The organism is Gordonia asplenii, assembly GCF_012933505.1.
Taxonomy (GTDB): Bacteria; Actinomycetota; Actinomycetes; order Mycobacteriales; family Mycobacteriaceae; genus Gordonia; species Gordonia asplenii.
In genome coordinates this window covers 57033-110832 of the sequence record NZ_JABBNB010000005.1, presented here as the reverse complement: position 1 = coordinate 110832, position 53800 = coordinate 57033, and the positions used below count along the sequence as shown (strand labels likewise).

73 protein-coding genes, 1 tRNA gene and 1 pseudogene (2 of these 75 only partly in view) are annotated in these 53800 nt (G+C 66.7%); 20 read left to right on the top strand and 55 right to left on the bottom strand.

Features of this window, described 5'->3' with window-relative positions; genetic code table 11:
* The 5 genes in view from HH308_RS29690 to HH308_RS06335 are tightly spaced (at most 57 nt apart) and all read right to left on the bottom strand, a layout consistent with a single transcriptional unit that may run on beyond the window.
* Positions 1-905, bottom strand: the 5' end (the start) of a protein-coding gene (locus HH308_RS29690; protein WP_170193226.1) for a VldE C-terminal domain-containing protein. 5098 nt of this gene lie to the left of the window's left edge; only the first 905 of its 6003 coding nucleotides appear in the window; its start codon is at positions 903-905; the stop codon falls past the left edge of the window.
* 57 nt (positions 906-962) lie between these two features.
* Positions 963-1568 (bottom strand): hypothetical protein, encoded by a 606-nt coding sequence (locus HH308_RS06350; protein WP_170193339.1) that lies wholly within the window; start codon positions 1566-1568, stop codon positions 963-965.
* The gene (locus HH308_RS06345) at positions 1568-2044 is read right to left on the bottom strand and encodes a hypothetical protein (protein ID WP_170193338.1); all 477 of its coding nucleotides are present in this window, start codon (positions 2042-2044) and stop codon (positions 1568-1570) included. The genes HH308_RS06350 and HH308_RS06345 overlap by 1 nt, the downstream gene beginning before the upstream one ends.
* Positions 2041-2493 (bottom strand): HK97 gp10 family phage protein, encoded by a 453-nt coding sequence (locus HH308_RS06340; RefSeq protein ID WP_170193337.1) that lies wholly within the window; start codon positions 2491-2493, stop codon positions 2041-2043. The genes HH308_RS06345 and HH308_RS06340 overlap by 4 nt, the downstream gene beginning before the upstream one ends.
* A gap of 8 nt (positions 2494-2501) precedes the next feature.
* Positions 2502-2768, bottom strand: coding sequence for a hypothetical protein (locus tag HH308_RS06335; RefSeq protein ID WP_170193336.1), 267 nt, complete (start codon positions 2766-2768; stop codon positions 2502-2504).
* A 123-nt stretch (positions 2769-2891) separates the two neighbouring features.
* On the opposite strand from HH308_RS06335, the gene HH308_RS06330 reads away from it, so the two are divergent.
* Both HH308_RS06330 and HH308_RS06325 read left to right on the top strand, forming a co-directional pair.
* A complete protein-coding gene (locus HH308_RS06330) occupies positions 2892-3248 on the top strand; it encodes a hypothetical protein (protein ID WP_170193335.1) in 357 nt (118 codons plus the stop codon).
* Positions 3245-3517: a hypothetical protein gene (locus tag HH308_RS06325; protein ID WP_170193334.1), complete on the top strand. Its 273-nt coding sequence runs from the start codon at positions 3245-3247 to the stop codon at positions 3515-3517. Before HH308_RS06330 ends, HH308_RS06325 begins: the two co-directional genes overlap by 4 nt.
* A gap of 42 nt (positions 3518-3559) precedes the next feature.
* On the opposite strand, the gene HH308_RS06320 is transcribed toward HH308_RS06325, so the two are convergent.
* The 22 genes from HH308_RS06320 to HH308_RS06215 all read right to left on the bottom strand — a co-directional run bounded on the left by HH308_RS06320 (position 3560) and on the right by HH308_RS06215 (position 23434).
* On the bottom strand, positions 3560-4096 hold the full coding sequence (locus HH308_RS06320) for a hypothetical protein (protein WP_170193333.1): 537 nt from the start codon (positions 4094-4096) through the stop codon (positions 3560-3562).
* Entirely contained in the window at positions 4096-4845 is a 750-nt protein-coding gene (locus HH308_RS06315) for a hypothetical protein (RefSeq protein ID WP_170193332.1), read from the bottom strand. Before HH308_RS06315 ends, HH308_RS06320 begins: the two co-directional genes overlap by 1 nt.
* 125 nt (positions 4846-4970) lie before the next feature.
* Entirely contained in the window at positions 4971-5666 is a 696-nt protein-coding gene (locus HH308_RS06310; RefSeq protein WP_170193331.1) for a hypothetical protein, read from the bottom strand.
* A gap of 262 nt (positions 5667-5928) precedes the next feature.
* On the bottom strand, positions 5929-6333 hold the full coding sequence (locus HH308_RS06305; protein ID WP_170193330.1) for a hypothetical protein: 405 nt from the start codon (positions 6331-6333) through the stop codon (positions 5929-5931).
* Entirely contained in the window at positions 6330-8258 is a 1929-nt protein-coding gene (locus tag HH308_RS06300) for a hypothetical protein (protein WP_170193329.1), read from the bottom strand. The genes HH308_RS06305 and HH308_RS06300 overlap by 4 nt, the downstream gene beginning before the upstream one ends.
* Complete coding sequence (locus HH308_RS06295) at positions 8255-8602, bottom strand: LtfC-like domain-containing protein (protein ID WP_170193328.1); 348 nt, start codon at positions 8600-8602, stop codon at positions 8255-8257. Before HH308_RS06295 ends, HH308_RS06300 begins: the two co-directional genes overlap by 4 nt.
* Complete coding sequence (locus tag HH308_RS06290) at positions 8603-8827, bottom strand: hypothetical protein (protein ID WP_170193327.1); 225 nt, start codon at positions 8825-8827, stop codon at positions 8603-8605.
* A 9-nt stretch (positions 8828-8836) separates the two neighbouring features.
* On the bottom strand, positions 8837-9646 hold the full coding sequence (locus HH308_RS06285) for a hypothetical protein (RefSeq protein ID WP_170193326.1): 810 nt from the start codon (positions 9644-9646) through the stop codon (positions 8837-8839).
* Between the two features lie 84 nt (positions 9647-9730).
* Complete coding sequence (locus HH308_RS06280; protein ID WP_170193325.1) at positions 9731-11497, bottom strand: major capsid protein; 1767 nt, start codon at positions 11495-11497, stop codon at positions 9731-9733.
* Between the two features lie 243 nt (positions 11498-11740).
* Positions 11741-13531 carry a 2'-5' RNA ligase family protein gene (locus tag HH308_RS06275; RefSeq protein ID WP_211188224.1) on the bottom strand — a complete coding sequence of 597 codons (1791 nt, stop codon included), beginning with the start codon at positions 13529-13531 and terminating at the stop codon, positions 11741-11743.
* Positions 13532-13585: 54 nt separating this feature from the next.
* Positions 13586-13843 (bottom strand): hypothetical protein, encoded by a 258-nt coding sequence (locus tag HH308_RS06270; protein WP_170193323.1) that lies wholly within the window; start codon positions 13841-13843, stop codon positions 13586-13588.
* On the bottom strand, positions 13836-14696 hold the full coding sequence (locus HH308_RS06265) for a hypothetical protein (protein ID WP_170193322.1): 861 nt from the start codon (positions 14694-14696) through the stop codon (positions 13836-13838). Before HH308_RS06265 ends, HH308_RS06270 begins: the two co-directional genes overlap by 8 nt.
* 51 nt (positions 14697-14747) lie before the next feature.
* Complete coding sequence (locus HH308_RS06260) at positions 14748-15047, bottom strand: hypothetical protein (RefSeq protein WP_170193321.1); 300 nt, start codon at positions 15045-15047, stop codon at positions 14748-14750.
* Between the two features lie 10 nt (positions 15048-15057).
* On the bottom strand, positions 15058-17115 hold the full coding sequence (locus HH308_RS06255) for a phage minor head protein (RefSeq protein WP_170193320.1): 2058 nt from the start codon (positions 17113-17115) through the stop codon (positions 15058-15060).
* Positions 17087-17446: a hypothetical protein gene (locus HH308_RS06250; protein ID WP_170193319.1), complete on the bottom strand. Its 360-nt coding sequence runs from the start codon at positions 17444-17446 to the stop codon at positions 17087-17089. The genes HH308_RS06255 and HH308_RS06250 overlap by 29 nt, the downstream gene beginning before the upstream one ends.
* Positions 17443-19896 carry a Hint domain-containing protein gene (locus HH308_RS06245; RefSeq protein WP_170193318.1) on the bottom strand — a complete coding sequence of 818 codons (2454 nt, stop codon included), beginning with the start codon at positions 19894-19896 and terminating at the stop codon, positions 17443-17445. Before HH308_RS06245 ends, HH308_RS06250 begins: the two co-directional genes overlap by 4 nt.
* A gap of 2 nt (positions 19897-19898) precedes the next feature.
* Positions 19899-20216, bottom strand: coding sequence for a hypothetical protein (locus HH308_RS06240; protein ID WP_170193317.1), 318 nt, complete (start codon positions 20214-20216; stop codon positions 19899-19901).
* Between the two features lie 81 nt (positions 20217-20297).
* A complete protein-coding gene (locus HH308_RS06235) occupies positions 20298-20678 on the bottom strand; it encodes a hypothetical protein (RefSeq protein ID WP_170193316.1) in 381 nt (126 codons plus the stop codon).
* A complete protein-coding gene (locus tag HH308_RS06230; protein ID WP_170193315.1) occupies positions 20659-21099 on the bottom strand; it encodes a hypothetical protein in 441 nt (146 codons plus the stop codon). The genes HH308_RS06235 and HH308_RS06230 overlap by 20 nt, the downstream gene beginning before the upstream one ends.
* Positions 21096-21266: a hypothetical protein gene (locus HH308_RS06225; RefSeq protein WP_170193314.1), complete on the bottom strand. Its 171-nt coding sequence runs from the start codon at positions 21264-21266 to the stop codon at positions 21096-21098. Before HH308_RS06225 ends, HH308_RS06230 begins: the two co-directional genes overlap by 4 nt.
* 88 nt (positions 21267-21354) lie before the next feature.
* Positions 21355-22941 carry a terminase large subunit domain-containing protein gene (locus tag HH308_RS06220; protein WP_170193313.1) on the bottom strand — a complete coding sequence of 529 codons (1587 nt, stop codon included), beginning with the start codon at positions 22939-22941 and terminating at the stop codon, positions 21355-21357.
* A gap of 67 nt (positions 22942-23008) precedes the next feature.
* A complete protein-coding gene (locus HH308_RS06215) occupies positions 23009-23434 on the bottom strand; it encodes a LuxR C-terminal-related transcriptional regulator (protein ID WP_170193312.1) in 426 nt (141 codons plus the stop codon).
* A gap of 134 nt (positions 23435-23568) precedes the next feature.
* Here HH308_RS06215 and HH308_RS06210 point away from each other — a divergent pair, with 134 nt between their 5' ends.
* From HH308_RS06210 to HH308_RS06175, 8 genes are read left to right on the top strand one after another with little or no spacing between them, the layout of a single operon-like run.
* Positions 23569-23754 carry a hypothetical protein gene (locus tag HH308_RS06210; RefSeq protein ID WP_170193311.1) on the top strand — a complete coding sequence of 62 codons (186 nt, stop codon included), beginning with the start codon at positions 23569-23571 and terminating at the stop codon, positions 23752-23754.
* Between the two features lie 60 nt (positions 23755-23814).
* The gene (locus HH308_RS06205) at positions 23815-24084 is read left to right on the top strand and encodes a hypothetical protein (protein ID WP_170193310.1); all 270 of its coding nucleotides are present in this window, start codon (positions 23815-23817) and stop codon (positions 24082-24084) included.
* Positions 24081-24476 carry a hypothetical protein gene (locus tag HH308_RS06200; protein WP_170193309.1) on the top strand — a complete coding sequence of 132 codons (396 nt, stop codon included), beginning with the start codon at positions 24081-24083 and terminating at the stop codon, positions 24474-24476. Before HH308_RS06205 ends, HH308_RS06200 begins: the two co-directional genes overlap by 4 nt.
* Positions 24466-24768, top strand: a complete 303-nt coding sequence (locus HH308_RS06195) for a hypothetical protein (RefSeq protein ID WP_170193308.1) — start codon at positions 24466-24468, stop codon at positions 24766-24768. Before HH308_RS06200 ends, HH308_RS06195 begins: the two co-directional genes overlap by 11 nt.
* Positions 24769-24770: 2 nt before the next feature.
* Positions 24771-25013, top strand: coding sequence for a hypothetical protein (locus HH308_RS06190; protein WP_170193307.1), 243 nt, complete (start codon positions 24771-24773; stop codon positions 25011-25013).
* The gene (locus HH308_RS06185; RefSeq protein WP_170193306.1) at positions 25014-25268 is read left to right on the top strand and encodes a hypothetical protein; all 255 of its coding nucleotides are present in this window, start codon (positions 25014-25016) and stop codon (positions 25266-25268) included.
* On the top strand, positions 25261-25905 hold the full coding sequence (locus HH308_RS06180) for a hypothetical protein (protein WP_170193305.1): 645 nt from the start codon (positions 25261-25263) through the stop codon (positions 25903-25905). The genes HH308_RS06185 and HH308_RS06180 overlap by 8 nt, the downstream gene beginning before the upstream one ends.
* A complete protein-coding gene (locus tag HH308_RS06175; RefSeq protein WP_170193304.1) occupies positions 25905-26210 on the top strand; it encodes a hypothetical protein in 306 nt (101 codons plus the stop codon). Before HH308_RS06180 ends, HH308_RS06175 begins: the two co-directional genes overlap by 1 nt.
* A gap of 304 nt (positions 26211-26514) precedes the next feature.
* On the opposite strand, the gene folE is transcribed toward HH308_RS06175, so the two are convergent.
* From folE to HH308_RS06130, 10 genes are all read right to left on the bottom strand, one after another.
* Positions 26515-27189: a GTP cyclohydrolase I gene (gene folE / locus HH308_RS06170; RefSeq protein ID WP_312870417.1), complete on the bottom strand. Its 675-nt coding sequence runs from the start codon at positions 27187-27189 to the stop codon at positions 26515-26517.
* Between the two features lie 2 nt (positions 27190-27191).
* A complete protein-coding gene (locus HH308_RS06165; protein WP_211188223.1) occupies positions 27192-27911 on the bottom strand; it encodes a 7-carboxy-7-deazaguanine synthase QueE in 720 nt (239 codons plus the stop codon).
* Positions 27908-28108 (bottom strand): hypothetical protein, encoded by a 201-nt coding sequence (locus tag HH308_RS06160; RefSeq protein WP_170193303.1) that lies wholly within the window; start codon positions 28106-28108, stop codon positions 27908-27910. The genes HH308_RS06165 and HH308_RS06160 overlap by 4 nt, the downstream gene beginning before the upstream one ends.
* Positions 28105-28251, bottom strand: a complete 147-nt coding sequence (locus tag HH308_RS06155; RefSeq protein ID WP_170193302.1) for a hypothetical protein — start codon at positions 28249-28251, stop codon at positions 28105-28107. The genes HH308_RS06160 and HH308_RS06155 overlap by 4 nt, the downstream gene beginning before the upstream one ends.
* Entirely contained in the window at positions 28248-28766 is a 519-nt protein-coding gene (locus HH308_RS29520) for a hypothetical protein (RefSeq protein WP_211188222.1), read from the bottom strand. The genes HH308_RS06155 and HH308_RS29520 overlap by 4 nt, the downstream gene beginning before the upstream one ends.
* The gene (locus tag HH308_RS06145; protein WP_170193301.1) at positions 28763-29179 is read right to left on the bottom strand and encodes a 6-pyruvoyl trahydropterin synthase family protein; all 417 of its coding nucleotides are present in this window, start codon (positions 29177-29179) and stop codon (positions 28763-28765) included. The genes HH308_RS29520 and HH308_RS06145 overlap by 4 nt, the downstream gene beginning before the upstream one ends.
* The gene (locus HH308_RS29515; RefSeq protein ID WP_211188221.1) at positions 29176-29994 is read right to left on the bottom strand and encodes a hypothetical protein; all 819 of its coding nucleotides are present in this window, start codon (positions 29992-29994) and stop codon (positions 29176-29178) included. Before HH308_RS29515 ends, HH308_RS06145 begins: the two co-directional genes overlap by 4 nt.
* Positions 29991-30962, bottom strand: a complete 972-nt coding sequence (locus tag HH308_RS06135; protein WP_170193300.1) for a hypothetical protein — start codon at positions 30960-30962, stop codon at positions 29991-29993. The genes HH308_RS29515 and HH308_RS06135 overlap by 4 nt, the downstream gene beginning before the upstream one ends.
* Positions 30962-31096 carry a hypothetical protein gene (locus HH308_RS30120; protein WP_281362936.1) on the bottom strand — a complete coding sequence of 45 codons (135 nt, stop codon included), beginning with the start codon at positions 31094-31096 and terminating at the stop codon, positions 30962-30964. The genes HH308_RS06135 and HH308_RS30120 overlap by 1 nt, the downstream gene beginning before the upstream one ends.
* Before the next feature lie 159 nt (positions 31097-31255).
* The gene (locus HH308_RS06130) at positions 31256-31855 is read right to left on the bottom strand and encodes a ParB N-terminal domain-containing protein (RefSeq protein WP_170193299.1); all 600 of its coding nucleotides are present in this window, start codon (positions 31853-31855) and stop codon (positions 31256-31258) included.
* A 174-nt stretch (positions 31856-32029) separates the two neighbouring features.
* On the opposite strand from HH308_RS06130, the pseudogene HH308_RS30660 reads away from it, so the two are divergent.
* The 3 genes and pseudogenes from HH308_RS30660 to HH308_RS06120 all read left to right on the top strand — a co-directional run.
* Positions 32030-32467, top strand: a pseudogene (locus HH308_RS30660) (recombinase family protein); the annotation flags it as partial.
* A 228-nt stretch (positions 32468-32695) separates the two neighbouring features.
* Positions 32696-33115, top strand: coding sequence for a hypothetical protein (locus tag HH308_RS29685; RefSeq protein WP_246284296.1), 420 nt, complete (start codon positions 32696-32698; stop codon positions 33113-33115).
* A gap of 137 nt (positions 33116-33252) precedes the next feature.
* Positions 33253-33627, top strand: coding sequence for an MmpS family transport accessory protein (locus HH308_RS06120; protein ID WP_170193297.1), 375 nt, complete (start codon positions 33253-33255; stop codon positions 33625-33627).
* A 6-nt stretch (positions 33628-33633) separates the two neighbouring features.
* Here the strand turns inward: HH308_RS06120 and HH308_RS06115 are convergent, their stop codons facing one another.
* The 3 genes from HH308_RS06115 to HH308_RS06105 form a co-directional block, all read right to left on the bottom strand.
* A complete protein-coding gene (locus tag HH308_RS06115) occupies positions 33634-33885 on the bottom strand; it encodes a hypothetical protein (protein WP_170193296.1) in 252 nt (83 codons plus the stop codon).
* Positions 33882-34676, bottom strand: a complete 795-nt coding sequence (locus HH308_RS06110) for a tyrosine-type recombinase/integrase (protein ID WP_170193295.1) — start codon at positions 34674-34676, stop codon at positions 33882-33884. Before HH308_RS06110 ends, HH308_RS06115 begins: the two co-directional genes overlap by 4 nt.
* Positions 34677-34870: 194 nt before the next feature.
* Positions 34871-34942: transfer RNA gene (locus tag HH308_RS06105), tRNA-Thr, on the bottom strand.
* Between the two features lie 5 nt (positions 34943-34947).
* Here HH308_RS06105 and HH308_RS06100 point away from each other — a divergent pair.
* From HH308_RS06100 to otsB, 4 genes are all read left to right on the top strand, one after another.
* Entirely contained in the window at positions 34948-36375 is a 1428-nt protein-coding gene (locus HH308_RS06100) for a threonine/serine exporter family protein (protein WP_170193294.1), read from the top strand.
* 70 nt (positions 36376-36445) lie between these two features.
* Positions 36446-36613: a hypothetical protein gene (locus tag HH308_RS06095; RefSeq protein WP_170193293.1), complete on the top strand. Its 168-nt coding sequence runs from the start codon at positions 36446-36448 to the stop codon at positions 36611-36613.
* Positions 36614-36636: 23 nt separating this feature from the next.
* On the top strand, positions 36637-38163 hold the full coding sequence (locus HH308_RS06090; RefSeq protein ID WP_170193292.1) for an alpha,alpha-trehalose-phosphate synthase (UDP-forming): 1527 nt from the start codon (positions 36637-36639) through the stop codon (positions 38161-38163).
* A 6-nt stretch (positions 38164-38169) separates the two neighbouring features.
* Positions 38170-38937 (top strand): trehalose-phosphatase, encoded by a 768-nt coding sequence (gene otsB / locus HH308_RS06085; protein WP_170193291.1) that lies wholly within the window; start codon positions 38170-38172, stop codon positions 38935-38937.
* Between the two features lie 374 nt (positions 38938-39311).
* On the opposite strand, the gene HH308_RS06080 is transcribed toward otsB, so the two are convergent.
* On the bottom strand, positions 39312-40460 hold the full coding sequence (locus HH308_RS06080; protein WP_170193290.1) for an ROK family transcriptional regulator: 1149 nt from the start codon (positions 40458-40460) through the stop codon (positions 39312-39314).
* A gap of 32 nt (positions 40461-40492) precedes the next feature.
* Here HH308_RS06080 and HH308_RS06075 point away from each other — a divergent pair, with 32 nt between their 5' ends.
* Complete coding sequence (locus HH308_RS06075) at positions 40493-41284, top strand: SDR family NAD(P)-dependent oxidoreductase (protein WP_170193289.1); 792 nt, start codon at positions 40493-40495, stop codon at positions 41282-41284.
* Positions 41285-41293: 9 nt separating this feature from the next.
* On the opposite strand, the gene HH308_RS06070 is transcribed toward HH308_RS06075, so the two are convergent.
* Together HH308_RS06070 and deoC are read right to left on the bottom strand one after the other, a co-directional pair.
* A complete protein-coding gene (locus HH308_RS06070) occupies positions 41294-42553 on the bottom strand; it encodes a L,D-transpeptidase (RefSeq protein WP_170193288.1) in 1260 nt (419 codons plus the stop codon).
* Between the two features lie 92 nt (positions 42554-42645).
* Positions 42646-43329 carry a deoxyribose-phosphate aldolase gene (gene deoC / locus HH308_RS06065; protein WP_312870415.1) on the bottom strand — a complete coding sequence of 228 codons (684 nt, stop codon included), beginning with the start codon at positions 43327-43329 and terminating at the stop codon, positions 42646-42648.
* Between the two features lie 26 nt (positions 43330-43355).
* On the opposite strand from deoC, the gene purU reads away from it, so the two are divergent.
* The gene (purU, locus tag HH308_RS06060; RefSeq protein WP_312870414.1) at positions 43356-44255 is read left to right on the top strand and encodes a formyltetrahydrofolate deformylase; all 900 of its coding nucleotides are present in this window, start codon (positions 43356-43358) and stop codon (positions 44253-44255) included.
* A gap of 19 nt (positions 44256-44274) precedes the next feature.
* Here the strand turns inward: purU and HH308_RS06055 are convergent, their stop codons facing one another.
* The 6 genes from HH308_RS06055 to HH308_RS06030 all read right to left on the bottom strand — a co-directional run bounded on the left by HH308_RS06055 (position 44275) and on the right by HH308_RS06030 (position 48783).
* Entirely contained in the window at positions 44275-45000 is a 726-nt protein-coding gene (locus HH308_RS06055; RefSeq protein WP_170193286.1) for a hypothetical protein, read from the bottom strand.
* Positions 45001-45025: 25 nt separating this feature from the next.
* A complete protein-coding gene (locus HH308_RS06050) occupies positions 45026-46048 on the bottom strand; it encodes an LmeA family phospholipid-binding protein (protein WP_170193285.1) in 1023 nt (340 codons plus the stop codon).
* Between the two features lie 58 nt (positions 46049-46106).
* Positions 46107-46904 carry a carbon-nitrogen hydrolase family protein gene (locus HH308_RS06045; RefSeq protein ID WP_170193284.1) on the bottom strand — a complete coding sequence of 266 codons (798 nt, stop codon included), beginning with the start codon at positions 46902-46904 and terminating at the stop codon, positions 46107-46109.
* Between the two features lie 9 nt (positions 46905-46913).
* The gene (locus HH308_RS06040) at positions 46914-47612 is read right to left on the bottom strand and encodes a class I SAM-dependent methyltransferase (RefSeq protein WP_211188220.1); all 699 of its coding nucleotides are present in this window, start codon (positions 47610-47612) and stop codon (positions 46914-46916) included.
* Between the two features lie 88 nt (positions 47613-47700).
* A complete protein-coding gene (locus HH308_RS06035) occupies positions 47701-48210 on the bottom strand; it encodes a DUF2505 domain-containing protein (RefSeq protein ID WP_170193283.1) in 510 nt (169 codons plus the stop codon).
* An 81-nt stretch (positions 48211-48291) separates the two neighbouring features.
* The gene (locus HH308_RS06030) at positions 48292-48783 is read right to left on the bottom strand and encodes a DUF2505 domain-containing protein (protein ID WP_170193282.1); all 492 of its coding nucleotides are present in this window, start codon (positions 48781-48783) and stop codon (positions 48292-48294) included.
* Positions 48784-48858: 75 nt separating this feature from the next.
* Between HH308_RS06030 and HH308_RS06025 the strand changes: the two genes are divergently transcribed.
* Positions 48859-49917, top strand: coding sequence for a UDP-N-acetylmuramate dehydrogenase (locus tag HH308_RS06025; protein WP_170193281.1), 1059 nt, complete (start codon positions 48859-48861; stop codon positions 49915-49917).
* A 19-nt stretch (positions 49918-49936) separates the two neighbouring features.
* Here the strand turns inward: HH308_RS06025 and HH308_RS06020 are convergent, their stop codons facing one another.
* The 6 genes from HH308_RS06020 to HH308_RS05995 form a co-directional block, all read right to left on the bottom strand.
* On the bottom strand, positions 49937-51028 hold the full coding sequence (locus HH308_RS06020; protein WP_170193280.1) for an alpha/beta fold hydrolase: 1092 nt from the start codon (positions 51026-51028) through the stop codon (positions 49937-49939).
* Positions 51028-51810: a MerR family transcriptional regulator gene (locus HH308_RS06015; protein WP_246284294.1), complete on the bottom strand. Its 783-nt coding sequence runs from the start codon at positions 51808-51810 to the stop codon at positions 51028-51030. Before HH308_RS06015 ends, HH308_RS06020 begins: the two co-directional genes overlap by 1 nt.
* The gene (locus HH308_RS06010; RefSeq protein ID WP_376767178.1) at positions 51803-52126 is read right to left on the bottom strand and encodes a DUF2516 family protein; all 324 of its coding nucleotides are present in this window, start codon (positions 52124-52126) and stop codon (positions 51803-51805) included. Before HH308_RS06010 ends, HH308_RS06015 begins: the two co-directional genes overlap by 8 nt.
* A gap of 102 nt (positions 52127-52228) precedes the next feature.
* A complete protein-coding gene (locus tag HH308_RS06005; protein ID WP_170193278.1) occupies positions 52229-53080 on the bottom strand; it encodes a heparin-binding hemagglutinin in 852 nt (283 codons plus the stop codon).
* Positions 53081-53082: 2 nt separating this feature from the next.
* Positions 53083-53583, bottom strand: coding sequence for a helix-turn-helix domain-containing protein (locus HH308_RS06000; protein WP_211188219.1), 501 nt, complete (start codon positions 53581-53583; stop codon positions 53083-53085).
* Positions 53584-53761: 178 nt separating this feature from the next.
* Positions 53762-53800 carry the 3' end of a DUF445 domain-containing protein gene (locus tag HH308_RS05995; RefSeq protein WP_170193277.1) on the bottom strand. The gene runs 1320 nt beyond the window's last position, so only the last 39 of its 1359 coding nucleotides appear in the window; its start codon lies beyond the right edge, outside the window — the gene reads right to left on this strand; its stop codon occupies positions 53762-53764.

Below are 53800 nucleotides of genomic sequence, written 5' to 3'. Positions count from 1 at the left end.
TGCCCCACCGTCTGGAGATCACGCAGCTCTTTTGCCAGGCCCTTGAGTCGGGACGCGGCGCGCAGCTGGTTGACGTCCCCGCCGATGTCGACGCGCGCGGACACGTTGCCCACGGCCTGGAGGTCCGCCAGCTCCTTCGCCAGGCCCTTGATGGAGCGTGACGCGGTCCTGAGGTCCGCGACGCTGGACCCGGTCAGCGTGACATTGGCTGTGGCGCTGGGGTTTCCGGCCTGGTTGATCTGGTTCAGGGCGCGCGCGACCGCGCGCAGCTCCGCGGAGCTGGCCCCGGACAGGTTGACCGTCACCTTGACCGTCTTGTCGCTCAATCCGGTCAGGGAGGTTTCCAGCGTGGTCAGCTGGGAGGAGTCCACGTCCAGCTTCACCTTGAGCGGGTTGGATGCCAGCCACGTTTGAGCCACACGGTGGGCATTGGCAAGGCCCCCAGTGGAATCCACCTGCATGGCCACCTTGAGGGGGTTGGCCGACAGCCACGTCTGGGCTTCGCGGTGCGCGGTTTTCAGGCCCTCCGTGTCCACCACCAGCTGGACGGCAATGTCCCCATCCAGCCGGTTCAACTCCCGCCGGATCGACTGGACAGCCCCCTTGGCGCGCGCCACCATGTCCCGCATCGAGGACGCGAATGCCGTCCTCATCGCCCGGAATGCCTTGGAGGCGTGGGCCTCCAGGCTGGTCATCGTGGACTGGATCGACTTGGATGCCGCCTCAAAGTCCGCGGCGATCTGCCCGGTCACCCGCCGGGCGACGGTGGCGATCTTCTCCAGATGCTTCTGGGCCACCCGCGCGGCCAGCTGAGTGGCCCGCTCGATGCGCTGCCGCAGCTCGGTCTCCAGGTCCCCGAAGTCCAGGGACACCTCCACGGACGCGTCGGCGTACGGCTGAGTCAACGCAACGCCTCCACGACGTCCATGCGTTACCCGGCCCACAGCCAGCAGCAAGCGGTTCTACATCAGGGTATCGGTGTCGTCGTCGATAATCTCGGAGGTCACCATGGCACTGCCCTGCTCCAGCTGGGCGAACGCCGCGAACGCGTCCCCGAACCCGCTGTCGATGTTCTTCGCGGCGTCCAGCCGCATCTGCCTGCGCTGAACACGCAGCGGCGTGGCCGTCAGCTTGGCGATCCACGGCTCCCAGTCATTGGAGCCGCCAAGTAGCTTGCGCCACACCGCCATCACCACGTTGGTGGCGCGGGCCGGTGGCAGGTCCATCACGTTGATTCCACGTAGCAGCAGTTCCCCGTCGATCGTGCCCCACGCCCCCAGCGTCTGCTGCCAAAGCCGCTGGGCCTCCCACCGCGGCCGGCAGAACCACGTCTCCCCCAGGTGGTCGGCGACGATGTCGAGCATGCCACTCTCCGATGGCCAGCCACACAGCACCGACTCATACAGGCGATCGGCGTCGGCCGGGCCCATCGTGCCCACCACCAGCGGCACCGGACTGGGGTGGGTCAGCAGCGCCACGGCCGTCCGCAGCGGCGGGCACTGGTGGCGGATGACCCGCCCGTCCAGCGCCCACGCCGGGTCCTCAAAGACCCACGGGTCACCGAGCACTACTTCTTCTTGCCCCGCTTGCCCTTTCGGGCTGCCTCACGCCGCTGCTGGCGATTCTTCTCCGGCACCACACCTGCCCCCCAGCGGGTCAGGATGGCGTCCAGCAGCTTGGCCAGGACGTGATCGTCGAAGTCGACGGTGGGGTCCAGCATCCGCTGGCGCAGGTGTCGGCGTCCGCTCTCATCCAGGCACACGTTGATCAGCGTCATGATGGCGTGGGATCGCTCCACGTCGGAGACCTGCTCCGACCAGGCGTTACCGGACAGCATCAGCGCGCCCTCTGACGGCTGGAGCAACACAGTCCTCATGCCGTCCAAGGTGATCGGGATGGATTCCCGCTCCGTATCCCCGCCGGTCTCAAACTGCAATTCCTCTGGGATGGCATCCAGATCATTTTCGGCCGGGTCGACGTCTCCGGTATCGGTGGTATCGACGGTCAGAACATCGTCGGCTTGATGGTCGGTCGGGTCGGTCACTGGTTTCCTCTCGGGTTGTCTCGGACGATGTCGCCGAGCACGTTTCGTAATGCCCTGGCCAAGAACGGGTTTGCCTTCTGCCCGGCCACGGACTTGGCAAACACCCACGGCCGTTTGTCCTTTGACGGCCGCTTCTGCGCGCCCTTCATCGACGCCCGAAATTTCAGCGCCTTCGCGGACACCGGCACGATTGGAGTCTGATGGGGACCGTGGATGCCGGTGCCATCGTTGACATACTTGGCGTACTCCTCCTCCGACCCGACAATCGTCGTGGTCTTGGTGCCAGACTGGATGACGACGTGAGACAGGGATGACCGCAGCGCGCCCTCATCTACCGGGCATTCCTCTTTGGCCTCGTTGACGATTCGGCGGCCGATGCGGTTGCCCCACCGCAGCCCGGCCTGCTGGAGGTCCCGGTGCATTGCGGCGCGGTTGATGTTGACCCCCACAGGTCAGCTCACTTGGCGGTCCGGGGGCGCGGGGCGCGCGTGGAAGCCTTGGCGGGCTCCGGATCGGCGGCATCCGGTTCGTCCTTCCCGGTCTCCGCGTCGGAGTCGACGTCGGTGTCGCCGTCGCCGGTCGGCGGATCGAGTTCCTCACTGAGGAGCTCGGCGATGCCGTTGCTGATCAGCCCGTCGATCAGGCTGGTGCGCTCGACGGTCTGGATGCTGCCGGACGGCCAGCCGAGCACGGGCTGGTGGACGCGGATGGTGACGGATGCCATGCCAGGCACGATACCCGCGCTCGCGTCAATCGCGGTGGTGACAGTGTCATTGTGTCGTTGCGATCGGCATCCTGCCGAGCTAGCTTTGTACCCACTGGAGACACAACCGAGAGGACACCCGGAATGCGCACCGTGACGGTCGCCAACCCCGACAAGGCACTGGATCTCATCAACACCTTCAACTACAGCATCACCACCGCAGAGGTTCTGCGCGTGGACGAATACGGGGCCCTGGTCCTCCTGATCAACGCTGACGGAACCAAGCAGACGGTCGCGCACCTGTTGGGCCGCTGGGATTTTCGTGCGATCTTCGGCGAGGAGTTCGCTCAGCGGGCGCGCTTGGGTGACCGCGCGGGGATCATCACGGAGACGATGATCGGGTGGGGTGAAGCGCCCGACGATGACATGGTGGTGTTCATCCCCGACATCAACCCCGACGAAGCCGTGTGGGAGTACCGCTTCAACCTGGTGATGCTGTGACCGCACCTGCCCGCCAGGGTGCCCGGCCCTGCTGGCTGGTCAACCGCACGTTCTCCGGACCGCTGACCCGCCAGTCCACGCAGTTGGGCACCTACACCACCCTGCCGGATGCGATGGACGCGTGGCGCAAGCTGGTCGACGTCCACGCCCAGCCCATCGAGTACCGAGAACACATCGACCCCCACGACCCGGACGGGATGGTGGCGTGGGCCGACTGGGGCGACTACGAGCGCAGCGGCTTCGACGTCATGTACCAGCCGTTCTGGTGACAGACGCAAAGCAACCCCGGTCATCAGGACCGGGGTTGCCTGCTATCCGCGCGGATCACCCGCCAGTCGCGGCGTGCCGTCGTCCACCGACGTGAACCCATCACAGCGGCACACGTTGTCAGCCAGCACCTGCACGGTGATCTGACCGCCGAACACGTCCCCGGCGGGGCCGGTGGGTGTCCACGGCCCCACCAGCACGCGGGAGCGGCGATTCTTGGACGCCCAGCATTGGATGGCCTGGCGTAGCGCGCGCCCATCATCCAGGATGTCCCGCATCTGGGAATCGACCTCCGCGACGTCCAACGCCAGATTGTCGTCCGGCCGCACGTAGCAGCGGTCCACCCCCAATGTCAGCGACACCATGGCATCCGCGGGCCCGTTGAAGCTCATGTCCGGCTGGGGGAAGTTGCTGGTGCGTCCGATGCTGGTGACCAGGCACCACGCGGTGTCACAGCTGGAGTACCGAGGCATCAGCGCCCCTGGGTGCAGGTAGGCCAGCTCCACGGCCCCCGCCCTAGTCACCGGCAGCAGGCCGGTCACCTCATCGAGCAGGCCGCGCGCGACAGCGTATTCATCCATCAGGAGATCACCGCCGGGTCCATCAGGTCCGGGGACATCACCGTCGGCGGCTGCTGGAGCCGGTTGGGGTTGACCGTCATGATCCACCGGTCCACCTCCACGATGCCGGTGATGCCCAGCTCGAAGAACGCTCGCGGGTCCAGCTCGACGTTGACGCCTTGGCGGGAGATGTTGGTGGCCCCAGCCGGTAGACGGCATCGTTTCCCGTTCATCCCGGCCAGCCATTCCACGGCTAGAATCCCGGCGGCGATCTGCCCCCACTCCGGTACCGCGATGCCACGCTTGTACTGCACGGTGAACGCGCCGGGCTCCATGTCGGCGGCGTCCAGGTCCTGGTGCATCGGCCACTGCTGCCCGTCGGTACGCAGCAGCCAGCGATGATTGCGCACGTGGTAATTGGCGGCCGGCACTTCCTGGCCGTCGATCCACACGTGGAGGATCTCATGGACTGGCCCCACCAGCGCCACCTCCGACTGGCCGACGCAGCAGTGGGGGCTGGAGCAGCCGCACGGCCCGGACGCCAGCGGATCACCCTGTGCGATCAGCCCCGGCCAGAACACCGCGCCCGCCCCACCGGAGTGCCCCTGGTAGGTGGGGGCCCGATCGGGGCCGGTGAAGCATGGGCGCACCGTTTCCACGCACAGCCCGAAGACGCGGCCCGTCAGCATCCACAGCCACGTCGTCGCCGCGGTCTGTGCGTGCTCTTTCTGCTCCGGGGTTGCCGCCTCCCAGGAGGGGTTGTCCTCCACGATGATCGGCCACTCACACGGTCCCACTTTGTAGCCCTTTCCCTATACCGCAGTAGATTCCGCTATGAACGCCGATGGGCGGGCACCCCGAGAGGTGCCCGCCCATCAACGACTGGACTCGATGCTCACGCAGCGAGAGCCTTAGCCGCGCACTCCAGGGTGGTGGGCGGCGGCACCTTCACTTCCTGCATGTGCAGGTGCTTGTCGGCAGACAGCGCCGTCAGCAGCGGGCCGGGCGCAGGCAATGCCGGGGCGACCGCGGGCTGGAGCGTCACATCGTAAGGGCCCACGCCCCAACCGTTCCCGCGCTTGGTCGTCGCGGTAACACTGAAGTTCGCCAGCTTCTCCTCGATGGTGAAGTCGCCCAGCTTGGCGGCGGTGAAGAACGGCAGGAGGAAGTACCCGAACGGGCGGGCCCCGGCACCACACGCGGCTCCCGGGACGTCCGACCACATCTCCAGCGCCCAGAACGCGTCGAAGGTCGGGTCACCGATGCTCACGCCCACCCCGTTACCGGCCTCATCCACCACCAGATCCTGACCGGTCGTCATCACCAGAAGGTCCGGGTTGACGCCACAGAACGCCAGCTCCACCGACGCGTTCTTCAGCTGCGCTGGAGCCTGGTCGACGACGCACAGCTTGCCGGCGGCGTTCTTCTGGTTGGTTGATTCCCCGTCTTCATACTCCAGGGTGACCTTGGCGCTGACGTAGCCGTCGGACTCGATGGTGGACTTGGGGCCGACGATGGGGGCACCGCAGGAATCGACCTTGGTCAGGCGCATTGCCAGGCCACGAATGGACGGCCAGCAGGTGGTGGGCATTGGTTCCTCCGAGGGGGAGACGTCTGCTCGGCCCACAGCCAGCCGCAAACACTGCACCCCAGGATAGACCGCCGACCAGACAGTGCGCGGGAACCCGCGCCAACATGCAAAGAGAGTGCCGCACCTGGGGGGGTGGTGCGGCACTCTCTTGATCCCCGACACGCGGGGCAGCCTTGCAATCCGAGCGATTCCTCGCCATGCTTCTCGGATCATCCCCGCTCGCGCGAGGCATCCACCACGATAACAGCCGGGCCGGACACTGTCAGCGAAACTCGTACCAGCCGCCGTCGGTCAACGTGGAGTTGGGGAAGAACGCCATCTGGATCTCGCACGTGATCAGGTCACCGGCCGCGACGCTGATCCCCGACTTCGAGCCGGTGCGCGCCGCCGACGCGCCGCCAGCGATGACGGTCCCGTTCTTCTTGAACTGTATGCCGGTTCCCGTGCCCGGGCAGTTCCACTCGATGGTGGCATCAGCCTTGTTGCCGACGATGACCATGGACGCGCCGCTGACCGTGCACGGCGCGGTGACATCGGAGACCCAAGTGCCCGTCACCTGGGTCATCGTCGAGCCGCCCACCGCGGTGTAGGTGCCTGATTTGATGATCCTCTGGCGAGCGAAACTGGGTCGGGCAGCACCGGCTTTGTAGCGGGCCGCGGGCATCATGTGGTGGTGTCCCCCGCCAGAATCCAGCCGTCAGTGGATCGCTTGCGTAGCACCGCGACTGCCCACTGCCCGGCCAGCTTGAGGCCAGACCGAGAGGAGACGGTGACGCCCGATCCCTGCGCGATGGTGACCTGCCCGGCGCCGGTCTGGACGACCTCGATCACCGACCCGATCGGGAAGGCTTTGGCGCTGTTCGGGGGGACCGTCACGGTGATCGCAGAGGCGTTGGCGCACTCCACGGCCTTGTTCTGGTCAGACAGGTCCAGCGTGTACGCGGTGACGGTCTGCGCGTTGATCGCGATCAATTGAGCGTTGCCGATGGCGCTGTCCAGCGCGGCCTGCTGGATCGCCGAGTCTGCCTTGCCCAGCGACGCCTGCGTGGCCGCCGACAGACTCAGCGTCCGGTCCGCCGACAGATCCCCACCACCGGTCAGGCCGGTGCCTCCGGAGACGGCGCGTGTGGGCTGCACTGCACTGTCAGCCTTCCCCAGTGACGTCTGGGTGGCCGCCGACAGGGCAATGCTACGGTCGGCGGTCAGGTCACCGCCGCCGGTCAATCCTGTTCCAGCAGAGACGGTTCGGGCCGTGCCGACCTTGCCGTTCAAGGCCGTCTGCGTGGCGGTCGATACCGGCTTGTTGCTGTCGCTGGTGTTGTCGACGTTGGCCAGCCCGACGTCACTCTTGCTCAACACGACGATGCCGGTGTACCCGTTGACGCTGGTCACGGACATGTCCACGACCATCAGCGTCCAGTCGGACGCGCTGGATGGGTCGGAGCCGGACAGGATGTAGGTGCCGCGGCCGGGGTTGCCGGTCTGGATGGCTATGTCGCCGGTCTGGACGTCGGTCAGCGCCAGCCGCGCCGCGGTAGACGCCACGGAGCGCACATCCATGATCGCGACCTGCGGCAGCTGGGATTGCGGGATCTTCCCGCCCACCAGATCAGCCTTGCTGTTCCAGCCGTTGACGACCATGTGATCCCAGGTGCCGCCGACCTCCCCGGTCGTATTCGACAGCTGCACACCACCTTTGGTGGTGGTGGTGGCGTTGGGGATGCCGGACCCCACCGACTCCGCTGCCTGCTCAGCCCAGTACTGGGAGTCCGAGGCAGAGGCGGCAGAGTTGGCGGCAGAGTCGGCAGAGGCGGTTTGGGAGGTGGCCGCGGCGGCGGCACTGTTTCCGGCGGCGGTGGCCGATGTGCCCGCGTTGGTGGCCGACCCCGCCGCGGCGGTCGCCGATGTGGCTGCGGCGGTCTGGGCGGACTCCGCGGCGGTCTTGGCGGTCCCGGCCGCCGACGCGGATGCCGTGGCGTCCGCTGCCTTGGTGGTGGCGGTCCCGGCCGCTGACTCCGCTGCCGTCTTGGCCGTGGCTGCGGCGGTCGACGATCCAGCGGCTGCTGTCGCACTGGCAGCGGCATCGGTGGCTTTGGTGGTGGCGGTATCGCGGGCGGCCGCGGCTGCTGTGGCCGCATCCGCCGCGGTCCCGGCCGACCCGGCTGCCGCGGTCGCGCTGGCCGCCGCCGCGGTAGCGGCATTGTTGGCTGCTGTGATCGCCGGTACGGCAACGGTTTCCGTCGTCGGGGAGTCCGACATCGTGAACACCAGGCTGTCGCCCACGATCTCGATCGTGTCGATGCCGCGGCCCTGATCACCCTTGGGCCCCTGGAAGGGAATGCCCTCTGATTGTGCCGGCCACGCGGAGCCGTCCCAGATGTAGGCCAGCCCTTCGGCCACCCACACTTGGCCGCGGTCGACGTCGGCGAGGGTGGGCAGGTCGGCGTAGGTGGGGACCTGCCCGGTGGGCTGCATGGAGCGGCCGTCAGCGCCCTGGATGACCAGCACCTCAAGGGCGTCGTCGTCGGGGATGTCGACGATGATCGGGTCGACGTCGTCGAACTCCACGTACAGGTCATCGATCGCGGTCATCGGCGGTTGACCTCCCCGACGCTGAGGAGACGGCCCGCGGTGTCGGTGGGCAGCTTGACGACCAGCCGTACCGGGGTGCCGCGCGGGAACCGGTCATGCCCGGTGGGCCCGCTGGGGGGCATCGCGAAAGTCACTGTGGCCCCGGCGATGTCGCCCTGGACGACCGTCGGGGAGTCGGTGGGCTCCCCGAACATCAAGAACACCTGCGTGTCGGCGGGTGGCTCCCACGGCAGGCCCGTCTTGCGTGAGCGCAGCCGGATGGGCCGCTCAAAGTCGAATGCGTCGTAGAACGTCAGGTCACGAGTCGGCGCGTCATAGTTCCAGTCCCCGTCACCACAGGACATTTAGCCCTCCGTCTTGGCGGGGGCCTTCGGTGCCGCCTTCTTGGCGGGGGCCTTCTTGGGCTCAGCCAGCTTGGTGATCGCTTCGGCCAATGAGTCGGGCACGTCGAAGGCGATGGTGCTGCCGGACGTGACGGTCTTGACGTCGGCCGGGTCGTCGGCCTCATCCAATAGCAGCTTGGCCAGCTGGGCGGCGTGGTCGGCGTTGTCAGCGAGAATGGTTGGCACAGCAGGCTCCTACGGTGTGGTGATTTTGATGGCCACGCGCACAGCATCGATCTGGAGCGCGTAGGTGCGCTCCGCGATGGAGAACACCTCGTTGGTGGTGGTGTCCAGCGCCTGGGCGAATGTGCCGGGCTTGACGCGCACATCGGAGCGGTGGGCCACGATCTGGCCGGTGGCCACCAGCCAGGTACCGGGCAGCGGCTGCGGCGTGTCAGGGTCACCGTCGGACGGGCCACTGATCGGGTAGTGGCCGAACGCGTACCGGCTGCCCATGGTGGTGGTCAGTCGGGCCTGATCGCGGGTGATCTGCCGTAGCTCCTCCAGCCGACCGGCCAGGCGTCGGGGCACGTGGATGACGGGGGTGCCACCGTAGTGGGCCCACAGGTGGTCTTCGATCGCGCCCAGCCCGGCGACCAGATCAGCGGCCTCAGCCAGGATGGTCAGCGGCGGCAGGTCCGGGTCATCGGCCAAGAACTGCTCCCACGCCGCGCCCTCCAGCGCTGCCCCTTCCACCGCGGTCAGTGATTGCAGGGCGCGCGCGTTGATGGTCTGCTCATCCAAACCGGTGCTGCGGCAGGTGAATCCGGCGCGTACGGTGATCGGTTCCGTCTTGGACCAGGGGATACCGTCCGGCACGGTGATGGGGTCCTGGTTCAGGCAGTCATTGGGGGCGATGACCGCTTCCCCCAGTGGGGTGTCCTCCCACTCCACGCCGGACAGGGTGCGGGTGTCGCCGGGCCGGACGTCGATCGCAGAGAGCAGCCCGTACCGGGCTGGTGTCAGGGTGACCGGATCTACGATTTTGGCCGGTGCCACACCCATCGGTGCCTCCAGAATGTTGTTGGTGCAGAAGGGGATTCACCCCCGGCCAGCGACGCGCGGTCTGCTGGCCGGGGGTGAGCTCACCTATGGAGTGACGACGATCTTGCCGTCAGCATCCAGTTGACGCCCGATGCCGGTGGCACCGTTGACGTTGAGCGGGATGGTCACCAGGCGGCTATGCCACTGCCGCTTGATGAGCATCCACTTCTCCTCCATGAACAAGCGAAGGAAATCGTTGATCCGGATGTTGGTGGAGTCGTAGATGCCCGACAGGTTGATGACCTCCGACCTGCCTCGCACGAACGTGCCCGCGGGGTACACCAGCGCCTTCACCGAGTTGGTGAAGCTGGTCTGCGCGTTGGCGGCACCGGCACCCCAGCCGTTGGCCACACCGGAGAAACTGTCCTGCCAGTCGTACACCCAGTGGACTAGCACGCCACGGGACGCGAACGCGCTGTCGATGTTCGCGTCGGTCACGTTCTCCATCGGCACGCCGTCACGCATCGCCAGATCCGACCGGTAGTGACTCTTGGCCCAGATCGGCAGCGCCATCTCCAGCTGGAGGGACTCCTCCGCGCGGTACTGGTACCGCACATCGGTGACCGTCAGGTCCAGGCCGTTGAGTAGTGCCAGCGTCGCGGACGGGCCCGCCTCAATGGACACTGCCGTCGACAGGGTCACCATCTTGGCGATGGTCTTGAGGTTGAGCTTGTGCTCATGGACCGCTGGTGTCAACGCCACCACACGCTCCGTCAGCTCCGGGTAGGCGTCGTTCTGGAGGATGCCCGCTTCGATTGCGGCACCGATGATTTCAGCGCGATCCTCCTGGAAAGCCGGGCAAGGCACCCGGTAGACGGTCTTGGCGTCTCCGGCGATGGCCTGGGCCTCCGTCTGGGAGAAGCCGATACCGGACCACACCGCACCGAAATCGGGGCCCTGGGTGTAGCGAAGACCGCCGCGGCTGATCTGGATCTCCGGCAGCGACAGGATGCCCGCGCTGGCCGACGCCAGATCAGGCGCGAGGTCGTAGATCGTCTCGGACGGCGAGCACCAACCACCAGCGGCCACGAGGGAACCACCTTCCAGGCGGGTGTGGTCCGCGGCGTGGGCGATGACCTCCATGTCGGAGGTTTCACCGGAGGCCACCAGTTCCTTGGGGTAGTGGGGGCGGAACTGCGCGATCGACTTCTTGATGAAGGCGTTCTTGACGTCCTCCGGGAAGGACTGGATGACGCCGACCGCGGCCTTGGTCAGGCCGCGAATGTCCTTGAGGTCCTGACCCATCGCATGATCGGGGACGTCCGCGGACGCCACAATCGACATCCGCTGGTCGCTGTGCTCGACCGGCGCGACGCTGGTATCCGGGGTCAGGTCACGCAGCACCACGCGGCGCACCACCTGGGGGGCGCTGGACGCGGCCACGGCCTCCGGCTCCGCGGCGACCTCCGGCGTAGCGTCCGCGGGCTCCGCGGCGGGATCGGTTGCCGCCTCCGGGGTTTCAGCCTCCGGAGTCTCCTCCGGCTTCTCCTCGTCTTCCGCCTCCGGTGCCGGAGGGGCGATGCGCGCCTTGAGTTCCGACATGCGCGCGGCGCGCTCAGAGTCAGCGGCCTCCACCTGTGACTGGGCTTCGGTGATGCCGTCGACGACGTCGGCGAGCAGCTCACCGGTGGCCACCGATTCCTCAGAGCTGTCCAGGGCGTCGAACTGGGTTTGGGCCTCCGCGATCAGCCCGGTGACGTCGTCACCGGCCTTGATGGCCTCAGCCACTTTGGCCGCGACCGCGGCCTTGGGGTCGACACCGTCACCGGGGGCCTGGGCCAGATCGACGAGTTCCTGGAGCGTGATAGCCACTGTGGGTCTCCTCATGCGGGACGCGCGCCCGGCCCACAGCCAGCAGCAAGCTCACAGTGACACTGTAACCCGTGGAACTGCTCGGAGCGGTGACCTACCGGCGGACCACCTCAAAGGAGCCGCCCAGCGCCTTGGCCGCGGCCTTAGCCTCCGCTGCTGTGGCGTACCGGCGGACGGTGCCGTTGGGCAGCCGAACCTGGTACGTCTCAACGTAACTGCCGCCACCGCATGTCCTGCATCCCATCAGCTTGCCTTCCTGTAGATCCGTGCCCGCGCGGCCGCAAAACGCCGCTCGGCAGTCATGGTGGCTGCCTTGGTGATTCGGTCCCGGCTGGACGTAATGCGTTGCGCGCGTTGCTGAGCGGCCAGCACCGTATCGGTCATCCGCGTCACCTCATCCACGATGCGGCGCGGGGCGTTGACGACACCCGCGGCGACCAGCGCCCCGGACGCGGCAACCGCGTTGGGGATGGGGAAGCCGGGCACATTGACCGCCAACGCGGCCACCAGCTCCAGCGGGCCCCGGTTGACTTGCCGCCAGTCCCCGGACAGCGGGCAGCGGCGCAGCGTGTCGACCTGCTCATCGGTGGCAGAGGGCAGCATGTGGCCGGCAACCCAGATGCCGTAGGCGTCTTCCCCGGCCCGGATCACTGCCACCGCGCTACCGGAGTGGTCGTAGTGCGCCAGCGCCGCCCGATACCCGACGCCCGCCGTGGGTGCGTGCCCGGTGCCCAGGGTGATCTTGCCGACCTCCACCTCCCCGGAGTCGGTCAACACGCGGCCTTGATGGAAATAGGAGTAGTTGGTGGGGCTGCTGGGCGCGGTGATGCACACGTCCCGGATACCGGTGTGGCAGGTACCCCACGTGGCCAGGTGCCCGAAGACGCGGCCGTCGTCGGTGATGGTCAGCTTGGTGGGCTGATCCAGCCCGGGGTCGGCGAAATCCGCTGCACTGTAGACGATTCCAGCCGCGGTCAGCGCCGCGGTCACCGCATCGCTCAGCGGGATGTCGATGGCGTTGCCTGCGATCGCCACGCGTAGCCGGTCGTAGGTGATCGGCCCGGGCTCACCCAGCTTGCCGACGTCCATGCCGTACCCGGCCGTGATGTGGGGAATGTAGGAGTCGTGCTGCTCCGGCAGCTCCATCACCCCGCCCAGCGCCTGGACGATCTGGTTACGCAGCTCCGTCAGCCCGTCTGCCTGGGCGATGTACACCGCGCACTGGTTGTCGTCCGGATTGAACTCCGCGGTGCCGAACACCTTGCCCGGCAACGCATTCTGCGCCAGCGGTGTGACAGCGTCCAGGATGGCGCGCTGCTCATCCGGAGACATCCCGGTCACATCGTCACCCAGAAACGCCAGCGTCGTGTGCAACTGGTCGGGTTCATCGCCCCCGGCGACGGCCAGCCGCTCCTGGTCCTGCTGGGATGGCAGCAGCGCCACCATGCCGCCGGTGTGCTCCTGGCCTTCCCCGTCATCGGCGGCCGCGGTCAGCGTGGATTGGTAGTCGTAGACCGGCTCGATGCGCGCGGACTCAAACGCGGGCGAGGAGACGAGGGTGACGCCCATGACTTTCCAGTTGGACACGTGCATGCGCGTAGACACCGACGACGCCTGATCATCGGACAGCTGGGCCATCGCCTCCGGGGTCATGACATGCCCGTCCGCGTCGTAGGGAACTTCCTCCACACGCAGCCCGGCCTGCCCGGACAGATCCACCGAGCACCAGGACGCGAAGCCGTCTGCCAGTTTGCGTGCCCACTCCTGTCCGGCCGGATCGGCCAAGTCCAGGCGACCCTCCGCCCACACCATGCCGTCCTCCAGCCACACCCGCTCCATCAGGCCGATGGTGGTGGAGCCGTCATGGCCTTCGGACAGTTCCCGTTGCGCCGATAGTGGCAGCGGCAGGGGCCGCACGCCCAGCTCCTCCCCCTCCCCCAGGATCAGGACGCGGCCATCACCGGCCGGCACGTTGACGGGGCAGATGGGTCCACGCCACCCAGTAGGCAGGGCAGGCTCAGCAGGTGCAGTCATCACGGCTCCAGGTTTCAGGGGACACAATGGCACAGTATCCCGCTGGAACCGCCTTTAGCCTGTGGCGAGCCACTCCTCGTAGCTGTAGGTGTGGAAACCCGCCGCCTCCAGCTTGGCTCGCAGCGCGCCCTCGACGATGTCCTTGTCGAGCAGGGTGCTGAAATCGACGGCGATCATCTCCCCCACGCCGTCCGGCTCCACGTTCTCCACGACGATCTGATCTTGGTCCCGCCCAGCATCAATGACACGCTCCACGGACTCGATCTCCGACAGAGCGTCGACGAAGAACGTCCGCCGCATGCTGCTACTCACGCGACCAGTATACGGCTGGCTGACCTGCGGTAACAATGGTCAAAGCATCCAGGTGAGGGCCCACGGCGGGGTTACGCACTACTCGCTGGATGATGCTCTGGGCATCCTGGGACGATAGCTCGGTCCCCGACGCGTCGATCAAGACCGAGCGCGCCTGCGCCCGACCTTCGCGGATCTCATTGAGCACCGACTTGGGGGACGCTGACTGAACCTTCTTGACCTCCAGTAGCTTGCCGTCCGGCAGGACGATCAGGTCAGCTGTGGACACATGCTGCTCCTGAACTTCACTGACAGTTCGGGCATCCACGCCATTCAGGATCAATGCGGCACACACGCGTGCTGCGCCTTCATCAGCGCCAGCATTGGCCAGCGGATCGTCGGCGGGCGCGATGTGCTCGCCCAGCTCTGCAACCGTAGCCGCGCGCCCCTCCTTCTTGGAGTGCGGCTGCGATGGCAGTGGCTCGACGTCGATACGCCGCCGAGCCAGTAGCGCCCGCGCGACCTCCCGAGACCCGGCTGGGGCACCGGCCGGCAGGGTGCCAGGGAATCCGGACTGTAGTGGGGTGTCCCCACGCTCCGGCGGGCGAGTCCGACGCCGCATACCCGGCGTAATGACAGTGCCCTCTGGCACTCCACCCCACCAGTCGGAGTCGCGCACGTGGCGCACCCCGGCGGCGGTGAGCGCGTACTGGAGGTCCCGCCAGTCCATCGGGTCGCCATCGGTGGGGAAGTACGGCAGCAGCGCCAGCCGGGCTTTCCGTTTGTTCCCCCAGTCGGTGCCGTCGCGGACCTCGCGCGGCACACCGATGCGGGCTAGATCGCGCAGAAACACCAACTGTTCGCGTGTGCGCACAGGCCACCCTTCGGCAGGGTGCCCGGCCCACAGCCAGCAGCAGCTACAGGATCATCGTAGGGAAGACGGCAGTCGCGGCGCGGCCCCCGGAGGCTGGCCGATCATCGTCGTTCCTGCCAAGTCTGCGTCCTTCATGACGCTGGCCACCTTGTCCGCGGTCACTCGAACAGTCCACCGGTAGGCACACAGGTCCAGTCGCTGGGCATCAGTAGCTGTGGCGTACCAGGTGGGGTTGATTCCCGCCGCGACGTACACAGTGCCGTCGTCGGCGAGATGGCCGTACAGCAGCAGACTCAGATGGGTGGGCAGCACCCGCTGTGCTGCCGCGACCACATCAGCGTCCAGGTCCATAGCGTGGATGTTACCGGCCGTCGATCATGTCACGCACCGCCTCAGCGGGCATCAGATCATCGGTCTGTTTCCAGTACGCCCGCTTCCCCAACGCATCGCTCAAGTGGTCCTCCGCGCGCAGCAGCCGGGACTGGGGGTCGGTGAACCGGACGACCTTCTGGCCGGTCAGCGTCTCCTGGACCTGGAAGGAGAAGATGTGCGCGCCGTCTTGGCTGGCCCAGTCCACTCGGACCCAGCCGCGCGACCATGCCGGTAGTTGCTCTAGATCGTCAGCGAGCCTCCGCGTGTCTGCCAGGGTGAACGGACGCGGCGATCCATCGCGCTCCCGCCACAAATCGGAGAAGGACACGAACTGCACCTGATCGCGCATGGCATCGGTGAATCCATCGGAGTCCGGATACAGGTCCCGGGCGATGCGCCGACGGTCGGCATCGGTCAGCGGGTAGGGGAATGGCGGAGACTCAAGCACGACCGGCGTCCACGATGACGGATCGATCGCCGCGTCCGGCATCACTACGGGCATCGCGGTGGCGTCATAGCCGCGGTGCCGCAGCTCCTCAGCTTGTACGCAGCGCTGACAGTTGACCTGCCATTCCTTACCCTGTGCGTAGTCGGGGTTGGCCCCCAGGACGACCTCATTGGCGTCGAACAGCCTTCCCTGCGCCGACCCCAGGTCGCGCCCATCCGGGATATCCCGGAGTGGCAGCCCTGGCAGCGGGTCATTCAGCCACCCCTGTTCCGCGTCCAGCCACTGCTGGATGGGATCGGCGTCATCCTCGTCGCGGCGCGTCAACTCCGCCTCGATCGCTTCGAACAGTGGCCAGTTCTCCGCGTCGTAAGCGCGGTCCATCATGTCCGTCAGGTCAGCCTGGGAGTGCCCGGTCAGGTCCGGGATCTCCGCTCCCCGCTGATCTGCCGGCACGACGATCGGAGGCTTGGGTGGCTGGGCAGGTTGCATCGCTTGCAGCACCGACGAGTCGGCCCGGTAATCCTTGCCTGGGTTGACGCCCCGCTCCTCTGCCAGTGCCTCTACCGCGGCGCGCGCCTCATCTGGGTCGTCGGGCCCCAGCCGCATCCCGCCGGGCCGCACCTCCCCGAGCGAGCCGTCCTGGCCCTGCAACTCCTCCTGAACCTCTCCCTCATCCAAGATCTGTAGTGAACATCTGCACTGGATAACTTCGTGGGCGGGGCCTTCTGGGTCGCCGGGATGCTGGAGGGGAAACCCGCCGACGAGGAACGGGGAAGCCAGCGGCACCATCTGGCCGTCCGCCACCCGGTGGGTCAGGCGAGTGCGGTCATCATCCGTCGACAGCCACCTCTTGTAGTACTTGTCACCGGTCGCCAGCTCCATGGCCTGCGCGGCGGCCAACGCCCCGCCCTCACGCGCACCGTGCGCCTCAGTGCGGGCGATGCGACGGGCCAGCCACTCCCACTCCCCCAGGCTCTCATCATGGGCCTGCCACAGCTGCCGTCGACGCTGACGCAGTTCCGGGATATCGTCGGGGTCGGTGTTCGGGTCGGCCAGCGCCTTGTCCACCTCGTTGATGTCGGCGCGGATCTCCCGCGTCGCGGCGTCGATGTTGAGGACCCGCCCGACGCGGTCCTTGATCTGCTCGAACGACTCGCCCTCAGCGAGAGCTTCCTCGATCTCGGGGCGGATGTCCTCGAAAGCGCCTTCCGGCCAGATGACCAGCCGGTCACGCACCTCGTGCATGTATTCCTGCTGCCACCTGTAGGCGCTGTACTCACTGGACTTGCGGGCCGCGTTGAATGCCTCCCCGAACGCCACCCCAATCTGCGGGAGGACTTCACTGTCCAGGGAGTTGCGCCACTGCCCGTAGGTGCCCAGGATCGCGTCGGTGGACCCCGTGTACTGGTGGAATCCGGCCGCGGTCAGATGGGGTTGGGTCAGCGCGATGTCATACAGCAGTGCCTGGCGGGCAGCGTCCAGCCAGTCCGACATGGCTTGGCGCACAACAGTTTCGATTGCCGTCTCAGCGTGCTGAAGTTGCTGCTCGGCGCGGTAGCGGGCTTCGGCATCACGGCGCGGTCGCCGACGCGTGCTCACAAGCAGTCTCCAGGAATCGGCGAAGGGCGTCGCGGTCGTGGGGTCGGCGGGCCAGGATCAATGCCCGCGTGTACTCATCGCACGCCACACGCACCCACAGGGCCGGGTAGACGACAGCCAGCGCGGTCCACGCGTCACGCAGCAGCCGATCCAGCTCGGCGGTCTGATCCCCGTCGACGTGGACGCACATGTGGATGTCGTGTTGGGGCACACCGGAATCCACCAGCTGGAACCGTTCACCGCGGGACAGTGTCTTGGTGCGTTTCCCGGCCTGCTCCAGCGCGTGGACGACCGCCACCTCACACGCGTCCAGCAGGTGCTCTGGCGTCACGGCACCTGCCCCTGGTTGGGGATCGGGTTGGATTGGCTGGAGGGGCGCGGCGCGACAGTAGGCTGGGCTGGCGGCTGGTTGGCGCGCATCGCCGGGGGCAGCTCCGTGGCCTGATCCTCCGGGTCAAATCCGTTCTCCCGCAACGCTGCCTGCACTGATAGGGCGCCGTCGCGGTACATCTCCCTAGCGTCAGCGGACCGGTCCGGACGCAGCTGGAGCGCCGCCAGATCGTAGTGGACGATGTACCGCCTGGGGTCCAAACCCAGCTGCTTGGTGCACGGCTGGAGCCAGCCCACCGTCAGGGCATGGCACACCGTCGCCGCCAGCGGCGCGATCACGAACTTGGCCTCCGACTCATCGATCTGCCAGGCGCTGTTACCGGTGTAGAACGTCTGTCCGTTCCGGCGAGCAAACCATGTGCGGTTCTCGGTGACTGGGCACCACACCACGCCGCTGTAGTGCTCGATCACGACGGGGCGACGCCCGTTGACGTCCTTCCCGGGGCGCTGCCGCGTGCTGGTTAGTCCGGCAACCACTGTGCCGCCGTCTGATTGGTGCGTGGACACCGCACGCCCGGACAAGATCAGCGCCAGCTCGAACGCCTCCAGCGCGCGCGGGTTGCGTTGCCAGATGTCCAACTTCCCGGATCGGTAGTGCCAGCCGTCCCCTTGGCACGACACGTCGATGAACAGCTCCAGCTGCGCGCGCGTGAGCGACTCCACAAATTCCCGGCGAACCAGTTTGCCGCGTCCCGGTGCGTGCTCGGTCAACAGGTCACCAGCCTGCCGGTTGAGTTTGAACACAGTCACTGGGCCGCCGTGGCTGTTGTCGTTGGCCTGCACCACTTCCCGCCATGCCGGTGCCCCAGCGTGGCGTAGCGTGTCGCGGCCGGGGCCGAACATGTCGGTGAGTGCAGCGCGGATTCGATCCACGCGGTGCTGGTTGACTGTGTGGGACTGGGCGATAGTGACGCGGCGCTTACTTCCCAGATTGCCCTCGGTCCAATACCAGGCGATCAGCTCGACCAGCGCGTCGGAATGCTTTGCCACGGTTGGTGTGTCGGCGTTCGGCGCTCCCGTCACGATCGAGTGCGGCACGTCGAGTTCCGCCGATGTGGTCCACTCCCTGGAGTCGCGGGCCAGGTGATCGATGTTGCGCTGCCGGATCACCGGCCAGCGGTGGTTCATCGTCGTCAGCGAGTTGTGCCGCTGAGTCTGTATGAACCGCATCGGCTCATCGGTCACGTCGGCTCGGTACACGTCCAGTACCGGCTGCCACTCCGACATGCCGGTGTCGTGGTTGAGGGTCAACGCCACGTCCCCTACCGCGAGGTCGTGCTGCCGCTTCCATCCGTCGCGGGTCAGGATCTCGGTCCGCTCATCCACGCACCAATGGTTGGCCCCAGATCCCATGCCCAACAGCACCTCTGGTGCGGAGTCCATGCCCAGGGCGATGCGGCGGATCTCCTCATCACGCAGTTCCTTGGTCCGCTGGTCGAAGTCGCTGGAGAAGCGGATGTGCTGGATCTTGTCGACGGCCTCGATCGGCACCTGAATGACCAGCGGCACCACCGCGGCGGCACTGTCCGGCTGCTGGATCGGGGTGATCATCGACTGCATCAACGCGCGCATGAAGTCGTGGGTGGCCTTACCGTCTTGCCCCATCTGGCCGGGAGCCAGCTGCACACTGTCCGGCAGCACCAGCAGCCCGTTGCCGGCCAGTCGGGAATCGATCTCCGCGCTGATCCGGCGGGTCAGGGCACGCAGGATGCGGGCCGACGGCATGACCGCCTGCACCGGACTCTCCGCGTTGTAGCCCATCTCCGGGTCCTTGAGCCAGCAGCGGACCAGCATCTCCCGCTTGAGGTCCACGCGGCGACGCTCCCCGGACCCGTCGTCGATCTGCCATGACTTGCCCTGCCCGGACACCTCACGCGTGGAGTGCGGCTGCCATGTCATCGCCAGGGTGTCCATGTCCTGGCTGATCAGCAGTACAGACTCCCCCGAGAACTGGAGGTGTTGCCCGGCACGCAGTAGCGCGGCGGCGCAGTCGGTGAACATCTGCTGGGAGAGGTCTTGCAGTTCCGGCACTTCCGCCGGTTTGGGGTCAGCGTCCGGGTCCGTGCTGACCTCCGCGATGTACAGCTTGACTCGGGAGAGCGCCTTGGCGACGCGATCCCCGGAGAACCGCATCTCCCCGGTCTCCCGGCGCAGCTCCCACACTTCTGTCTGCCATGGGCGGGACCCGACTCGCAGCTTGGACGCGGGGTTGGCTCCACCGGCCAGGATGGCGGCGGCGGCAGTCAGGGCGCGGGGGGCGTTGTCGGGGGTGACGCCGAGGGTGACGACGCCGTGCTCGCCGCGGATGCGCGCCAACGCCAGCGTCCCATCGACGGGCGGGGCGTGCTGTGCCGCTGTGGATTCCGGGCGCGGTACTAGTCGCAGAGCCATGATCAGTCCTGCCCGTCATCGATGAGCTTGGAGCCGTCGAGCCACATCGCGCACAGGGCGTAGGACCAGGACAGAATCGCGATCAGACCGGCGAGCAGGAATGCCTGGGTGTGGCCCCAGTAGTAGGCGATCGGTACGACTGCCCCGGCGACCCACGGGCTGACACACCACGGGCATGTCGCCAGGTAGGCGATGTGGGAGTCGGGGCCGAATCGGCGGATGATCCAGGCGCGAGCCCAGCCGGTGATGTAGTCGTCGGTGATCAGCCGCGTGATCCGGGCGACCAAGCCGAACGCCAGTAGTACCACTCCTAGAGACACCGCAACCCCTTCGGTTGTTTTCGCTGGTAACAGTGCAACTGTAACCATGCTGACAGAAGGGGTCGGGCAGGATGCGGTCGGCTACAGCTTCTCGGCTCCGTAGGCGATACGGTGCAGCCGGGCCCGCTGCTCCTCATCCTGGTACATCTCCACCATCGCCATCAGCACCGGATACCCGGCCGCCAGGTGGGCGCGCTGGGCCAGGGTGGCGGTGCCGGCCAGCCGCACCAGGGCTGTCTCAAACTGCCAGCACTTGTAGGCCACACACGACTCCCCGGGGCTGGGGCACGTCAGGGCGTGGATCACGATGGTGGCCATGATCTGCGGATTCATGGCCGGGGCCGCGATCTCATCCAGGTGGATCAGCAGCCGCATCACGTCGACCTCCGACTGATCCAGCGGCGTCTGCCGGTTGCTGTAGGCAGCGGCCAGCTCCCCGAGCTCAAACGGCGACAGGGGCATGATCCACCACCGGGATGACTTGAGTGATCGCCTCATGGGTCTGCTGGACGTGAATGTCCCTGCGCCGCTGGAGTTCCCGCATTCCCGCGTCGGTGGCCCGGAACGTCCACACTGCCCACGGGCAAGACGTGCAGCGTGCGGCGATGTGGGTGCCGTGGACCGCGTACGGGGGGAAGTCGCCCTCGAAGATGTCGTATTTGCGGATCCGGGCGTCGGCGGTTTCTTCTCGGTAGCGGTCCAGCTCGGCGAGGGTGATCGGTCGAGGCCCGACCACGATGCCCAGCTCATCACCGATGTCGTTGAGGACGTCGCGGGACAGGGACGCGCGCAGCTGATTGACGGTGATCGACCCCGCCGACGGCCGGTGACTGACCGGCCCGGAAGCCGTTGCCAGCCAAGATGATTCGTAAGGCGCTCTCATACGAGCACCACCGGGTACAGGGCGATCGCCGCCATCACCATGATGCCCAGCAGCACCCCGGTGAGCACCTCCGCTCCCCAGCAGTCCCACGCCCGGCGGGCGTGGGACGGTTCAGTCAGGTCGGCGTACGCGGCCGTCGCGGTATCCAGAATCTGGGTGTCGTCCATGGTGTCCTCTCGTCCCCCGGGTACATCCCTGGGGTGCGGTGAACGTAACACACATTCACAGGGTCACAGTGCCATTGTTTCCTGCCAGTTACCGCATCCTCATCGCGGCGATCGACCCCTCCACCGCCTGCACCTCATCGCGCGTGATGTCCGCGATGGCCTCCGTCAGCGGGACACGCTGGATCGGCGGCATCAACTCCGACGCCAGGTGGACCGCGGCATCCAGCGCACCGGGCGACCAGGTGGAGCCCGGCTCCCACTGGGTCCACTCCGAGCGCAGGGTGGCCAGGTCCGCGCCGGACGCGAACCCACACCGGCCCGTCTTGATGCCCTGGGCGATCGGCTCCGCACGCAGCACCTTGGAACGGCGGGCGTGGACGGCCTGCACGAGTGGGCACAGCGCGTCGACGGGGATCAGCTCCTCCCGCTGGAGGTTCTCCCACGCCTGGGTGAGCATGTCGGTGGCCATGTCCCCACCGAAGTTGACCTCCACCACGAAGCGCGTGGCATCCACCTCATACGCCAGCAGGCACGCCTCCCGCGACCAATGAAGACTGGTCATCTTGGCGGTGCGGTCGTGGGTGAACCACGTCTTGCCGTTGTCGTCGAGCATCCCGGCGACGATGCCCGCCGTGTCGCGATCCCCGGACCCCGACGGGTCGATACCGACCGCGATGCGCCGCGGCTCCCCCGGCGTGCCGGTGGCGTTGACGATGTCGCCCTCCGTTAGCAGCGCGCCCTCAGCGTCCACCGGTGAGCCCTGAAACATGCTGGTCCAGTCGCGGCTGGTGGCGTCGTTGCGGCGGTTGGTCCAGTGAACCAGCAGGGCGGCGGTGTCGTCAGCGTCGATCTTCGGGTGGGTCAGCGGCTCACCAGGCTCACGGCCCAGCGCGTCGCGGTAGAACCCGCGCATCGGGTTGGGTGCCACCGCGATCGCCGGCAGATGCACGACGATCCATCGCCCACCTTCTTCCACCCTGCCGTCACGGTCCAAGAGTCGCCCCACCAGGTCGTCCTTGTGCCAGCGGGTGAGCACGACAGCTACGCGAGCGTGGGGACTCATGCGGGTGGAGAACGCCGAGGAGTACCAGTCCCAGCGGGCCGCGCGGATCGTCGGAGAGTCCGCCTCCGCGCGGTCCCGGTACGGGTCGTCGATGATGCCCAGGTCCATGGGCTGGCCGGTGATGCCGCCCTTGACGCCGGAACCGCGCATCGATCCGCCAGCGGAGATGCGCCAGTCCGATTGACGGGCTGCACCCTCCCGCAGCCGTAACCCGTGTTGCGCCCCGTACATGGTCACCAAGTCGCGGGTGGCCGCGGTGTGCGTGTGCGCCAAGCTGGCTGCATAGGAACACAACACGACCTGGTCGTGGGGCCGCATCGTCAGCCACCAGAACGGAAACCATCGGCTGACGCGGAAGCTCTTGCCGACCTGTGGGGGCGTGGTGATGATCAGCCGGTCATTGTCACCCGACAGCAGGCTGGTCAACGCGTCGTCGATGACCTCCAGGTGGGGCCGCTGCACCTGGGTGGGATCGTGCTCGATCGCCAGCTGCCCGGGGCTGGTGATGCTGGAGATGGACAGGCCGCGCTCCGTGCACGCCTCAGCCAGCCGGTTACGCAGGTGCAGCTTCATCCCATCCGGCAGCTGCGTCCAGTCATTGGCCAGGCTCACAACAGAACCCACAGATCGAGCACAGCCAACGCGGCGACGATGCCGGCCGACCGCACCAGCCGGAGGATCACTGGACCTGCTCCGGAGTCTGCACGCCCAGCGTCCCCAACAGTTCCTCGATCGCGTCGTCCAGCTCGGAGCGTTGGGTGATCCGCACTTCCGTCTGGGTGGGCTGATCCAGGCCCAGCAGCTTGGCCTTGCGGTCCATCAGCTTCAACACCACTTCCGATGACCGGGCGTCACCCTTCACGCCCTTGACGTAGTGCGTGCCCATCAGCCTGTCGATCTGGTCGAGCATCTGCTCCAGCGCGAAGTCCCCTAGCTCATCCCGTTCAGCGCGGCGTCGTTTCATGACGCGGTTGATGATGACGTTGACGGTGCCCTGGCTGATCCCGACCTTCTGGGCGATCTGGTCGGTCGTGGCGCACCCGATGAACATGGCCATCACGGCGTGTTCCCGTTCCAGTGTGGCGGCGTCGCTTCTGCGTCCCATGGCTGTGACCTCCTCGTTTATGGTGGTTGCGAGTTTAACGGGAAACAATGTCACTGTTTCGTTGCGTTCAACGGACCACCGAGCTAGTTTTGTACCCACTGGAGCGACAAATTTCACCGAGAGGACACCCGATCATGACCGACAATCGCCGCGACGCGGAAGCCGACATCCAGGCCACGCTGGGCCCGTACGCGGCCGACTACGACGCCACCGCCATCGCCGATGACCTGTTCGCGGTCACCGGCAGCTGGGACTTCAACGACGTCGACGACGACACCTTCTGGTCCGTCACCATCAGCCACGACCTGACCGCGGCCTGACCCATTTCCACGGGTAGCAATCACTCAGTGACGTTGCTACCCACCAACTGAGAGGACATCATGACCGACAACGACACCACCGTGGAGTACGGACTGTCTTGGTCCGGGCTCTGGCATGCAATCCGGGCAACCAAGTTCGACGGGGGGAAGAAGGCGTACCTGGCCGCATGCAACGGTCGGACCCTGTACGTGCCCGGCCACGGCTACATGCCCGAGCACGTCCAGCGCGCCGCCGAGGACCCATGGACGCCGACGTGCAAGCGCTGTGCACGCTGGGCGGCCAATGCCGAGGCAAAACGGCTCGCCGACCTTGAGCGGGCATCCCAGTGAGCCGGGTACGGGCACAGCTGGGTGAGACCGAGCTGACTCGCACGATCGAACTCATCGAAGCGCTCGACAATTACGCGGGACTGCTCGGATGGAGTATGGAGATTGCCAGCTACGGGGGCGGCGATAAGCGCCGCTACCGCGCCGAACTCAGCATGAAGGGCGATCCCTCCGCACTCGCTGACTTCCCTGAAACCGGGTGGGCGCGGGGCGCTTGGGTGATGCACGTCCAGCCCGACGACCAGAACCGGCAGCAGTGGGTGGTCCTGCGATACTCCGCCGACAACCTACTGGACGCGCTCACCGGCCTGACCTGCGCCTACATCACCGCGCGACCCGACAGTGAGCTCGCCGAAACTGCGACAGAGCTGGAAGTGGTGCCCTGTGTCGGCTAACGCTGCGCCCACCCTGGGCACCATTCAGCACGCCCTGGACCAGGTGGGGTGCGGGGCGTACTGGCTGGCGATGGCCGACCAACACGAGTGGATCGACCGGGTCGCGGTGGAGCGGACCGGGCAGCGGGCCGTCATGTACGCGGTCCAGGTCGTTGAGGTCACCTCCGATCAGCTGATGGATGCCCTGGCGTACGGCCGGCACTTGGCGCTGACTGGGGGGTGCCCGCTGGGGGCGACGGCATCCCCGGGGACGTGGATCGACGGCGTGACCACGCCGGGGGTGACGCTGTGACGATGCTGATGCAGGTCGTCCAGGAGGGGTTTAGCGACACCGACCGTGGGCCCGTCGATTGGCTGGACCATGTTGACCGCTATGAGGTGCCCGAGGCGAACCGTAGCCGAATCATCGAGCGGGAGAAGCGCTTCGGCTTCACGCCTGGCGACGACGGATGGCTGACCACATACCGGCAACGTCACACCCGCTGGGGGTTTGGGGGCTTCATCCACTGGCAGCGCTTCCGGTGGGAGGACGTGTAGATGGAGCTGCTGGATTTCGCGACCGTGGGCGCGCGGCTGGGGATCGAGCCGACCAGCGTGCGCCGCCGCCACTACCGGGCCACACGCAGACGGGAACGGGGCATCCCGGCGAAGCGGTCGGATCTGCCCGCGCCGGACGCCATCGTGCATGGCTTGCCGGTGTGGCGGGCCTCAACGATCGACAGGTGGATCAACAGACTGCCGGGCGCGATCGGCGACCGGTACCGACAGATGAATGGAGAACACGATGGATGACCAGACACACCCCGCCGACACCGCCAAGGTTGGCGACGCCTTCCACGACGAGGACGGCGTCACGTGGCTGCTGACCGACGACGGCGACGATCAGCCGTGGCGAACATCAACTTGGGCCAAAGGTAGGATCTGGCACGCCCGCGCAGACGCCTGCAAGCGCGCCCTCACCCCGCTGGTGCCAGCCACGGCCACTGCCGATGGCGAGACGGCCAAGTATCTGGCCGCGATGACGCGGATCGCTGACGCCCTGCGTGTGGCTCACGGTGACCGCATCGACGTCGACGGGCTGGTGCGCGTCGCTGAGGCAGCCGCTGGCGCGCTCGCAGACCGTGAGGCCGCTCTTGACGCGGCAGCTGTGGGCCTTCCCACCCCCGACGCGTCCGACCCGATGTGGTGGCGTGCGGCGGCCCAGCTCATGCGCAATCGGCCCGATTGGCGTCTGCGCTCCGGCGACACGTCGATCGCTCTCATCTTCGACCGGGAAGCCGACCGGCTCGACGCCGACGCCGCAGACCGTGAGCTGGCTGAGCAGGTCGCGGAGGACTGCCGCGGCAACCAGTGGAACGCGTCCTGGGAAGACGTCGCACTCGCCGCGATCCACGCAGAGCGTGACCGCGCAGCCAAGGCAGGTGCGTGATGAGCGAGCACGTCTACCGCGTCGTTATCGACGCGTACCCCACGCCGGACGGCAAACCGTTCGACGAGCAGGAACAGTACGCGGACGACTATGACTGGCCGAGCGAGTGGCCCGACGAAGAGAGCCGTTGGTACCGGGGCGAAGATGGCTACCTTGCGGCTCCCACGTTCCGAGGTCGTCGGTTTTTCTCGCTCACCGCCGCTCAGCATCGAGTTGCCGACATGGCGAGGTACGGCGTATCAGCGCATATCGACCGTGCGGCGGTAGGGGATTGGCAACACCGCGACGCAGAACGGAGTGCGTGATGAGCGGACGTGTGGAGTACGTGATGGCGGAGATGCGGGTGTCTCAGACGGTGACCGCGCAGGGCACCGGTCGGGGCCCACGCTGGCCGAGCTGCGTGAGTTCCTTGACCAACTGGACCTGTGGCCTACGACGGCGCGGGTGTCGGTGCGGCACACACAGAGCCGGGATCAGCGGGAGGGGGATTCGTGGCAGATCACGGTGACCCAGTGAGCGACGAGCACTGAACGAGCAACGCCCCCAGGTGATCCTGGGGGCGTTGTGCTGTCCGGGATGATCGGGGGGGCGACCCGGACGACTCCGAGCCTACCGGGCGCGTGCGTGCTCGGCGTGGATCAGCGCGCGCTCCGAGTCGGTGAGTAGCCCGTGGTGCGCCTGGGTCGTCGTCACCGAGTCCGGTTCCCGTACCCCGCGTAGCCGCATGCAATCGTGTGACGCGGTGATCAGCACCATCGCCCCGGACGGGTTGAGCTTGGCGACGATGGCGTCGAGGACTTGCGCGCCGATCTGCTCTTGGACTTGCATGCGTCGTGCATAGCCGTGGACGACGCGCGCCAACTTGGATAGGCCCACGATGCGTTGGCCGGGTGACGGCCGGTAGGCGACCGTGCAGCGCCCGGTGAATGGCAGCATGTGGTGCGCGCATGTCGACGTCAACGCGATGCCCGCCACCATGACGAGGCCGGGATCGTCGGGGGCGGGGAACGTGCGCGCCAGGTGGTCGGCGGGGTCTTCCCGGTAGCCGGACAGCATCTCTGCCCAGGCTTTGGCGACACGCGCCGGGGTGGCTGCGGTGTGCTCGCCCTCGTCCACGCCGAGCGCACCGAGCAGCTGGGCTACGGCTTCCACCGCGGTCCCGTGGGCGCGGGCCTCCGCGAACGTGTCCGGGTTGTACGGCTCCGGCATCGTGATCGGCTCGAAGCGCTCCTCGTTAAGTGAGCGGACCGCTTGGTCATATACCGCATTCCATTGGTTGGCCACTGTCAGGTTCCTTTCCGGTCGCCCCACGCCAACACATGCAAGCGTTGTGAAGCGTTGATGTAGTGGTCGGCGGCGGCGCGCGCGATCCCCGGCCACCGCTCCAGCAGCTCCTCCGTGGTGGTACCCAGCGGCATCACCCAGGTACGCCGCCGCGGCATGCCCATCGCGTCTGCGCGGGCCACAGCCTCCCCCACGTCATCGGCGTCGGCGACCACGAACTTGAGGTGAGCGCGCGCGATCCTGGGCCACCCCATCCACGGCTGCGGGGACTGGCTGGACTTGTGGTCGCCCGCGTTGCCCAGCTTCGGGGAGACGATGAACGTGGTCTCCCTGGACAGCAGCAGCGCGGGGGGCGCCAGGGTGCCGTTGGTTTCCACGTGCACGTCGCAGTTCATCATCGTCAGCTGGTGGATCAGCTGCCGGAACGCGGGCGAGTTTTGGTGGAGCAGTGGTTCCCCGCCGGAGAGGACCACCGGCAGGCCCGGCGTCAGCTGGGCGGCGATCTCGGTGGCGGTCATCGGGGTCAGCTCGGCGCGCAGGCTGTATCGGCTGGCGTCCCACGTGTACGCGGAATCACACCAGCTACAGCTCAGGTTGCAGCCGCCCAACCGCACGAACTGGCAGGCCATGCCGGCGCGTGGCCCCTCCCCCTGAATCGTATTAGTAAAGACCTCCGAGACGGGCAAAGTTGTTGCGCCGCCAGGCATTCCAAGGGTGCTCACAGTGGTTCCTCCGTGCCCTCGATGATCTCGTAGGTGCCGCCAGGAATGCCCTCGACATCGGCGATCACCGACGTCGACACACTGCGCACCTGCCCGGCGTGGTCTTGGATGACGTGCTCGTCGATCGTCAGGGGCACGTCGACGAGCTCCCCCGTGTCGGCGTTGCGCAGATGCAGCACGGTGTCCGGCGCGCTCACTGGACGAGCGCCTTTGCCGCGATCGTGGCCACGTCCCAGGCGATGAGCGCTGCGGCCACGAGTATCAGCCAGATCGGTACGTCGCCGACGATGCTGGCGAGCATCACGCCACCGGCCGCCCCGAGCAGCCACGAGCGCGTCACTCGGTCACCTCATCCGGGATGTCCGGGAGGTCCGGAGGTGTCATGCCCAGCTGGGCGGCCATGAGGTTGATCGGCAGGAGCAGCGGGGTGACCACGCTACTGGCGATGGTCGTGGCGGTGCTCCGTAGTTCCGGCTTGTCGGATCGGCCCGCCGCGACGACGACATCGATAGCCCACCGCGCGGCGGCAGCGGAGGTCGCCCACTCATCGAAGACGTCGGTCACCTCGTCGTACGTCGCGGCGAAGATGTCCGGCTTGCACGGGTAGAACTCACCGGCCACACCGCGGATCACCCAGTCGCCAACTGTGACTCGCATATCGCCTTCAACAGTGTCGAGGACCGGGTCCGACACATCGGCGGCCCCGATGAAGTTGTAGCTCAAGCACGGGTCGTCGAGCGGATCGCTGTGCGAGTTCACCCAGGCGCACAACGAGTCCATGGACTGCCGGCTGCCGTCCCACTTCATGGCTTCGATCTCGACGGGGCGCTTGCGGAATCGCTTGGCCGCGTTCACTGCTCTGCCTCCCAGGTGGCCGCGTTGTGTGGGCCCTCCGTCACCGTCACCCGGATCAGGTTGGCGGCCACCAGGCGTCCCGTCGCGTGCGCGATCGTGGCGGCGATGCGCTCAGTGGTGGGCGGGCCAGACACCATGAAGCACTTGAGGTCTTGCGCGACAAGGAAGTCCCGCAGCACGACGTCGCCAATGTCCACCAGGTAGCCGTGGTCCATGTGCTCGTCGATCCACCCGCGCAGCGTGGCCTTCACCGCGGCGAACTCGATCGCGCCGACGTCGGTGCTGTCTGTGCGGAACGTCCACTCGATGCCGAACGTGTGCCCGTGGAGGTTGGCGCACTTGGAGCCTGGCCCGTCCAGGCCGAGGATGCGGTGGCCGGCACTCATGTGGTGTTTGACGGTGACGGTGATCATTGCAGGAACTCCTTCAGCTCGCGCGTTGCCTTGTCCAGCTCTGCCCGGGCGCTCAGCTGGGCGTCGCGCAGCGCACGCTGGGCGTCCGTGACCTGGTCCTCCAGTCGCTTGCGTTCGGCGCGCCGAGCGAGCTCGGTCAACCGCTCATCGGCCAGGCTGTGGTCGCGGGGTTCCTCACGCACCACGTCACCGGCCGCGTCGCGGATCGTCTCCATGTCGACGCCCATGATCCTGTCGGTCGGCGGGTCGAAGATCAGCGTGCCGTGCGGTCGGGCTCCCCCGCATCCGCCGCCTCCTCCCCCGGTGTACGCGAACTGGGTGGCCTGCGGTTTGGGGTCTGATCGGATGGGCCACAGGTCGATGGTGAACTCCCCGTCACGGTCAGGGTCGGGGGCCAGCCACACCATCTCCCCATCGCCCAGGTTGGCGGTGTAGCGGGTGACGCCGTTGTCGTGGCCGATCGCATCATCAGTGGAGTAGACGTCCAGCTCCACTGTCTCCAACGCGTACCGGCCACCGTACTTGTGCCAGGAGGGGTGCGTGTACACCCGGAACTCGGCGAGGAGGCGGGCTGCGACGTCTTCGTTGGTGGCGTCGGTGAAGATGGTGGCGCACAGTTCCTTGAGTCTTTCCCGTAGTGCGTCGTTGGTGGCCAGGAACGACGGGTAGCCGTGGTGGCCTTGCGCTGCCCGGTAGGTCAGCCACACCTCCGCGTGATGGTGGTGGGTGCGTAGGCCCATCGCCCGGTTGGCGTTGCCGAAGAAGCACGACATGGGGCCGACGACGACCGTGATATGGGGGTGAATGTCGTTCATGGTGTTGCCTTTCCGTAGACGCGGGCCGCGGTCGCGGTCCACTTTGCTGAGGTGTCCGCCAGGTACATGGAGATGCCGTCGGCGTGCCAGACGTGGTTGGTGGACGCGGTGTCGGCCAGGTAGCCATGCAGTGGCTCTGGGCCGGGCTGGAGGCGAATCACCTTGGGGCTCACCGGATCAGTGGCGGGTGGGTAGCCCTTGCCAGCGGATAGCTCGATGGGCCCGTGGATGCGGCGTAGCCACAGCGCGGCCCGGTACTGGGCCAACGCGCACGCCCCCGCGACGGCGGCCCGGTCGTAGTGGTCGCTGGTCATGTCGCGTGGCTGTAGCCCGTAGCTGGCGAGCAGTGCGGTGTGGCGGCTGATGGCGGCGTGGTCACGCAGGTCGATCGACCGCCACCGCCCGGAGTCGAAGATCTTGAGGGTGCCGTAGCGGACGCCGGACCCCCAGGTGGATGAGTCCACCGAGTAGAACGGATACCGCTTGAGTAGGGGCCACACGGTCAGGCCGAAGCCGTGGAACACCGCGCGGCCGTGGGCCAGGGAGAAGCACCGATCCAGCCAGGGGCGCAGCGTGTTCGGGGAGTTGCCGAGCAGTTTCCCCAGGGCTATGTAGGTGTAGCCGTCGCTGATGTAGTCCTCCAGCACGCTGAAGGGTTCCCCTGTGTGGTAGACGGGCATGGGGTGCAGCCCGTACTGCTCCTCCAGGTGCTGCTGGTTGGTTCGGGTGGCATCGGGTGCGCCGATGACGTCGAGGTTGGCGAGGATGGTGAACCACTGCTGGTGCTCGACGCACCACCGGCCGTAGTCGTCGACGGACAGGTCCAGGCCCAGGGTGCGTGCGGAGTGCGCCCCGGAGTCGGCGAAGAAGCGCAGGCGTGGAACCTCCAGCCCGCCAAGGAATCTGGGCAGGTCGAGTTTGCGGGCGTACACGTAGGACCACAGCAGGTCCATCGTCGGCGCGGTCATCAGTCCACCCACGTCGCCAGGAGGGCGGTCGGGAACCGCGGTGGGCCAATCCAGTCGATCTCGCGTACCCGGTAGATCCAGGTGCCCTGACCGCCCTCCTTCTCGAACCAGCAGGTCACCGCGTCTCCGGTCATGTGCGGTCGAACTGTCGCGCGATGACGGCTGCGACGATGGCGACGCCGACCGCGAATCCCACTGCGGCAGACACGATCGCATCCAGCCGCCACATCAGAAGTTACCGCCGAGTTGGAATGCTGCATCGTTGCAGCTCGCACCCGAATAACCGCAGGTCGTCACAGCAGGTCCTCCCCACGTAGCAGGGAGCACAGCTTGGTCAGGTCGTCGTCACCCTCATACCGGTCCAGTAGTCGCCGCCACGCGTCGAACACGTTGGCCGGCACCCGCATTGAGATCTTGGGGTCCAGCTCCCCGGACCCATCACCCTGATCCCCCGCATCGTCTGGGGTCCACAGGTCCTGGTCGTGCAGGTCACGCAGCGCCGCCAGATCCTGGTCGGTGTAGCCGGTACCCGCCAGGTCCAGCCCATCCTCGAGGAGATCGAGCAGGGCGGCGGTGTCGATACCGTCACCCAGGTCAGGGAGTTTGTTGTCTGCCAGCATGATTCGCTTGGCAGTGTCCGCGTCGACATCCTCAAGAACATCAGCGCGCAGCGTCTCCCAGCCGAGCAGTGCCGCGGCCTGGACGACATGGTGGCCGGCAAGGATCGTCAGCCGGTCGGGGCCATCGGTGATGTGGGCGGCGACGATACTGCGGTACTGGGAGAACTGGGCCAGGCTCTCGGCGATCGCGTCGGGGTCACCACTGTTGACGTTGTCGGGGTGTGGGTGGAGGTCAGCGAGGGGCACGGTCTCGGTGCCCACGAACCGCGTCACCGGTCACTCCGCTCAGGCCACTTCCAGCTCAGTGGTGCCCCGTTGAACGGTGGCACTCTGTGGTGGTGCTCGATGGTGCCGTCATCGCGGAACACCTGGAGGTCAGGGCAGAGGCTGCCTCTGATGACTAGGGCTGCGTGTGGTCCGGTGCCGTCGCCTGAGATGTAGTGGACGATGCGTCCGGTGGTGGGGTTTTCCAGTGGGGTCACAGTGGCATTGTGTCATGTGTTTCGTGTTTTGGTCGCGCCTCCCCCAGATTTTCGGGTTTTTTGGTTTCCGGGTTTGTGCTGGTGGTGGCTGGTTTCGGTGATTGTTTCGTTTGGTGTGTGTTGTAGCGTGTGTTTTATGCGTGCTTATGGGTGGTCGGAGGATGGGGTGTCTGTGGTGGGGTCGGAGGCTGCGGTGATTGAGGAGTTGGCGGAGCGGGTTCTTGCTGGTGAGGCGTTGCGTGCGTTGGCTGCTGATTTGAATGGTCGGGGTGTGTTGACGGTGTCGGGGCGGGGGTGGAGTCCGCAGGTGATTCGTCGGGTGTTGGTGAATCCGCGTGTGGCTGGGCGTCGGCGGGGTGTGGATGGTCGGGTGGTGCGGTCGGAGGTGGAGGCGATCTTGGCGGTGTCGACGTGGCGGAAGTTGGTGGGGGTGTTGGAGGATCCGGAGCGGCAGCGGTTTGCTCCGAAGGGCAGGTCGGGGCAGCGGCTGGTGGGGTCTGGGGGTGTGCGGTGTGGCCGGTGTGGCCGGTCGATGCATTACTTGTCGGCTGCCGGGCGCCCGGACTATGTGTGCTCCGTGAATGCTGGGGGGTGTGGGTTGACGATTGTGGCGCGATCGGTGGAGCCGCGTGTGGAGGCTGGGGTGTTGGCGCGGTTGGCTGATGCGGGGTGGCGGGCGGGGTTGGCGGCCGCGGTCAATGAGTCTCCGGCCGCGCTGACGGAGCGGATCGAGGGGTTGGAGCAGCGGAAGCGGGAGTTGGTGGAGGACTTTGTGACACTGGGGTTGTCGCGTGAGCAGGTGCAGGTGGGGACGGTGCGGGCGGATGAGGAGTTGGAGGCAGCGCGCCGGGAGTTGGAGGCAGCTCGGGCGTTGAATGCGTTGCCGGAGCCGTCGGTGCGGGATGTGGCTAGGTGGTGGGATGAGGCCCCGATTTCCGCGCGGCGGGAGGTGGTGGGGATCGTGCTGGATCATGTGACGGTCGCACCGAAGAAGGCGAAGCGGGTTCGGTCTGATCCGGTCCAGGACAGGTTGACGTTCTTCTGGCGTTGACGTGCAGGTATTCAAGTTTCGGGAACAGAATTGAGGCCCGGTCACCCGTGTGGTGGCCGGGCCTCGTTAGTACGAACGGCTGACTTGGGGCTGTGCTGGTCGGAATGTCAGAATCGTCAGCTATGAGGACAATCAAGATGGCAGTGGTTTCGGCGGTGGTGTGTGTTGCGGCAGCCCTGGGGGTTGCGGTGTCGCCGGGAGTGGGCCACGCCTACGTGGGGGATGTGATCCGGTACCAGGTGTTCTCCAGCGTCTCGGACAACTGGGTCATGAAGTACTACGACGGCAACAATCGGATGAAGGTCTTCCGGCACGCTCACCTGCCGTTGCGCACCACGGACGGCAACTACTGGGGCGACGCGACGGTGGTATCGGACACCAGCGTCCAGCTCAAGAGCGTGGAGTTCTGGTCGTACGGTTCGTTCGCCGCGTGCCGCGTGTACGTCAACGGGGTGATGAAGGCTGAGCGCCGCGTCAATGGGCGCGGCGCTTCGGTGACCTGCTGGGCCTAACGGGGCCTACGTCGTCGCGCACAGCTGCGCACACGCGGGGCAGGTGTACTTGCTTCCGCGTGATCCGTCGGCGTGCTGGTGACTGATCGGGTAGGGCGATTCCAGCCATCCTTGGCCACCCACACCCAGGAAGAACGGGCGGCCGTCAGCGCCGACCGGGATGGGCAGTGATCGGCTGTCACACCACTGGCACACAGCGCAGGCCCGGCGGAAGTCGCGAGTCGGAACCCAGTTGACGATCGGCGCGGTCTCAGTCATGCCGCCAGCCTGTCGATCGCCGCGCGCTTGCGGTCGTCCGTCGTAGCCACGTAGATCGCCGTGGTCTGGAGGGACGCGTGGCGCAGCAGCTCCTGGGCCACGCGTAGGTCCGCTCCTCCAGCCACGAGTTCGGTGCCGTAGAAGTGACGCAGACAGTGCGGTGTCCCCGGGACGCGCTGGGCGATCATGTGTAGGCGCAGCCGCTGGGTGACCGTGCGGCCTCCGATGTGCACAGCCCGCTGGGACGGGAACCAGTAGCCCTTGGGCATACGGTGGGCGATGGCCAAGATGGCGTCATGGACAGGAAGGATGTAGGTTGCCCCGCCCTTGCCGGTCACCTCGATGGTGCGTGCCTCTGGATCCAGATGGCGGGCGTGGAAGCGCGCGATCTCGTGGACGCGGAATCCCTGGAGCGAACCGAGTAGCACCATGGCGCGCAGCTGTACGTCGGTGGTCGCGGTGAGCCGCTTGAACTGTTCGATGGTGATGGGGCGCGGCTGCCGGCGCGGGCGCTTTGCCGGCCGGATGGGCAGGATGGGATTGTCGTCGCGGCGACCTGTAGCGATGGCCCACGCGTAGAAGTTCTTGAGCATCGAGTGGTAGACGCTGCGGGTGACCGGGGACAGGTCGTCTCGACCCAGCCACTCCGCGATGTCTTCGGTTGTCGCGTTGATGATCGGTCGCCCCAAATCCGTTGCGAACCGGGTCAATACGATCCGGCGATCCTTGATGGTGCGGTTGGCTTTGCCTTCCGCGTGTAGGTGGGTCATCCACATTGCTATCTCGTTCATGCCATGCATCATGCGCCCCGTTCGTCCGTTTCCGTCACAGCTTTCACAGGGAATGGCACGATCGAAGTATTTCCGGCGAACGCCCGTGTGGCACAACGTATTTCGATTACACGATCTGGAATCGGGTCCACCTCGGTCAAGCTGCCATAATGGACCGGGCCAGCGTCGTCGGAGGTGACCAGCCGAAGCGTTTGAGCCCCCTGTCGGGATTGAACCGACGACCGCTCGCTTACAAGGCGAGTGCTCTACCACTGAGCTAAGGAGGCATTGCGTGCGCAAGTATATCGGTCAGGCGATGCGCCGCATCATCGGTACCGCCCAAGCGACGATCGACACGATCGAGCCGGGCAGCATCATGGTGTCGCCGCGTAAGCCGATCGATTTCGAGGACGAGGCGGCGATCACCGAAATCCTCGATCTGTCAACGAAGATCGGTGCGGTGCTGCTCGACTCCGGAACCGCGGCCATCGACACCCAGGAGCAGATCCGGTTCGTCGCCGGTGTCTACGGGCTCGAGAACGTCGAGGTCGACGTCACCTACAACAAGATCATGGTGCTCGCCCGCCGCGGCAACAATCTGCCGCCGGTGAGCACGATGCGGCAGGTGTACTACCGCTCGATGGACTTCACCCGGCTCGCTCAGGTCGATCGGCTGGTCCGGCGCATCCGCGACATGGCGCTGAGTCCGGCGACCGCCCACCGCATCGTCAACGAGATCGTTTCCGCGCCGCATCCGTATCCGCACTGGGTCGCGACGCTGGCGTGGGGTGTCATGGCGTCGAGCGTCGCGGTGTTGCTCGGTGGTGGATTCGTCGTGGGCGTGATCGCCCTGTTGACGACGATGGTGATCGTCGTGGTCAACCGATTCCTCAACCGGATCGGCACGCCGATGTTCTTCCAACAAGTCTCCGGCGGATTCATCGCGGTGGTTCCCGCGGCGCTGATGTTCGCCGCCGCCCCGACACTGGGGATCGACTTCGTACCGTCGCAGATCATCGCGTCCGGCATGGTCGTGTTGCTGGCCGGCCTGTCGCTGGTCGGGTCGGTCGAGGATGCGATCACCGGCGCACCCATCACCGGCGTCGCCCGATTCTTCGAGTTGCTGTTGATGACCGGCGGCATCATCGCGGGCGTCAGCATGGCGATCCGCCTGCTGGAGACGGTGGGGATCTATCTGCCCACCGTCACCGCGACCACCGACTTCGGGTTCGTCGACGCTCCGGCGCGCGTCATCGCCGGCGGCGTCGCCGCGGCGACCTTCGCGCTGGCGTCCTATGCGGAGTTGCGCGCGCTGCCGGTGGCCTGGGCGGCCGGAGCGATCGGTATCGCGGTGGTGGTGGTCGCCAACCAGTTGACCGCGGGCGCCATCATCGCCAGCAGCATCGCCGCCACCGGAACCGGTCTCTTCGGTGGTCTGCTCGCCCGCAGAGCGTTGACGCCACCGCTGGTCGTCGCGGTTGCGGGGATCACTCCACTGTTGCCCGGTCTGGCCGTGTACACCGGTCTCTACGGCATTCTCAACGACCAGTCGCTCGTCGGCTTCACCTCGCTGGCCAGCGCATTCGCCATCGGCTGCGCCCTGGCGGCCGGTGTCACCCTCGGCGAGTTCGTGGCACGCGCACTGCGACGCCCGCACATCCCACACCGGCCCGATTGGAACCTGAGGCCAGCGTGGATGCAGCGTACAAAGCACGAGTAGAATCAGACTCCGACCCGCGTTTCACCTCGACTCGCTACGCTCGCTCAGCACAGCGCTACCAAAGGACACCATGCCTCCGAAGACGACCGACCTCGCCGACGACTCCGACATCGACGAGCCCGTAGCCGACGAGACCGCCAGCTCAGCACGCCGTGTCGTCGCAGCATACGCAACCGACGCCGACGAATGCCGGATGCTGTTCTCGATGCTCGGAATCACCCCCGGCGATGCCAGCTGAGTCCACTCGGCGCCCATAATCAAATGACTGTTTCCAGTGGCACAGGTCACGACTGCACCGACGACGCCCGCACCGCCGACTTCGTGGTGGTCGCCAACCGACTCCCGGTCGACAAGGAAGTACTGCCCGACGGCACCGTGGCCTGGAAACGCAGCCCCGGCGGCCTGGTCACGGCGCTGGAACCGATTCTGCAGTCGCATACCGGGGCGTGGGTCGGCTGGTCCGGTGTTCCCGACTCCGACGACAACCCCGACATCGAGGGCATCGACATCCACGCGGTGCCGCTGAGCACCAGCGAGATCGCCGAGTACTACGAGGGATTCTCCAACGCGACCCTCTGGCCGCTCTACCACGACGTCATCGTGAAACCCGAGTATCACCGCGAGTGGTGGAACACCTACGTCGAAGTCAATCGACGCTTCGCCCAGGCGGCGTCGAAGGCGGCCGCGGAGGGCGCCATCGTCTGGATTCAGGACTACCAGCTGCAGCTCGTTCCCAAGATGCTGCGGATGCTGCGCCCCGACCTGCGGATCGGCTTCTTCCTGCACATCCCGTTCCCGCCGGTGGAACTGTTCATGCAGATGCCGTGGCGCACCGAGATCGTCGAAGGACTGCTCGGCGCCGACCTGATCGGTTTCCACCTGCCCGGCGGCGCGCAGAACTTCCTGTACCTCGCCCGACGCCTCGCCGGCCACGCGGTCTCCAAGGGAAGCATCGGCGTGCGGTCCAAGTTCGGCCTGGTGCAGGTGGGTTTCCGCACGGTCCGCGTGGGCGCCTTTCCCATCTCGATCGATTCCGAATCGCTCAACGCGCTGGCGAGGTCGAGGTCGGTGCGCGCCCGCGCAGCGGAGATCCGGCGCGAACTCGGCAGTCCGACGACGGTGCTGCTCGGCGTCGACCGGCTCGACTACACCAAGGGCATCGATGTGCGCCTCAAAGCGTTGTCGGAGCTGCTCGACGAGGACCGACTCGACCCCGCGAAGATCGCGATGGTTCAGATCGCGACGCCGAGCCGCGAACGTGTCGACTCCTACATCGCGATGCGGGCCGGCATCGAACAACTCGTCGGCAATATCAACGGACGCTACGGCCGCGTCGGGCACCCGGTGATCGAGTACCTGCATCGGCCGGTGCCGCGGGAGGAGCTGGTGGCGTTCTTCGTCGCCGCCGACGTCATGCTCGTGACACCGCTGCGCGACGGCATGAACTTGGTCGCCAAGGAGTACGTCGCCTGCCGCAGTGACCTCGGCGGTGCGTTGGTGCTGAGCGAATTCACCGGCGCCGCAGCCGAATTGCGCTCAGCATATCTGTCGAACCCGTACGACCTCGACGGCGTGAAGGACTCCATCGCCGCCGCCGTCGACCAGGATCCCGAGCACGGTCGACTCCGGATGCGCGCGCTGCGCCGACAGGTTCTCACCCACGACGTCGAGCGGTGGGCCAACAGCTTCCTGACGACGCTCGCCGAGAGTCAGTCGACCATCCCCGGCGTCGACCGCACCCTCGCTCCCGCTGCGCACCAACTCGACGACGACGCTCCGGAAGGCTGAAAACGCTTGAGCAGCAACGGTATCCCCGACGATCTCGCCGCTGCCCTGGCCCGCGTGTGCGCCTCGAAGCGCCTCGTCGTGGCCTGTGACTACGACGGCTGCGTGGCGCCGATCGTGTCGCGCCCACAAGATGCCGTACCCAACCCGGCGTCGACGACGGCCATCGAAATCCTTGCCACCGCACCGCACACGCTCGCGGCGGTGGTGTCCGGGCGCGCACTCGCCGACCTGCGCGGTCTGTCCGGGCTCAGCGATTCGGTGACCCTCATCGGCAGTCACGGCAGCGAGTTCGACGCCGGGTTCAGTGTCCCGATCACCGCCGCAGACACCGCTCGACTCAATCGGATCATCGACGAATTCCATGCACTCGCAACACGATTCGACGGCGTCACGGTAGAGGTGAAACCGGCCAGCACCACCCTGCACGTGCGCAACGCCGCCCCCGACGACGCGCGGGCCGCGCTGGCCGCGGCGCGCTCGGGTCCGGCGCGGTGGCCCGGCGTGCACACCACCGAGGGCAAAGCCGTCATCGAACTGGCGGTCATCGACACCAGCAAGGGCATCGCGTTGGACACGCTGCGAAGCAGATTCGACGCCGACGCCGTGCTCTACCTCGGCGACGACGTCACCGACGAGAAGGCCTTCGCCCACCTGCGGCCCGACGCCGATGTGAGCATCAAGGTCGGCGACGGCGACACCCGCGCGCAGTACCGCGTCGCCGGAACCGATGACGTGGCAACGGTTTTGCAGACGCTCGCACAGCTGCGTACGTGACGGCGGGCGGCGTCCCGCCTAGCGAGGCGAAGCCGAGTCGAGACCTCGCTCCGATGGTCAAATACACCGCCCCGCACGGTGTTTCGGGTCGACTTGGGTTCTTCGTCTCACCTACCCCTCGTTACACCGAAGCTCGTGCCTCGCTTCGGCACTCGGGGAGCGAGATGGTCACCTCGCCAATCCGCCACACCAACCCACCGACACGACAATCCGACGCGAGATGGTCACCTCGCCAACCCGCCTCGCCAACCCACCGACACGACAATCCGACGCGAGATGGTCACCTCGCCAACCCGCCTCGCCAACCCACCGACACGACAATCCGACGCGAGATAGTCACCCCGCCAATCCGCCACCTCGGCACCCCGGCCAGGCTAATCCGCCGACAGGGCGATCGATGCGATCGGGTCCGCGTACACCACGCTGAGGGCGATCGCGATCGCGGCGCCCTCCTGGACCCGCACCCCGAACCGCGACGGCGTCAGTTCCAGCGTCCACGGCGTATGGCTCGCGGCGTCGAATGCGGCCTGGATCGGCGCCAGTCCGCGCGGATGCCCGGCGAAGGCGTCGCCCGCGACGACGATCGAATCGGGGTTGAGGACGTCGCGCATCAGCGCCAGTGACTGCCCGAGCACCCGGGCCCGCTCGTCGAGCAACTCGTGATCTTCGGGGGTGTGCCCTCGACGCTGCGCGGCCGCCAGCAGCGCCTCGGAGCCGATGACATCCTGCAGGGTGGTCGACAGCGGGGCGTCGTCGACGCCCGAACGCAGCAGCGGGGCGTCGACCGGCAGATAGGCGATGGTGCCCGCGCCGCGTGCGGGGACGCGGACTTGGCCGTCGAAGGTGATTGCCATGCCGACGGTTTCTCGTGCATAGCAGAACAGTCCGGTTCCGCCGCCGTCCTGCGGATAGCCGAGCAGCAGTTCGGCGGCGGCCATCGCCTGGACGTGCTCACACACCGACACTGGCACCCGCAGCGCCTCGGTGAGCCGTTGCCCCACCGGCACCCGACGCCAGCCGAGCACCGGATGGTCGACGACGCCGGTGTGCTCGTCGACGTCGCCGCCGAGCGCGACGCCACCCCACAGCAGCCGACGTCCACTGAACCGGTCGGCCAATTCCTTCAATTGCGAACACAATTCGTCGATCGCTGCGTGCCCGTCGCCATCGGGTGTGGCCACGGCGTGGCTGTAGAGCGACCGTCCCCCGACGTCGGCGATGGCCAGCAGGGTCCGCTTGGCACCGATGTGCATGCCCGCGACGCAGAGTTTGTCGCGGTCGGTGGTCAGCGGATTCTTGGGTCGGCCGATGCTGCCCGGGTCGACGAGGTCGGGGCGTTCGACCGTCAGTCCCACCCGGGTCAGGGCATGGATCTGCCGGTTCACCGTTGCCGCGGACAGCCCGGTCGCGAGCACCAGTTGATCACGCGTGCTGGGGCCGCCGGTGCGCACGGCCTGAAGGACCGCGGCAGCGGGAACCGATCCCACGTGCAGTTCGGCAGCAACGACACCGGTGCGAGACATGGCCCGAATCTAGCAGTGACTACGCTGAAATCATGACTCCCACCTCGCCTGAGCGCTTCGCTGCGCGCAGCGCCGACGCTAACTCTTCCCAACGTCGAGTCGCCGTGGTAACGGGCGCGAGTTCGGGCATCGGAGCAGCCACCGCGCGCGTTCTCGCAGCTGCGGGCTACCACGTCGTGGTCGGTGCGCGGCGGGTGGATCGAATCGAGGCGCTCGCCGCCGAGATCGGCGGCACCGGCTACCCCCTCGACGTCACCGACGACGCGTCGGTTGCGGCCTTCGTCGCCCGTCTCGATCGGGTGGACGTGCTGGTCAACAATGCCGGCGGCGCGAGGGGCGTCTCGTCGGTCGCCGACGCCGACCTCGACGACTGGCGGTGGATGTGGGAGACCAACGTGCTCGGCACGCTGCGGCTGACGAAGGCGCTGCTGCCCGCGCTCATCGCGTCCGGCGACGGACTGATCGTGACCGTCACGTCACTGGCCGCGCTGCAGTTCTACGACGGCGGGTCGGGCTACACCTCGGCCAAGCACGCACAGGCGATGGTGCATCGCACGCTGCGCGGTGAACTTCTCGGAAAACCGGTGCGGCTCACCGAGATCGCGCCCGGCATGGTCGAGACCGAGTTCTCGCTGGTCCGCCTCGGCGGCGACCAGGAGAAGGCCGACGCCGTGTACGCGGGCATGACTCCGCTGGTCGCCCAGGACGTCGCCGAGGTGATCGGGTTCGTCGCCTCCCGACCGCCGCACGTGAACCTCGACCAGATCGTCCTGAAACCGCGCGATCAGGCCGACACGCGGCGAAACGTCAAGAACAATAAGTAGATTCGCGACTCAGCGCGGCGCCGATGGGTTCGCGTTCTGTGGTACCGGAGCACCCTTCGGTGTCGCGGGCACACTCTTCGACGGTGCCTCGCCCTTGATCGCCGACCAGCTCTTCCAAGTCGGCCAGCTGACGGCCCAGTCGTAGATGTCGCCGTCGGCCTCCGACAGGTCGATTCGCGTTCCGGTCACCTCGACCGGGTCACCGTAGATCGCGGTCGCGAAATACTGCTCGGCGTTGCTCAACGACAGGTTGATGCAGCCATTGGTCACATTCGACGACCCCTGCACCCCAACGGTTTCCGGGTTGGCGTGAATGAATTCGCCGTTGTTGGAGATGCGTACGGCCCACCGTTCGTGGATGTTGAAGTAGCCGGCCGCCGGATTGCTCATATAGAAGTCGGCGTGTTTCTCACTGACGACGTGGATGCCCGAGCGGGTGACGTTGCGGTCGACGTCGCCCTGCCCGTAGCTGCACGGCAACGTCATCAAGGTGGCACCGTCGCGTACCACGACGATCTGATGCGACGACGCGTCCGCCTTCACGATCTGCGAGCGGCCGATGACGAAGTCGCTGGTGACGTCGCTGTCGCCGTAGGTTCCGCCGCCGAAGTCGAGGCCGTAGAACTTCGCGCTCATGTGAACCTTGGTGCCCGGCTTGAAGTAGTCCCGGCTGCGCCAGTGAATGCGTGAACCGTTGTCTTCGCCGAGCCACGCCCAGCTGCCCTCGGTGTGGGGGGTGGTGACGACCGTCAGCGCCTTCTCGACGGCTTCCTTGTCTTCGACGGTGCCGTCGAACTTCAGGATGAGTGGCGCAGCGATGCCCACCTCCTGGCCGTCGGCGACGTTGACCACCACGCCGATCTTCTCTTTCGGCGTCAGTGTGGTGAACGAGCCGTCGATCTTGCGGGTCACCCGATCGAAGCCGACCGCGCTGCCCGACCAGGTGTACTTCGCTCCGTAACCCAGCGGTGTACTGACGGTGAAGGTCTTGCGGTCGTCGGACAGTACGCCCGGTATCGAGTTGCCTGCCGGGTTGATCAGCTTGACGTCGGGGTTGAGCACGCCACCGCTGACCGACACCGAGAACTGCTCGGTGGGGTTGGGCGGCGCGGCGTCGAGCGCGGGTGAGAAGGTCACCGCGACGGTGGGTTGCCGAGGCCCGGAAGGTTTGGATGGCTTATTATCGGTTGTACAAGCGGCCGCTGCACCGACCACCGCAAGCCCGGCGGCGGCGAGTACCGTGCGCCGTGTCGGCCCGTTGGCATTCATTGTTCCTAGTTTACCGGCGACGCACGATTGTGTATGCGAAGTTTCTTATGGATGTGGCGCACTCAACAGCGTCGACGAGCGCGTTCGCTCTATCACTCGAAACCGTCGAGCACCGCGCGCGTCCCCGACAATCCCAGTCGCGTCGCACCGGCGTCGATCAGTTCGGCGGCGAACTGCGCGGTCCGGATCCCGCCGCTGGCCTTCACTCCGACGTGGTCGGAGACCGCGGCACGCATCAGCGCGACGGCCTCGACGCTGGCGCCACCGGCCGGATGGAAACCGGTGGACGTCTTCACAAATCCGGCTCCGGCCTGCTCGGCGCGGCGACACACCCGGGTGACGGTGTCCGGCCCGGCAAGCGAGAGCAGCGCCGCCGATTCGATGATGACTTTGAGTACGGCACTGTCGCCGATGGCCTCGCGAACGGTGAGGATGTCTGCGAAGACCTCGTCGAAACGCTGGTCGACGGCCGCCCCGACGTCGATGACCATGTCGACTTCGCGTGCACCGGAGTCGACGGCCAGGCGGGCTTCGGCGGCCTTGACCAGCGAGTGATGTTTGCCCGACGGAAAACCGGCGACGACGCACAGCACCTGTGATCCGGTGTCGATCGGCAGCATCGACGGCGACAGGCAGACCGCGTAGGTCCCCAGTTCCGCCGCCTGCGCCACGGTCGCCTCGGCGTCGGCGCGGGTGGCCTCGGGTTTGAGCAAGGTGTGGTCGACGAGCGCGGCGACGTCGGATCGGGTCAATGCGCGGGGGCTTGGCGTGCTCACGAGACGAGCTTGGCACACTTAGTGACGTGACCGCGCCAACACCTGCCTCCACCTCGTCCACCGACACCGGCGATCGCTACATCCTCACGCTGGGCTGCCCCGACCAGACCGGTATCGTCGCGCGCATCTCGACGTTCCTGCTCGACGCCGGAGGCTGGATCACCGAGGCGGCCTACCACTCCGACGACGACACCGGCTGGTTCTTCACCCGCCAGGCCGTCCGCGCCGACTCCATCACGGTGGAGTTCGAGGAGTTGCACGCGCGTTTCGCCGCGCTGGTCGACGCCGAGTTCGGCCCGCGGACCGAATGGAAGCTGACGTCGACCCGGGTGCCGAAGAAGGTCGTGCTGCTGGTCAGCAAGGACAGTCACTGCCTGATCGACCTGCTGGGCCGTGCTGATCGCGGCGAGCTGCCCGCTCAGATCAGCGCCGTCATCGGCAATCACGCCCATCTCGGCGGACTCGTCGGCAGCTTCGGCGTGCCGTTCCATCACATCCCGTTCCTCGACGACAAGCCCGCCGCGTTCGCGCGGGTCGCCGAGCTGGTCGACGAGATCGCCCCAGACGCCGTCGTGCTGGCACGGTTCATGCAGATCCTGCCGCCCGAATTGTGCGAGCGCTGGACCGGGCGCGCGATCAACATCCACCACAGCTTCCTACCCAGCTTTGTCGGCGCCCGGCCCTATCATCAGGCGTTCGCCCGCGGCGTGAAGCTCATCGGCGCGACCTGCCATTATGCGACCGCCGAGCTCGACGCCGGGCCGATCATCGAACAGGACGTGACCCGCATCGACCACTCCGACTCCACCGACGACATGGTCCGCCAGGGCCGCGACATCGAGACACTGGTGTTGGCCCGTGGCGTGCGCTGGCACCTGGAGGATCGCGTGTTGGTGCACGGACGCAAGACGGTGGTGTTCAACTGACCGCGGCCACCCGCGTGGTTCACTTCGCCGCGCGGCGCAGCGCGGGGCGGGTCAGGTTGGCTTCGACGACGATCTTCTCGCCGCGCACGTAGAAGTCGAATCCGCTGTCGCCGATGGCGATCTGCTCGATCTGCACGAACCGACCGAGGGTGTCGTTGATGTTGTCGGCGACCTCGTCGACGATCCCCTGCACAAAACTGGTCGGGACCCCGAACACCATCGCGTGCACCCGGCGGACCCGAAAATGCAGTCCGTCGCGGGTCAGCACGGGTTTGAGCGTGACGGTCACCGGCATCGTGACCAGACCGCGCCGGGCGAGCAGATCCACCTTGATCGTGCGGTCGCGGGCGCTGCCGCGAATGCGGGTCAGTTTGTGCGGCGACGACCCGAACAACTCCCGCTCACTGATCAGTTCGACGATCCGCGGATACGGAACGAAGCCGTGGCAGGTCAGCAGATGCAGCGTCGACGCCACGTCGTCGCCGGTGATTCCCGCGACCCGCAGAGACATCCGCAAATCGCCGGGACGTGCCGCGCTGACGATCTCGACGACGCTGACCGACCGGGAGAACGATTGCCAGATGAGGGGTTTCGAGCTGAACGACACCGTCGCCTGCAGACCGGCGACCTCCTGGCAACGCTGCTCGAGGTGGGCCGAGACTCGCGCCCGGGCGATTCCCTCCGCCGCGAGCAGCAGACCGCCGACAAATGCCGCGGCAAGCAGCATAAGGACGAAAACGGTCATCGAAGCATTCTATCCGGCACCATCGTCAGAACAGCGACGAGCAGCTCCCGCTCGGGTTCGACACGTTCTGCTTGAGCGCCACGTTGTCCCCGGCGACGACGAAGTCGACTCCGGTGTCGGTGACCTTGATCGAACTGAACTTCACGACGTCGAACATCGCCGAGAACATCGACTTCGACATCTGATCGACTATCCCCTGCGCGTACTGGGACGGGATCCCGAATACCGCCGCGGTGGCGCTGGTCACCGGGAAGGTGATCTTTCCGTCGACCACCTGCGGCTTGACCGTCACCGACACCGGGATCGGGAAGATCGCCACGACGAAGGAGGAGTCGATGGTGATGGTGCCGTCGGCCGAATTGCCCGCGATCTTGCTGATCGCCCCGTTGCTCGACGACGTCCCGCTGTCCCCGGAGGTCGTCGTCGACGTCGACTGCCCCTTGGACAGTTCCAGGATGCGATCGAACGACAGCGATCCATTGCCCCGGATCGACCCGACCTTCGACCCAGTGCTGTCACCGGTCAGATCGTCGAGCCGCAGGTGCAGTTTCGAACTCGCATTCGCGGCATCCTTCGTATCGACCTGAATGAACGGAATGTCACCGGAAAGCGCTTGCAGCAGAAGCGGTTTGGCACTCAGTGAGACGTCGACCTGCGACCCGGTGACCGACGTCACGCCCTGGGCGATGCAGTCTTTCACCTTGTGCCTGCTGTACAGCTCGAAACTCACCAGACCGATCACCAGCAGCAGCACCACGACGACACTGACCAAGCCGATGATCTTGCCGAGGTGGCGTCGGCCGGGCGCCTTCGGGACCACCCCGGGGGACTCGAACTGCTGCGACGGCGCCGGGAAGGCCTGGCTGGGGCTGTCGAAGGTCGACGTCGATCCCTGCCGGGGCGCCTGGTACGGCACGAAATCGTCGGCACCGTCGGGTGGGACCCGCGAGTAGGCGTGCACCGACGGATCGGTGGCCGGCGGCGGCAGTTGAGTGGTGTCGGGCGAATGGTCGGCGCCGTGGTTCGGACTGCGCGGTTCGTCGGTCATGCGCGTCGGTTCTCCTCGTTGTGGTGCGCTGGTCGCGTGGTGCGCTCAGCGCGGCCGGTCAACTTATCGGTGTGCGGTTGGCGAGGACCCCGAGTTGCGCTCGTGCCTTCGCGACGGCGGACAGGTCGACGTCGAACGTATTCGTATCGGCCGTCTCACCGAAGGTGGCGATAACGCTACCGAACGGATCTGTGAGCTGACTGAACCCGATGCCGGTCGGTGCCTTCTCGGCACGCACCGCGGGATCGTCGGGCAACGCCTGCCCGACCGCCGCCACGTACGACGCGCAGTCGAGTGCCCGCGCGGTCGCGAGGGTGCGCCATTGTTCTTTCTTTCCGGGCCCCGCGCCCCACGACGTCGGGACGACGATCAAGTCGGCGCCACGTTCGGCGAGACCGACGAATTGATCGGGAAAGCGCAGGTCGTAGCAGGTGGCGATCCCGACGTCGTGCCCGTCGACGCCGACCGTGACGAGCCGGTCGCCGGGTGCGACGGTCGCGGATTCGGCGAAGCCGAAGGCGTCGTAGAGGTGGATCTTGTGATATCCGGTGCGGGCGCCGTCGGGTCCCGCGATCAGCACGGTGTTGTGGACACGTCCGTCGTCGGCCGGGGTGAACATGCCGGCTACGACGGTGAGCCGGTGCCGTACGGCCAGTTCGACGACGGCGCTGGCCCACGGACCGTCCAGCGGCTGGGCGATCGGGCCCAGCGCGACGCCGAACCGGCACATCGCGGCTTCCGGAAATACGACGATATCGGCGCCCTGACCTGCGGCGCGAGCTGTCTGCGCGGCGATCGTGGCGAGATTGCCCGCCGGGTCGGTTCCGCTGGAGATCTGGGCCATGGCGACACGCATGCGCCTACTCTATCCGGGGGCCACAACCTCCCAGGGGACGGTCAGCACGTTGTCACGGGTCGCTTTGCGCGGGAGATCGACCGGGACTCCGGACGCCTTGAGCAACGCGAGTGTCTCTCGCCAGCGATTACGCTGTCCGAATGACGCGTGTGCCGCCGCGACGTCCCAGCAGCGGTCGGCGAGAGTCAGCAGATCGTGGATGCGTTCGCCGGGGACATTGCGGTGGATCAGCGCCTTGGGCAGCCGCGGCGCGAGGTCCGACGGTCGATCGGTGTGTTCGGGCGCCCAGCTCAGCGTGAGTGAGCGCGGTCCGTCGGCGTCGAGCAGGATCCAGCAGCAGCGTCGACCGATCTCATCGCAGGTGCCTTCGACGATCACGCCGCCGGGGGCGAGTGCATCTTGCATCTGCCGCCACGCACCGGCGACTTCGGTTTCCCCGTACTGCCGTAGGACGTTGAACGCCCGCACCAATTGCGGTGTGCGACCGGCCAATTCGAAGCCGCCGAGCGCGAACTCGACGTCGCCGATCGGCGCCACGACGCGGGCCGGGTCGATTTCCAGTCCGACCAGCCGCAACGTCGGGTGCGCGACGCGCAGTCGGGTGGCCATTTCGACGGCGGTGTCCGGCCGTCCGCCGTAACCGAGGTCGATCGCGAGCGGCGACGGGGTGGTGCGCAGCGCGGCGTCGACGGCCGGGCTCGACGCCATCCACCGGTCCACCCGCCGGAGCCGGTTGATGTTAGTGGTGCCTCGAGTGATGCGCCCGGAGACGCCGCGACGTCCCGGTGAGCGCGGCTCAGAGATTCTTGTTGACCCAGTCGGCGGCGTACTCGGCTTCGGCACGGAACAGGTCGACGAGATTGACCAGCATCATCTGTTCGAGCTTGCCGTTGATGAACGGGATGAACACCTTGACCTCGGTGGTCTTGCGGATGGTGCATCCGGTTTCGGTGGGGAAAAGTTCCTGTTTGCCGTTGAGGCTGCCGGGGCCGGCCGGAATCGATGCGGTGTAGGTTCCCAGGGTCTTGTCCGGGTGGAATGCACCGAACGATTCCTCGCGGGTGATGACCATGTCCTTCATCAGCACCGTCTGCGCGAGCGCGGGCAGTTGATCGCGCCCGATGGTCTGCTTGAGGACCACGCGCATGCCGGCGTCGCCGGATTCGAATTCGGCGACTTCACAGTGCGGCGAGATCATCTGGAAGCCGGCCATCATCTCATCCCAGTACTGCCTGCTGCGCTGCGCGGCGTAGAGCTTTTCCACGGGATGGTTGTAGCGGGCTGAGTAGCTGAGCCGTCGTGCCATGATTGTCAGGCTACCGTTCGGTAAGGCACGGATCCCAATCGACACGGGACTTTCCGCACGAAACGGTCATCACCTACCCCATCAGCGGTGAGCTTGCTCCCATTCGACGGTGTGCTCGTGCTCGGCGTCGAGCAGCACGATGAGTTGATCGAGGATCGCCTTCTCCACCTTGCCCCCGACGAACGGGATCGCGACGGTGACGGTTCCGGTGTAGCGGGTCGTCGATTCCGGTGCACCCGACGAGTTCTGGCTGCCGTCGACCTTCGCCGGGGCGCCGTCGACGGTGGCGGTGAGTTCGCCGACGATCGTCTCGCCCTGACGCCGCAGCACCGACTTGCGCGGGATGTGCAGGTCTCCGGGACGAATCTTGGTGACCATCGAGGGCAGTTTGTCCTCGGGAACGGTCTGGGTCATGGTCACCGTCACGGTGTCGCCGTCGAACGCGAACGAATCGAGCCCGCCGTGGCCGATCGCTTCGAGTAGATCGTGCCAGTACTGCTCGGTGGATACGACGGTCCACAGCCGCTCGGTGGGGAACGCGTAGGTGACCGAATGTTGCAGAGTGCTCGCCATGGCAGTAATCCCATCACATCGGTTCGAGATACGCGTCGGGAACACCCCGGAAGGCCGTGCGAGTAAATTGACACCGTGAGTTCACCCCTCCTCGCCGACCTGACCACCCTGCGCCTCGGCGGCCCCATCGGATCGTTGATCCGCGTCACCACTACCGCCGATCTCGTCGACGCGGTGCGACGCGCCGACGACGCCGCAACCGAGGTACTGCTCGTCGGCGGCGGCTCCAACCTCGTCGTCGCCGACGACGGATTCGCCGCGACGGTGGTGCTCATCGCGACGTCTCAGTTGCGGTTCGGCGTCGACGCCGGACGCCCCTTCGTCCTCGTCGACGCCGGGAAGCCTTGGGACAGTGTGGTTTCCGCGTCGATCAAGGCTGGATACGGTGGGCTGGAATGTCTTTCGGGCATCCCCGGGTCAGCCGGCGCGACGCCGGTGCAGAATGTCGGGGCCTACGGCGTCGAAATCGCTGATCTGCTGCGTTCGGTGACGCTGTTCGACCGCGCGTCGCACACGACGTCGACGGTGGGGGCCGATGCGCTGGAGTTGGGTTACCGAACCAGCAATCTCAAGCACCGCTCCGACCGGATCGTCACGTCGGTCTCGTTGTGGCTCAACGCCGATGATCGGTCACAGCCGCTGCGTTACCGTGAGTTGGCCAACGCGATGGGCGTCGCCGAGGGCGGGTCGACGTCAGCGGCCGCGGTCCGCGAGCAGGTCCTGGCGCTGCGGCGCGGCAAGGGCATGGTCTCCGACGCCGACGATCACGACACCTGGAGTGCCGGTTCGTTCTTCACCAATCCGATCGTCGACGCCGACGACGCCACCGCGATCTTCGCGCGGATCCACGAGAAGATCGGCGACGACATCACCATCCCCCGCTATCCGGCCGACGACGGCGCCGTCAAATTCTCCGCCGGTTGGCTGATCGAACGCGCGGGGTATTCGCGCGGTTACCCCAGCCCCGATTCGCCGGTGCGGTTGTCGACCAAACACACTCTGGCACTGACGAATCGGGGAAATGCGACCACCGAGGAGCTCCTCGACCTCGCCCGCGACGTCCGCGCGGGCGTACACGAGGCGTTCGGTGTCTGGCTTACGCCGGAGCCGGTTCTGGTGGGCTGCGAACTGTAGGTGAGAGGTAGGCGTCCAGTCAGGAGGCCAACTCTCCCGCACGCCGGCCCAGCACAGCGTCGAGCAGTTCGTTGAACTCCGCGCCGGCTTCGATGCTGGCCATATGACCGATGCCTTCCCATACGACGTAGTCGTGCAGGAAACCGTTGCGGCGCAAGCGATCGGCGATGATGTCCGATTGCAGCGGGGGAAGCAGCTTGTCTTCGCTGCCGACGACGACGGTGGTCGGCACCGCCAGCACGTCGAGCGCCGACAGTGCGTCGAGGTGCGCGAGCGCCGACCCGCACGAGGCACGGGCGACCGGATGGCAGGCGGTGACCATCTCGTCGACGAATTCCAGATGGGCGGCTCGCACGCGGTCGGCCATCGCGACGTACTGGATGACCTTCTCGCCACCGGCGATGTGCGGGGTCGGCGCGGGCGTCGACGCGACCAGCCAACCGGTCAGCACGCGGAACGGTTCGGCGAACTTCGGCAACGACGACGGCGCGATCGAAAGGCGCTGCAGCACCTGCTCGGCCGCGGTCGACACCAGCAGCACATGCGAAAGTTGTTGCGGCACTTGGTCGTGGAACTGCTGTGCCCAGGTCTGGATGGTCATGCCGCCCATGCTGTGACCCATCACGACAGCCTTGCGTCCCGCGGGCAACACCGCCCCGAGCACAGCGTTGAAGTCGCGGCCGATCAGGTCCGCGGTGGTGCGGGCGTGGCCCATCGTGCTGTCGCCGTGACCCCGCTGGTCATAGGCGACGATGGTGCGGCCGGGGTCGGTGGCGAGCAGATGGTTGATCTGCGGCAGCCAGTAGTCGGTATTGCAGGTCCACCCGTGCACCATCACCACGATGTCGCCCGTGCTGTCGGCGGCGTCGGGCCCGTAGGTCAGCACGTTGAGCACTGCACCGTCAGCGGTGGTGACGGTGCTGCGTCGCGGCGCGACAGCGGGCGGCGCGAGCAGCGGGTCGGGTCCGTCGTCGACGGTCGTGTACGACATCGCCGCCCGCAACAGGCTGCCCAATACGGTCGCCACTCCGACGCCCGTGGTCCCCGCCCCCACCAGGGCGGTCGCCCCGCTGAATCGACCGATGTTCTTGGCGCTCCACAGCTTTGCCATCAATCTCTGCTTTCCTTGGTGACCGCCTCGGGCGTCGCCGACCGAGTCGGCGCGTCACCGGCAGGCGGTGTTTCGAAGTATTTGGAGGCCTCCCCGATTGCCTGGGAGATCTCTTTGTCCAGTGCTTTGCTGAACGTCGATTCGACGATCTCGTGTGCCATCGGGCGCACGGTTTGAATGAGTTCGGCGACTTTGGCTATCTCGACGTCGCTCATGTCGCGGAGCCGTTCGTCGAAATAGCGGTCGGTGATGATCGAGACGAAGCTGTGCGCGACGTCGGCGAGGTCGGCTTGGACCCGGACCCACCGGTCGAGCAGGGCGTCGATGTCGATGCCGCCGCGAACGAGCGCCTCGGCGCCTTCGAGTACCTCCGGATTGCGGATGGCGTACTGGGCACCGTCTTTGGCGAGCAGCCCGAGTGTCTGCGAGAGCGCGATGGTCTTGTCGCTGGCGTTGAGCGTTTTGCGCAACTCGGTGATGGTGATGGTGGCGGCCCGTTTGAAGGTCCGGAATCGGCCGGCCTTGCCGGTGCCGCGCAGGACGTGCTCGACGGTCATGCCGTAGTGCGCGGCCTGGAGAAGCTCGCTGATCGTGGCGAAGGTGTAGCCACGTTCGAGCATGCGGGAGATCAGGTTGAGCCGGACCAGATGTTCGTCGGAGTACCAGCCGGTGCGCCCTTTGATGATCGGCGCGGGCAGCAATCCGCGGTCCTGGTAGACACGGATGTTACGGACGCTGACCCCGGACACCTGGGCGAGGTCGTTGATGCGGTACTCAGCCATGCTTACGGAACCACGACCGTCCCTGGATGCTGTCCACCCGCGGCCGGACGTCGACCAGGTACACCAGCGCTGCGACGATTCCGGCGATCGCGAGGATGGAACCCGCACTCGAGATCGAGAAGAAGAGCGTGAAGACCGACGCCGCGGTGAGGATCGATACCCAGATGACTTTCGTCTGTCGATCGACGGCGGTGAACGCATCGGGACGCTGGATCGCAGCGTGAATCAACGCGGTCAGGGACGCGAGGAACGCGGCCACCTGAATGAGAAGGAATACCAGGCTCTGGCCGTAACCCATCACGGTAAGAAAGTCCACGGCATCCACTCTATCGACTCGGATTCGGCCCACTACGCGGTGTTGCCGGGCCGCGTGTGCGACCCGGCAACATCACAGCGTTTCTGACTGCGGGAACTGACGTCAGTTCTTCGGTGCGGCAGCCTTCTTGGCGGGAGCCTTCTTGGCCGGAGCGGCCTTCTTCGCCGGAGCAGCCTTGGCGGCAGTCTTGGCGGGAGCGGCCTTCTTGGCCGGAGCCTTCTTGGCGGGCGCGGCCTTGGCCGGAGCCTCATCGGCGACCGGAGCGGCGGCGGCCGGAGCCTTCGCCGGGGTCTCGGTCTCGTCGGCGGACTCGGTGCCGGCAGCAGCGACGTCGGCGGCGACGGCGTCGACCTTGTCACCGGCCAGGTTGGCCAGCTTGGCAGCGCGCTCGCCGACGGCGCGAGTCTGATCGGAGATCGAGCCCAGCGCGTCCTCGGTCAGGCCGAGCGCGTCCTGGTAGACCTTCTCCAGCTTGGGGAGGTTCTCCTCGACCAGCGGCTGCGCCTTGATCTTGTCGACGACGACCTCGCCACGCTCGGACAGCGCGGTCAGCAGGCCGGCAGCGACGGCGAGGTAGGCCTCGGCGACCTTGCGCAGCTCTTCGGGGGTGAACTTCGCCTTGAGCTCTTCGAGTTCGATGGGCAGTTCGACGGGCAGCGACGACAGCTTGGCCTTGGCCTCTTCGAAGCGGGCGAGCGCGAGCTCCCAAGCCTCGTCGACCTTGGTCTGAGCCAGTTCGCGGGTCTCGTTGACGCGGGTGATGGCCTGCTCGCGGGTCTCGTTGACGCGGCTGATCGCCTGATCGCGGGTCTCATTCACCTTGGTCTGGGCCAGTTCGCGAGTCTCCTCGACGCGGGTGATGGCCTGCTCGCGAGCGGTCTCGCTACGCTCACGCAGCTGACCGAGAAGGTCGGTCACCTGGGTAACTGCACTGCTGAATGGGTTGTCGGTCATGTTCACTCCTTGGTCGAGTCAGTACTGACTGCGGCTTGCGATGCCTCTGCGGCTGTCCCCTTGTTTTCGTGCCGGAAGGACTCGTAGATCTCCAGCAGCACCTGTCGTTGACGCTCGCTGATCGACTCATCGGCGATCAGCGCGTCGCGGACCGGGCTCGCGGGACGTTCTTCGAGGATTCCGGCACGGACGTACAGCACCTCAGCCGAGACACGCAGCCCCTTAGCGATCTGTGCAAGCACATCGGCGGAAGGTTTGCGTAACCCTCGTTCGATCTGGCTGAGGTACGGATTGCTGACGCCCGCCCGTTCCGCCAGCTGGCGAAGCGAGACCTGCGCCGCAACACGTTGCGACCGGATGAAACCGCCGATGTCCGACGCGGCGTTGGCCACCGCATCCGACGCCGCGGCTGTCACCGCGTCTACCGGTCCCGGGATGCGAGTGTCCGCATCGACATCGGCGGTCGACGTCGTCGTGGACTGGTTCGCTGCAGGTTCCGGCATGTTCGGGGCTCCATCCTTAATCGGTCGAAGCAAGTATCAGCCAGGGTGCTAACAAATGCAAGCGCAGAGCTAGCATTCTGCTCAGCCGACGCCGAATGTTCTCCCGCGCGTCGTCGTCGGGCTAGCCTGCCGACACCGCCGGGCCGCGCGCCCTGCGCCCCGCCTGTACCCGGGCGGATCAGCCGAAGATCAGCACCGAAATCGTGTAGATCGTCAA

Excerpts from the sequence above, each read along its gene's own strand:
- HH308_RS06335 (WP_170193336.1), bottom strand. The coding sequence starts at position 2,768 with ATGGCATCCGTCACCATCCGCGTCCACCAGCCCGTGCTCGGCTGGCCG.
- HH308_RS06330 (WP_170193335.1), top strand. The coding sequence starts at position 2,892 with ATGCGCACCGTGACGGTCGCCAACCCCGACAAGGCACTGGATCTCATC.
- HH308_RS06320 (WP_170193333.1), bottom strand. The coding sequence starts at position 4,096 with ATGGATGAATACGCTGTCGCGCGCGGCCTGCTCGATGAGGTGACCGGC.
- HH308_RS06310 (WP_170193331.1), bottom strand. The coding sequence starts at position 5,666 with ATGCCCACCACCTGCTGGCCGTCCATTCGTGGCCTGGCAATGCGCCTG.
- HH308_RS06305 (WP_170193330.1), bottom strand. The coding sequence starts at position 6,333 with ATGATGCCCGCGGCCCGCTACAAAGCCGGTGCTGCCCGACCCAGTTTC.
- HH308_RS06300 (WP_170193329.1), bottom strand. The coding sequence starts at position 8,258 with ATGACCGCGATCGATGACCTGTACGTGGAGTTCGACGACGTCGACCCG.
- HH308_RS06295 (WP_170193328.1), bottom strand. The coding sequence starts at position 8,602 with ATGTCCTGTGGTGACGGGGACTGGAACTATGACGCGCCGACTCGTGAC.
- HH308_RS06285 (WP_170193326.1), bottom strand. The coding sequence starts at position 9,646 with ATGGGTGTGGCACCGGCCAAAATCGTAGATCCGGTCACCCTGACACCA.
- HH308_RS06275 (WP_211188224.1), bottom strand. The coding sequence starts at position 13,531 with ATGACTGCACCTGCTGAGCCTGCCCTGCCTACTGGGTGGCGTGGACCC.
- HH308_RS06260 (WP_170193321.1), bottom strand. The coding sequence starts at position 15,047 with ATGGACCTGGACGCTGATGTGGTCGCGGCAGCACAGCGGGTGCTGCCC.
- HH308_RS06245 (WP_170193318.1), bottom strand. The coding sequence starts at position 19,896 with ATGGCTCTGCGACTAGTACCGCGCCCGGAATCCACAGCGGCACAGCAC.
- HH308_RS06235 (WP_170193316.1), bottom strand. The coding sequence starts at position 20,678 with ATGCCCCTGTCGCCGTTTGAGCTCGGGGAGCTGGCCGCTGCCTACAGC.
- HH308_RS06230 (WP_170193315.1), bottom strand. The coding sequence starts at position 21,099 with ATGAGAGCGCCTTACGAATCATCTTGGCTGGCAACGGCTTCCGGGCCG.
- HH308_RS06225 (WP_170193314.1), bottom strand. The coding sequence starts at position 21,266 with ATGGACGACACCCAGATTCTGGATACCGCGACGGCCGCGTACGCCGAC.
- HH308_RS06215 (WP_170193312.1), bottom strand. The coding sequence starts at position 23,434 with ATGGGACGCAGAAGCGACGCCGCCACACTGGAACGGGAACACGCCGTG.
- HH308_RS06210 (WP_170193311.1), top strand. The coding sequence starts at position 23,569 with ATGACCGACAATCGCCGCGACGCGGAAGCCGACATCCAGGCCACGCTG.
- HH308_RS06205 (WP_170193310.1), top strand. The coding sequence starts at position 23,815 with ATGACCGACAACGACACCACCGTGGAGTACGGACTGTCTTGGTCCGGG.
- HH308_RS06190 (WP_170193307.1), top strand. The coding sequence starts at position 24,771 with ATGCTGATGCAGGTCGTCCAGGAGGGGTTTAGCGACACCGACCGTGGG.
- HH308_RS06185 (WP_170193306.1), top strand. The coding sequence starts at position 25,014 with ATGGAGCTGCTGGATTTCGCGACCGTGGGCGCGCGGCTGGGGATCGAG.
- HH308_RS06180 (WP_170193305.1), top strand. The coding sequence starts at position 25,261 with ATGGATGACCAGACACACCCCGCCGACACCGCCAAGGTTGGCGACGCC.
- HH308_RS06175 (WP_170193304.1), top strand. The coding sequence starts at position 25,905 with ATGAGCGAGCACGTCTACCGCGTCGTTATCGACGCGTACCCCACGCCG.
- HH308_RS06145 (WP_170193301.1), bottom strand. The coding sequence starts at position 29,179 with ATGATCACCGTCACCGTCAAACACCACATGAGTGCCGGCCACCGCATC.
- HH308_RS29515 (WP_211188221.1), bottom strand. The coding sequence starts at position 29,994 with ATGAACGACATTCACCCCCATATCACGGTCGTCGTCGGCCCCATGTCG.
- HH308_RS06135 (WP_170193300.1), bottom strand. The coding sequence starts at position 30,962 with ATGACCGCGCCGACGATGGACCTGCTGTGGTCCTACGTGTACGCCCGC.
- HH308_RS30120 (WP_281362936.1), bottom strand. The coding sequence starts at position 31,096 with ATGACCGGAGACGCGGTGACCTGCTGGTTCGAGAAGGAGGGCGGTCAG.
- HH308_RS06120 (WP_170193297.1), top strand. The coding sequence starts at position 33,253 with ATGGCAGTGGTTTCGGCGGTGGTGTGTGTTGCGGCAGCCCTGGGGGTT.
- HH308_RS06115 (WP_170193296.1), bottom strand. The coding sequence starts at position 33,885 with ATGACTGAGACCGCGCCGATCGTCAACTGGGTTCCGACTCGCGACTTC.
- HH308_RS06110 (WP_170193295.1), bottom strand. The coding sequence starts at position 34,676 with ATGAACGAGATAGCAATGTGGATGACCCACCTACACGCGGAAGGCAAA.
- HH308_RS06095 (WP_170193293.1), top strand. The coding sequence starts at position 36,446 with ATGCCTCCGAAGACGACCGACCTCGCCGACGACTCCGACATCGACGAG.
- HH308_RS06090 (WP_170193292.1), top strand. The coding sequence starts at position 36,637 with ATGACTGTTTCCAGTGGCACAGGTCACGACTGCACCGACGACGCCCGC.
- HH308_RS06080 (WP_170193290.1), bottom strand. The coding sequence starts at position 40,460 with ATGTCTCGCACCGGTGTCGTTGCTGCCGAACTGCACGTGGGATCGGTT.
- HH308_RS06075 (WP_170193289.1), top strand. The coding sequence starts at position 40,493 with ATGACTCCCACCTCGCCTGAGCGCTTCGCTGCGCGCAGCGCCGACGCT.
- HH308_RS06070 (WP_170193288.1), bottom strand. The coding sequence starts at position 42,553 with ATGAATGCCAACGGGCCGACACGGCGCACGGTACTCGCCGCCGCCGGG.
- HH308_RS06055 (WP_170193286.1), bottom strand. The coding sequence starts at position 45,000 with ATGACCGTTTTCGTCCTTATGCTGCTTGCCGCGGCATTTGTCGGCGGT.
- HH308_RS06050 (WP_170193285.1), bottom strand. The coding sequence starts at position 46,048 with ATGACCGACGAACCGCGCAGTCCGAACCACGGCGCCGACCATTCGCCC.
- HH308_RS06045 (WP_170193284.1), bottom strand. The coding sequence starts at position 46,904 with ATGCGTGTCGCCATGGCCCAGATCTCCAGCGGAACCGACCCGGCGGGC.
- HH308_RS06040 (WP_211188220.1), bottom strand. The coding sequence starts at position 47,612 with ATGGCGTCGAGCCCGGCCGTCGACGCCGCGCTGCGCACCACCCCGTCG.
- HH308_RS06035 (WP_170193283.1), bottom strand. The coding sequence starts at position 48,210 with ATGGCACGACGGCTCAGCTACTCAGCCCGCTACAACCATCCCGTGGAA.
- HH308_RS06030 (WP_170193282.1), bottom strand. The coding sequence starts at position 48,783 with ATGGCGAGCACTCTGCAACATTCGGTCACCTACGCGTTCCCCACCGAG.
- HH308_RS06020 (WP_170193280.1), bottom strand. The coding sequence starts at position 51,028 with ATGGCAAAGCTGTGGAGCGCCAAGAACATCGGTCGATTCAGCGGGGCG.
- HH308_RS06015 (WP_246284294.1), bottom strand. The coding sequence starts at position 51,810 with ATGGCTGAGTACCGCATCAACGACCTCGCCCAGGTGTCCGGGGTCAGC.
- HH308_RS06005 (WP_170193278.1), bottom strand. The coding sequence starts at position 53,080 with ATGACCGACAACCCATTCAGCAGTGCAGTTACCCAGGTGACCGACCTT.
- HH308_RS06000 (WP_211188219.1), bottom strand. The coding sequence starts at position 53,583 with ATGCCGGAACCTGCAGCGAACCAGTCCACGACGACGTCGACCGCCGAT.